At 67.2% G+C, this 56,150-nt stretch carries 54 protein-coding genes and 1 other RNA gene; 28 read left to right on the top strand and 27 right to left on the bottom strand.

Features of this window, described 5'->3' with window-relative positions; translation table 11 throughout:
- Positions 1-281: 281 nt before the first annotated feature.
- Both ACPEES_RS13040 and clpX read right to left on the bottom strand, forming a co-directional pair.
- On the bottom strand, positions 282-1,352 hold the full coding sequence (locus ACPEES_RS13040) for a 3-deoxy-7-phosphoheptulonate synthase (protein WP_435103934.1): 1,071 nt from the start codon (positions 1,350-1,352) through the stop codon (positions 282-284).
- Between the two features lie 260 nt (positions 1,353-1,612).
- A complete protein-coding gene (gene clpX / locus ACPEES_RS13035) occupies positions 1,613-2,848 on the bottom strand; it encodes an ATP-dependent Clp protease ATP-binding subunit ClpX (protein ID WP_435103933.1) in 1,236 nt (411 codons plus the stop codon).
- Positions 2,849-3,055: 207 nt separating this feature from the next.
- Between clpX and ACPEES_RS13030 the strand changes: the two genes are divergently transcribed.
- From ACPEES_RS13030 to ACPEES_RS13020, 3 genes are read left to right on the top strand one after another with little or no spacing between them, the layout of a single operon-like run.
- Positions 3,056-3,322, top strand: a complete 267-nt coding sequence (locus ACPEES_RS13030) for a Trm112 family protein (protein ID WP_435103932.1) — start codon at positions 3,056-3,058, stop codon at positions 3,320-3,322.
- On the top strand, positions 3,319-4,170 hold the full coding sequence (prmC, locus tag ACPEES_RS13025) for a peptide chain release factor N(5)-glutamine methyltransferase (protein ID WP_435103931.1): 852 nt from the start codon (positions 3,319-3,321) through the stop codon (positions 4,168-4,170). Before ACPEES_RS13030 ends, prmC begins: the two co-directional genes overlap by 4 nt.
- Positions 4,167-4,913 (top strand): HesA/MoeB/ThiF family protein, encoded by a 747-nt coding sequence (locus ACPEES_RS13020; RefSeq protein WP_435103954.1) that lies wholly within the window; start codon positions 4,167-4,169, stop codon positions 4,911-4,913. The genes prmC and ACPEES_RS13020 overlap by 4 nt, the downstream gene beginning before the upstream one ends.
- Positions 4,914-4,992: 79 nt before the next feature.
- On the opposite strand, the gene lipB is transcribed toward ACPEES_RS13020, so the two are convergent.
- From lipB to ACPEES_RS12965, 11 genes are all read right to left on the bottom strand, one after another.
- A complete protein-coding gene (gene lipB / locus ACPEES_RS13015; RefSeq protein WP_435103930.1) occupies positions 4,993-5,547 on the bottom strand; it encodes a lipoyl(octanoyl) transferase LipB in 555 nt (184 codons plus the stop codon).
- Positions 5,548-5,627: 80 nt separating this feature from the next.
- Positions 5,628-5,894, bottom strand: a complete 267-nt coding sequence (locus tag ACPEES_RS13010) for a YbeD family protein (protein ID WP_435103929.1) — start codon at positions 5,892-5,894, stop codon at positions 5,628-5,630.
- On the bottom strand, positions 5,891-6,766 hold the full coding sequence (locus ACPEES_RS13005) for an aminotransferase class IV (protein WP_435103928.1): 876 nt from the start codon (positions 6,764-6,766) through the stop codon (positions 5,891-5,893). The genes ACPEES_RS13010 and ACPEES_RS13005 overlap by 4 nt, the downstream gene beginning before the upstream one ends.
- Positions 6,763-7,923, bottom strand: coding sequence for a D-alanyl-D-alanine carboxypeptidase family protein (locus tag ACPEES_RS13000; protein ID WP_435103927.1), 1,161 nt, complete (start codon positions 7,921-7,923; stop codon positions 6,763-6,765). The genes ACPEES_RS13005 and ACPEES_RS13000 overlap by 4 nt, the downstream gene beginning before the upstream one ends.
- A gap of 53 nt (positions 7,924-7,976) precedes the next feature.
- Positions 7,977-8,801 (bottom strand): septal ring lytic transglycosylase RlpA family protein, encoded by an 825-nt coding sequence (locus ACPEES_RS12995; protein ID WP_435103926.1) that lies wholly within the window; start codon positions 8,799-8,801, stop codon positions 7,977-7,979.
- Positions 8,798-9,808 carry a lytic murein transglycosylase B gene (mltB, locus tag ACPEES_RS12990; protein ID WP_435103925.1) on the bottom strand — a complete coding sequence of 337 codons (1,011 nt, stop codon included), beginning with the start codon at positions 9,806-9,808 and terminating at the stop codon, positions 8,798-8,800. The genes ACPEES_RS12995 and mltB overlap by 4 nt, the downstream gene beginning before the upstream one ends.
- A 32-nt stretch (positions 9,809-9,840) precedes the next feature.
- Positions 9,841-10,962, bottom strand: coding sequence for a rod shape-determining protein RodA (gene rodA / locus ACPEES_RS12985; protein ID WP_435103924.1), 1,122 nt, complete (start codon positions 10,960-10,962; stop codon positions 9,841-9,843).
- Positions 10,955-12,829, bottom strand: coding sequence for a penicillin-binding protein 2 (mrdA, locus tag ACPEES_RS12980; protein WP_435103923.1), 1,875 nt, complete (start codon positions 12,827-12,829; stop codon positions 10,955-10,957). The genes rodA and mrdA overlap by 8 nt, the downstream gene beginning before the upstream one ends.
- A gap of 5 nt (positions 12,830-12,834) precedes the next feature.
- The gene (gene mreD, locus ACPEES_RS12975) at positions 12,835-13,323 is read right to left on the bottom strand and encodes a rod shape-determining protein MreD (protein ID WP_435103922.1); all 489 of its coding nucleotides are present in this window, start codon (positions 13,321-13,323) and stop codon (positions 12,835-12,837) included.
- Entirely contained in the window at positions 13,320-14,246 is a 927-nt protein-coding gene (mreC, locus tag ACPEES_RS12970; RefSeq protein ID WP_435103921.1) for a rod shape-determining protein MreC, read from the bottom strand. The genes mreD and mreC overlap by 4 nt, the downstream gene beginning before the upstream one ends.
- A gap of 63 nt (positions 14,247-14,309) precedes the next feature.
- On the bottom strand, positions 14,310-15,353 hold the full coding sequence (locus ACPEES_RS12965) for a rod shape-determining protein (protein ID WP_435103920.1): 1,044 nt from the start codon (positions 15,351-15,353) through the stop codon (positions 14,310-14,312).
- 173 nt (positions 15,354-15,526) lie between these two features.
- Here ACPEES_RS12965 and gatC point away from each other — a divergent pair, with 173 nt between their 5' ends.
- The 4 genes from gatC to hslO all read left to right on the top strand — a co-directional run bounded on the left by gatC (position 15,527) and on the right by hslO (position 19,879).
- Positions 15,527-15,814 (top strand): Asp-tRNA(Asn)/Glu-tRNA(Gln) amidotransferase subunit GatC, encoded by a 288-nt coding sequence (gene gatC / locus ACPEES_RS12960; protein ID WP_435103919.1) that lies wholly within the window; start codon positions 15,527-15,529, stop codon positions 15,812-15,814.
- Positions 15,815-15,897: 83 nt separating this feature from the next.
- Positions 15,898-17,352: an Asp-tRNA(Asn)/Glu-tRNA(Gln) amidotransferase subunit GatA gene (gene gatA / locus ACPEES_RS12955; protein ID WP_435103918.1), complete on the top strand. Its 1,455-nt coding sequence runs from the start codon at positions 15,898-15,900 to the stop codon at positions 17,350-17,352.
- Between the two features lie 128 nt (positions 17,353-17,480).
- Positions 17,481-18,917, top strand: a complete 1,437-nt coding sequence (gatB, locus tag ACPEES_RS12950) for an Asp-tRNA(Asn)/Glu-tRNA(Gln) amidotransferase subunit GatB (protein WP_435103917.1) — start codon at positions 17,481-17,483, stop codon at positions 18,915-18,917.
- A gap of 92 nt (positions 18,918-19,009) precedes the next feature.
- Entirely contained in the window at positions 19,010-19,879 is an 870-nt protein-coding gene (gene hslO / locus ACPEES_RS12945; protein ID WP_435103916.1) for an Hsp33 family molecular chaperone HslO, read from the top strand.
- 193 nt (positions 19,880-20,072) lie between these two features.
- Here the strand turns inward: hslO and ACPEES_RS12940 are convergent, their stop codons facing one another.
- Genes ACPEES_RS12940 through ACPEES_RS12930 form a run of 3 tightly spaced genes read right to left on the bottom strand, consistent with a single transcriptional unit; the run spans position 20,073 to position 22,956 of the window.
- Entirely contained in the window at positions 20,073-21,287 is a 1,215-nt protein-coding gene (locus ACPEES_RS12940; protein WP_435103915.1) for a hypothetical protein, read from the bottom strand.
- Positions 21,284-21,955, bottom strand: coding sequence for an N-acetylmuramate alpha-1-phosphate uridylyltransferase MurU (gene murU / locus ACPEES_RS12935; protein ID WP_435103914.1), 672 nt, complete (start codon positions 21,953-21,955; stop codon positions 21,284-21,286). The genes ACPEES_RS12940 and murU overlap by 4 nt, the downstream gene beginning before the upstream one ends.
- Positions 21,943-22,956 carry an aminoglycoside phosphotransferase family protein gene (locus ACPEES_RS12930; protein ID WP_435103953.1) on the bottom strand — a complete coding sequence of 338 codons (1,014 nt, stop codon included), beginning with the start codon at positions 22,954-22,956 and terminating at the stop codon, positions 21,943-21,945. Before ACPEES_RS12930 ends, murU begins: the two co-directional genes overlap by 13 nt.
- 173 nt (positions 22,957-23,129) lie before the next feature.
- Between ACPEES_RS12930 and ACPEES_RS12925 the strand changes: the two genes are divergently transcribed.
- From ACPEES_RS12925 to ACPEES_RS12880, 10 genes are all read left to right on the top strand, one after another.
- Positions 23,130-25,373: an LPS-assembly protein LptD gene (locus tag ACPEES_RS12925; protein WP_435103913.1), complete on the top strand. Its 2,244-nt coding sequence runs from the start codon at positions 23,130-23,132 to the stop codon at positions 25,371-25,373.
- Positions 25,374-25,410: 37 nt separating this feature from the next.
- Positions 25,411-26,715 (top strand): peptidylprolyl isomerase, encoded by a 1,305-nt coding sequence (locus tag ACPEES_RS12920; protein WP_435103912.1) that lies wholly within the window; start codon positions 25,411-25,413, stop codon positions 26,713-26,715.
- Positions 26,712-27,716: a 4-hydroxythreonine-4-phosphate dehydrogenase PdxA gene (gene pdxA, locus ACPEES_RS12915; RefSeq protein ID WP_435103911.1), complete on the top strand. Its 1,005-nt coding sequence runs from the start codon at positions 26,712-26,714 to the stop codon at positions 27,714-27,716. Before ACPEES_RS12920 ends, pdxA begins: the two co-directional genes overlap by 4 nt.
- Positions 27,713-28,495, top strand: a complete 783-nt coding sequence (gene rsmA / locus ACPEES_RS12910; RefSeq protein WP_435103910.1) for a 16S rRNA (adenine(1518)-N(6)/adenine(1519)-N(6))-dimethyltransferase RsmA — start codon at positions 27,713-27,715, stop codon at positions 28,493-28,495. The genes pdxA and rsmA overlap by 4 nt, the downstream gene beginning before the upstream one ends.
- Before the next feature lie 150 nt (positions 28,496-28,645).
- Positions 28,646-29,077 (top strand): universal stress protein, encoded by a 432-nt coding sequence (locus ACPEES_RS12905; RefSeq protein ID WP_435103909.1) that lies wholly within the window; start codon positions 28,646-28,648, stop codon positions 29,075-29,077.
- A gap of 353 nt (positions 29,078-29,430) precedes the next feature.
- Entirely contained in the window at positions 29,431-30,549 is a 1,119-nt protein-coding gene (tal, locus tag ACPEES_RS12900; protein WP_435103908.1) for a transaldolase, read from the top strand.
- 90 nt (positions 30,550-30,639) lie between these two features.
- The gene (locus ACPEES_RS12895) at positions 30,640-31,485 is read left to right on the top strand and encodes a symmetrical bis(5'-nucleosyl)-tetraphosphatase (RefSeq protein WP_435103907.1); all 846 of its coding nucleotides are present in this window, start codon (positions 30,640-30,642) and stop codon (positions 31,483-31,485) included.
- Between the two features lie 773 nt (positions 31,486-32,258).
- Positions 32,259-33,338, top strand: a complete 1,080-nt coding sequence (locus ACPEES_RS12890; protein ID WP_435103906.1) for a TRAP transporter substrate-binding protein — start codon at positions 32,259-32,261, stop codon at positions 33,336-33,338.
- A gap of 66 nt (positions 33,339-33,404) precedes the next feature.
- A complete protein-coding gene (locus ACPEES_RS12885) occupies positions 33,405-34,019 on the top strand; it encodes a TRAP transporter small permease subunit (RefSeq protein ID WP_435103905.1) in 615 nt (204 codons plus the stop codon).
- A gap of 49 nt (positions 34,020-34,068) precedes the next feature.
- Entirely contained in the window at positions 34,069-35,433 is a 1,365-nt protein-coding gene (locus ACPEES_RS12880) for a TRAP transporter large permease (protein WP_435103904.1), read from the top strand.
- 235 nt (positions 35,434-35,668) lie between these two features.
- On the opposite strand, the gene ampD is transcribed toward ACPEES_RS12880, so the two are convergent.
- The gene (gene ampD, locus ACPEES_RS12875; protein ID WP_435103903.1) at positions 35,669-36,244 is read right to left on the bottom strand and encodes a 1,6-anhydro-N-acetylmuramyl-L-alanine amidase AmpD; all 576 of its coding nucleotides are present in this window, start codon (positions 36,242-36,244) and stop codon (positions 35,669-35,671) included.
- Between the two features lie 84 nt (positions 36,245-36,328).
- Here ampD and ACPEES_RS12870 point away from each other — a divergent pair, with 84 nt between their 5' ends.
- Genes ACPEES_RS12870 through ACPEES_RS12860 form a run of 3 tightly spaced genes read left to right on the top strand, consistent with a single transcriptional unit; the run spans position 36,329 to position 39,817 of the window.
- The gene (locus ACPEES_RS12870; protein WP_435103902.1) at positions 36,329-38,353 is read left to right on the top strand and encodes a thioredoxin domain-containing protein; all 2,025 of its coding nucleotides are present in this window, start codon (positions 36,329-36,331) and stop codon (positions 38,351-38,353) included.
- On the top strand, positions 38,350-38,958 hold the full coding sequence (rrtA, locus tag ACPEES_RS12865) for a rhombosortase (RefSeq protein WP_435103901.1): 609 nt from the start codon (positions 38,350-38,352) through the stop codon (positions 38,956-38,958). The genes ACPEES_RS12870 and rrtA overlap by 4 nt, the downstream gene beginning before the upstream one ends.
- On the top strand, positions 38,951-39,817 hold the full coding sequence (locus tag ACPEES_RS12860) for an HDOD domain-containing protein (RefSeq protein WP_435103900.1): 867 nt from the start codon (positions 38,951-38,953) through the stop codon (positions 39,815-39,817). Before rrtA ends, ACPEES_RS12860 begins: the two co-directional genes overlap by 8 nt.
- A 72-nt stretch (positions 39,818-39,889) precedes the next feature.
- Here ACPEES_RS12860 and ACPEES_RS12855 read toward each other — a convergent pair whose 3' ends face one another.
- The 3 genes from ACPEES_RS12855 to gcvH form a co-directional block, all read right to left on the bottom strand.
- Positions 39,890-40,828 (bottom strand): carbohydrate kinase family protein, encoded by a 939-nt coding sequence (locus tag ACPEES_RS12855; protein WP_435103899.1) that lies wholly within the window; start codon positions 40,826-40,828, stop codon positions 39,890-39,892.
- 102 nt (positions 40,829-40,930) lie between these two features.
- Positions 40,931-41,434 carry a thiol peroxidase gene (tpx, locus tag ACPEES_RS12850; RefSeq protein WP_435103898.1) on the bottom strand — a complete coding sequence of 168 codons (504 nt, stop codon included), beginning with the start codon at positions 41,432-41,434 and terminating at the stop codon, positions 40,931-40,933.
- Positions 41,435-41,648: 214 nt separating this feature from the next.
- Positions 41,649-42,038 (bottom strand): glycine cleavage system protein GcvH, encoded by a 390-nt coding sequence (gcvH, locus tag ACPEES_RS12845; protein ID WP_435103897.1) that lies wholly within the window; start codon positions 42,036-42,038, stop codon positions 41,649-41,651.
- Positions 42,039-42,289: 251 nt separating this feature from the next.
- Here gcvH and ACPEES_RS12840 point away from each other — a divergent pair, with 251 nt between their 5' ends.
- Positions 42,290-43,516 carry an ABC transporter substrate-binding protein gene (locus tag ACPEES_RS12840; protein ID WP_435103896.1) on the top strand — a complete coding sequence of 409 codons (1,227 nt, stop codon included), beginning with the start codon at positions 42,290-42,292 and terminating at the stop codon, positions 43,514-43,516.
- Between the two features lie 13 nt (positions 43,517-43,529).
- Here ACPEES_RS12840 and ACPEES_RS12835 read toward each other — a convergent pair whose 3' ends face one another.
- From ACPEES_RS12835 to ACPEES_RS12820, 4 genes are all read right to left on the bottom strand, one after another.
- Positions 43,530-44,732 carry a UbiH/UbiF/VisC/COQ6 family ubiquinone biosynthesis hydroxylase gene (locus tag ACPEES_RS12835; protein ID WP_435103895.1) on the bottom strand — a complete coding sequence of 401 codons (1,203 nt, stop codon included), beginning with the start codon at positions 44,730-44,732 and terminating at the stop codon, positions 43,530-43,532.
- Positions 44,729-45,961: a 2-octaprenyl-6-methoxyphenyl hydroxylase gene (ubiH, locus tag ACPEES_RS12830; RefSeq protein ID WP_435103894.1), complete on the bottom strand. Its 1,233-nt coding sequence runs from the start codon at positions 45,959-45,961 to the stop codon at positions 44,729-44,731. The genes ACPEES_RS12835 and ubiH overlap by 4 nt, the downstream gene beginning before the upstream one ends.
- On the bottom strand, positions 45,958-47,262 hold the full coding sequence (locus ACPEES_RS12825) for an aminopeptidase P N-terminal domain-containing protein (protein WP_435103893.1): 1,305 nt from the start codon (positions 47,260-47,262) through the stop codon (positions 45,958-45,960). The genes ubiH and ACPEES_RS12825 overlap by 4 nt, the downstream gene beginning before the upstream one ends.
- Positions 47,263-47,358: 96 nt before the next feature.
- Positions 47,359-47,943 carry a UPF0149 family protein gene (locus ACPEES_RS12820; RefSeq protein WP_435103892.1) on the bottom strand — a complete coding sequence of 195 codons (585 nt, stop codon included), beginning with the start codon at positions 47,941-47,943 and terminating at the stop codon, positions 47,359-47,361.
- A 269-nt stretch (positions 47,944-48,212) separates the two neighbouring features.
- On the opposite strand from ACPEES_RS12820, the gene ACPEES_RS12815 reads away from it, so the two are divergent.
- The 5 genes from ACPEES_RS12815 (at position 48,213) to ACPEES_RS12795 (ending at position 50,658) form a co-directional block, all read left to right on the top strand.
- The gene (locus ACPEES_RS12815; protein WP_435103891.1) at positions 48,213-48,428 is read left to right on the top strand and encodes a TIGR02449 family protein; all 216 of its coding nucleotides are present in this window, start codon (positions 48,213-48,215) and stop codon (positions 48,426-48,428) included.
- Between the two features lie 2 nt (positions 48,429-48,430).
- Complete coding sequence (locus tag ACPEES_RS12810) at positions 48,431-48,769, top strand: cell division protein ZapA (protein ID WP_435103890.1); 339 nt, start codon at positions 48,431-48,433, stop codon at positions 48,767-48,769.
- Positions 48,770-49,043: 274 nt separating this feature from the next.
- A non-coding RNA gene (gene ssrS / locus ACPEES_RS12805) (6S RNA) lies at positions 49,044-49,234 on the top strand.
- A 106-nt stretch (positions 49,235-49,340) separates the two neighbouring features.
- On the top strand, positions 49,341-49,967 hold the full coding sequence (locus ACPEES_RS12800; protein WP_435103889.1) for a 5-formyltetrahydrofolate cyclo-ligase: 627 nt from the start codon (positions 49,341-49,343) through the stop codon (positions 49,965-49,967).
- 217 nt (positions 49,968-50,184) lie between these two features.
- Positions 50,185-50,658 carry an EVE domain-containing protein gene (locus ACPEES_RS12795; protein WP_435103888.1) on the top strand — a complete coding sequence of 158 codons (474 nt, stop codon included), beginning with the start codon at positions 50,185-50,187 and terminating at the stop codon, positions 50,656-50,658.
- A 1-nt stretch (position 50,659) separates the two neighbouring features.
- Here ACPEES_RS12795 and argA read toward each other — a convergent pair whose 3' ends face one another.
- The 3 genes from argA to ACPEES_RS12780 all read right to left on the bottom strand — a co-directional run bounded on the left by argA (position 50,660) and on the right by ACPEES_RS12780 (position 53,885).
- Positions 50,660-51,979, bottom strand: coding sequence for an amino-acid N-acetyltransferase (gene argA, locus ACPEES_RS12790; RefSeq protein ID WP_435103887.1), 1,320 nt, complete (start codon positions 51,977-51,979; stop codon positions 50,660-50,662).
- A complete protein-coding gene (argE, locus tag ACPEES_RS12785) occupies positions 51,976-53,136 on the bottom strand; it encodes an acetylornithine deacetylase (RefSeq protein ID WP_435103886.1) in 1,161 nt (386 codons plus the stop codon). Before argE ends, argA begins: the two co-directional genes overlap by 4 nt.
- A 92-nt stretch (positions 53,137-53,228) precedes the next feature.
- The gene (locus ACPEES_RS12780) at positions 53,229-53,885 is read right to left on the bottom strand and encodes a TIGR04211 family SH3 domain-containing protein (RefSeq protein ID WP_435103885.1); all 657 of its coding nucleotides are present in this window, start codon (positions 53,883-53,885) and stop codon (positions 53,229-53,231) included.
- Between the two features lie 174 nt (positions 53,886-54,059).
- Here ACPEES_RS12780 and ACPEES_RS12775 point away from each other — a divergent pair, with 174 nt between their 5' ends.
- Together ACPEES_RS12775 and lgt are read left to right on the top strand one after the other, a co-directional pair.
- Positions 54,060-55,265 (top strand): class I SAM-dependent rRNA methyltransferase, encoded by a 1,206-nt coding sequence (locus tag ACPEES_RS12775; RefSeq protein ID WP_435103884.1) that lies wholly within the window; start codon positions 54,060-54,062, stop codon positions 55,263-55,265.
- Positions 55,266-55,277: 12 nt separating this feature from the next.
- Positions 55,278-56,081, top strand: a complete 804-nt coding sequence (gene lgt / locus ACPEES_RS12770) for a prolipoprotein diacylglyceryl transferase (RefSeq protein ID WP_435103883.1) — start codon at positions 55,278-55,280, stop codon at positions 56,079-56,081.
- The last annotated feature ends 69 nt before the right edge of the window (positions 56,082-56,150 follow it).

Raw genomic sequence — 56,150 nt, 5'->3', positions numbered from 1 at the left:
CGGAACCCGCGGTCTGCCAACGCCCCCGCGCCGCCAGGTCCTGCTTGCGACGGCCTGCGGCCGCCGCTCCCGCACGCTCTGTCGAAAGAAGCATGCAAAGCTCCGGTCATGATTACCCTCGCCGCTTTGTTCGCGTCAACCCCGAGAGACCATCACCGCTCCCGGGAGTTCCGCACCGGGCGAACCACCGTCAAGCGCCGGTGCGGGCACGCCCCTCGCAACACCGTCTGTCGGCTCACGACGACGCGCGGCACCAGGTGTCCCCCGGATGCCCCCAGGGTTCAGGCGATCCGCTTGCGTAGCGCTTCCCCCAGGCGTGCCCCGGCATCGCTAAGCACCGTCTCGGTGGTCGGCCAGTCGATGCACGGATCGGTGATCGAGACACCATACTCGAGCGCTTCGGGATCGCCCTCGAGCTTCTGGTTGCCCCAGCCGATGTTGCTCTCGATCATCGCGCCCATGATCGAGCGGTTGCCTTCCAGGATCTGGTTGACCAGATTCTCGAGCACCAACGGCTGAAGCCCCGGATCCTTGTTGGAGTTCGAGTGACTGCAGTCGACGACGAGCTGTGTGCGCAGACCCGCCTCACGGAGGTCTTTCTCGCACAGCGCGATACTCACCGAGTCATAGTTCGGCTGCTTGCCACCGCGCAACACCACGTGCCCGTAGCGGTTGCCGCGGGTACGGATCACTGCCGAGCGCCCCTGCTGGTCGATGCCGAGAAAACTGTGCGGGCTCGAGGCCGAGCGCAGTGCATTAATGGCGACATCCAGGCTGCCGTCAGTACCGTTCTTGAACCCCACGGCAGTGGACAGCCCGCTCGCCATCTCACGGTGCGTCTGGGACTCGGTGGTGCGTGCGCCGATCGCCGTCCAGGTGATGAGATCGTCGAGATACTGCGGAGTCGTGGGATCCAGCGCCTCGGTGGCCGCCGGGAGCCCGATCTCGGCGAGGTGCAGCAGCAGCTCGCGCGCCCGGAACAACCCCTCCTCGATGTGGAAGGAGTCGTCCATGTAAGGGTCATTGATAAGCCCCTTCCAGCCCACGGTGGTACGCGGCTTCTCGAAGTACACCCGCATGACGATGAACAGGTTCTCCGAGAGCTCGTCGTGCAGGACCTTGAGCCGCGAAGCATAGTCCTTCGCCGCATCCACGTCGTGGATGGAGCACGGCCCCACCACCAGCAGCAGGCGATGGTCGGTCCCGTCCAGGATGTTCTCGACACTCCGGCGGCCTCGAAGCACGGTCTCGCGGGCCGCCTCGGTCAGGGGCAGCCTGGCCTTCACCTCGGCCGGCGTGGGCAGCAGCTCCTGGGCGAGGACATTGATATTGTCGACAGTCGCTTCCGTCATTTGAGGGCAGTCTCTACGGTTCGGTCGGTCGGTAGCCACGGCTTTCGCTCACGGCAGAATCAAGGAACACACCATATTAGGTGCACGTCACGCAACTTTCCATGCGAGCGAAAGCAAGCGACACCCGCTCATCGGGGCACGCCGCTTCGGCGGGGTCCGGGTGAGCGTGTTGCCGGGGCCGGCTCGCCGGCCCCGGCGCCAGAACGATTCGCCGCAACGTACCGGCAGCCGGATGCGCTACGTGTATCGAACGCGCGTAATTATACGACGCGGCGACTGGGCTCGGACTGACAGGCGGCGAGAACGGCCTCCGCGTCGACGTCCAGACGGCCTGCGCTAGCGGCGAACATCGGCTCCAGCAGCACCCGCTCGAGCACCCCGCGTAGCGCCCGGGCGCCGGTGCCGCTGGCAAGCGCCTGGCGGGCGACCACCCGCAACGCCTCCGGCGTGAACTCGAGCCGGCAGCCGTCCATCGCGAATAGCGCCTGATACTGGCGCACCAGAGCATGGCGCGGCTCTGTGAGGATTCGCGTGAGGACCGCCTCGTCCAACGGATCGAGCACGGTGGCGAGGGGCAACCGGCCCACGAGCTCCGGAATCAAGCCGTAGGCCGTCAGATCGATGGGCTGGAGTGCCTCGCCGAGCAACCCCACCGGCACCTCCGGCGAAGCCACTTCGGCGCGGAACCCAATACCGCCGCCGTTCACGCGAACCGCAACGTTCGTCTCCAACCCCTCGAAGGCGCCACCGCAGATGAAAAGCACCTCGCGCGTATCCAGCTCCGGCACCGGCGCACGGGGGCTGCGCCGCGCCTCCGGCACAGGCACACGCGCGCCTTCGAGAAGCCGCAGCAACGCCTGCTGCACACCCTCGCCGGAGATATCACGTCCGTGTACCGGGTTGTCGGCGCGCACGGCAAGCTTGTCGATCTCGTCGATGTAGACGATACCGCGCGCGGCGCGGGCGACATCGCCGCCTGCCGCCTGCACCAGGCGCTCGGCGATCACGTCCACGTCGTCGCCGACATAACCGACCTCGGTCAACGACGTGGCATCCACGCTCGCGAACGGCACCTCGAGAAACCGTGCCAGCGTCTCGGCGAGCAGCGTCTTGCCCGCACCACTGGGGCCGATCAGCAACACGTTGCTCTTGCGGATCTCGGGCTCGCCGGGCGAGGGCCGCAGCGTCAGGCGCTTGTAGTGGTTGTACACGGCCACGGCGAGGCTGCGCTTCGTCTCCGTCTGCCCTATGACGTACTGGTCGAGGAAGTCGTGTATCCCATGCGGTGTTGGCAGCTCCGCGAGCACGGGGCGCTCGGCGTCGTCGGGGCTGCGCTCGAGAATATGGGCGCACTCACTGACGCAACGGGCGCAGATGGAGGCCGAAGGAGCGGCCACCAATGTGGTGGTATCCGTCTCCGGACGGCCACAGAACGAGCAGATGGTGCGCCGCTCACGAACGCCGCCGGTGCGGTTCTCCCGTGCCCTGCGACCCATGGCTAACCCTCCGCGCTGTGCCCTGATTCCGGGGACGGCAGATGCCCGGCCATACACGTGCGTCCCCCTGTCCTCATTTATAGGATTCTTGAGCGCAGACGCCAGTTCCTCGTGTGCTAATTGCGCAATACACCGAATCTGTGATCCTGAACACCCGCCCCTGATATCATCAGGTCGAACGATGCAATGCCTTCCCGGAGGATCCTCATGCCCCTGGACCGCAAACTCCTGGACGTCCTCTGCTGCCCGGTCACGAAGGTACCGGTACGGCCGCTGCGACGCGAAGAGCTCAAGCGCGTCAACGAAGCGATCGACGCCGCCGAGCTTCACCACATGGACGACACGCCCGTGGAAACCGCCCTGGAGGAAGGTCTGGTCACGACCAGCGGCGAACGGGTGTACCGCGTGGACGACGGCATCCCCATCATGCTCGAGGAGCGGGGCATTCTCGTCCGCGAGCTCGGCCTGAAGTGAGCGCACAGCGCATTGATGCCCTGTTGACCTGGGGCAGCCAATGCCTCGCGGGCAGCGAAAGCCCGCGCCTGGACGCCGCTGTGCTGCTCGCCCACGCCGTCGGTGCCTCGCGCACCTGGCTACATACCTGGCCGGAACACACCCCCGGCGAGGCCGCACGCGAGCGCTACAGGACGCTCGTCGAACGCCGCGCCGCGGGCATGCCAATCGCCCACCTGACCGGCGAGCGCGAATTCTGGAGTCTGACGCTGCGCGTCACGCCCGATACCCTGGTGCCACGCCCGGAAACGGAGACGCTGGTCGAAGCAGCGCTCTCGCTACCCCGACTTCCACGGCACGTCCTCGATCTCGGCACCGGCAGCGGCGCCATCGCCGCCGCGCTCGCCCACGAGTGGCCGGCGGCAAAGGTCGACGCGGTCGAGCACGACGAGCGCGCGGCTGCGGTAGCCGGCCTGAATGCCCAACGGCTCGGGCTCGCTGACAGACTCACGGTGTACCGAGGCAACTGGTACGAGCCACTGGGCACGAGACGCTATGAGCTCATCGTAAGCAACCCGCCCTATATTGACGCGGACGAACCGGAGCCGTGGCGTGACGACGCCGCCTGGGAGCCGCGCGGGGCATTGATCGCTGCCGATGCCGGCCTCGCCGACATCCGCGTCATCGCCGCCGACGCCCGCCGCCACCTGGCCACCGGCGGACACCTCATTGTGGAACACGGCTGGCGTCAGGGCGGAGCCGTTCGGCGACTTCTCGCCGACTACGGCTTCGCCGGAATCCAGACCCATCTCGACCTAGCCGGCCGCGAGCGCGCGACCGGTGGGCAATGGTTACAATCGTCGGCATGAACGACGAACAGCTCCTGCGCTACAGCCGCCAGATCATGCTCCAGGGCCTGGACTACGAGGGCCAGCAGCGCCTGCTGGAAAGCAGCGTGCTGATCGTCGGCCTCGGCGGGCTCGGCGCGCCCGCGGCACTCTACCTCGCCGCCGCCGGGGTTGGCCGGCTGGTACTGGCGGACTTCGACCGCGTCGAGCTCACCAACCTTCAACGTCAGGTCATCTACGACACCGACGCGGTCGGTACCGCCAAGACCGACGCCGCTGCAACGCGCCTGCGCGCGCTCAACCCGGATATCGAGATCGAAACGGTCGCCGCACCGCTTGACGACAGCAACCTTCCGGCACTGGTGGCCGGCGTGGATGCCGTCGCCGACGGCTGCGACAACTTCGCGACACGGTTCGCGGTCAACCGGGCCTGTGTCGGCGCGGGTCGACCGCTGATCTCGGCGGCGGTGATCCGGATGGAGGCGCAGCTCGCTGTCTACCGGGCGGATCGTGCGGACGGACCCTGCTACCGCTGCGTCTTCCCGGACGACGGCGACGAGGCCGAGACCTGCAGCGAGACCGGCGTCCTCGGCCCGCTTACGGGGGTCGTCGGCAGCCTTCAGGCCGTGGAGACCGTCAAGGTCCTGGCCGGACTCGGCGAACCGCTCGATGCCCGCCTCATGACCCTGGACGCCCTGACCATGCAATGGCGCACCCTGCGGCTCACGCGCGATCCCGACTGCCCGGTATGCGGCCACCGTTGAGGAAACGACTGACGACCGGGCGACAAAACACGAAGGCCCGGGCCGGCTCTATAGAACCGTCGCGTCCTTTGCCACCCCCTTAGTGGGCGCCGAGTTCAGCACGAAATGCGGATTCCAGCCGGTCCATGGCCGCATCGAGGGGCAGATCGACGCCGAGGCTCGCCAGGTCCGTCACCTGCAGACCCGCGTACCCACAAGGGTTGATGCGGCCGAATGGTTCCAGATCCATGGCCACGTTGAACGACACGCCGTGGTAGCTGCATCCGCGGCGCACGCGCAGGCCAACCTGGGCGATCTTCGCCTCGTCCACGTATACCCCCGGCGCATCAGCTCGCGCATGGGCATCGATACCGAGCTCGGAGAGGAGTGCAATCACGCTTCGCTCGAGCATGGTGACCATGCGCCGCACACCGATACCGCGGCGGCGCAGGTCCACCATCGGATAGGCCACCACCTGCCCCGGACCGTGGTAGGTCACCTGCCCACCCCGATCAACCGGCACAACGGGGATGTACCCCGGCGCAATCACATGTTCGGGTTTTCCATTGAGCCCCTGAGTGAATACCGGCGGATGCTCCACCAGCCACAGCTCATCCTCGGTGGCGGCATCACGCGCTGCGGTGAACGTCTGCATGCGACGCCACACCGGCTCATAGGCCTCGCATCCGAGGCGTCGCGTAACCAACGCCGGACCAGGGATATCGACGGTTGCGCTCACAGCGTCATCAGCACATCGTCGTGCGCGTGGAGGGCACGGTATATGTCGTCGAGCTGCGCGCGGCTGGTGGCGCGCACCGTGACGGTCACGGACACGAACCGCCCATTACGGCTCTCGGCAATCTTGATGCCGGCCCGGGCCTCATCGGCATACTCGCCGATCAACGTCCGCACCGTGGCCTCGAAATCGACCCCCGCACGCCCCATCGCCTTGATGGGAAAATCGCAGGGAAATTCGATGGGGCTGTCGTCGTATTCACTCATGGGACTGTCTCCTCCGCGCGTGCGCCGACGTCGAATGCCCGCTTGCGGCGGTCGAACGCCTCGCGCACGCACTGCCAGACCGGACCGGGGCAGCCATCGCCCACCGCCCGCCCGTCAAGCCGGATCACCGGTAGTATCTCCCGGGTGGCGCTCGTCAACCACAATTCCTGCACGTGAGCGAGCTCTTCCGCTGCGACACGCCGCTCGGCCACCGGCAGCCCCGCCTCCCGGGCAAGCTCGAGCACCAGGCCACGGGTAATCCCGGACAGCAGAGCCGGCCCCGGCGGCGGGGTAACCACGGTGTCGTCGATTACCGCGAAGACGTTGCTGGCCGACGCTTCGGTAACCTCGCCGTCGCGAACGAGCACAGTCTCCTGAGCGCCCGCATCCTCGCCAGCCTGCCTCAACAGCACGTGGCCGAGCAGGGATATCGACTTCACATCGCAACGCGCCCACCGGATATCGTCCCGGGTGACGGCCTCCACACCGCTGTTCGCCTTCGTTGGTGGCCCCGGCAGATCGGTCGCATAGGCGAATACGGTCGGCGCCACCCCATCCGGAAAGCGGTGATCCCGGCGGGCAGCCACGCCACGCGTGACCTGCAGATACACCATGCAGTCATGGTACGCGCCGTGGAGCAGGCCGTGGACGATGCCCCTGAAATCCTCACGCGCCGCTGCCTCCAGACCGATCGCCGCGAGCCCCTTCTCAAGGCGGAGGAGATGGCGCTCCAGCAGAAAGGCCCGACCGCCATACGCGGGGATCACTTCGTAGACACCGTCGCCAAACAGAAAGCCGCGATCGAGCGGGGAGATGCGAGCAGCGTCGAGCGGCAGCCACTCGCCATCGAGGTAGCAAACTGGCTGCGTCACTCGAACCACAGCAGCACTTCGTCGGTCATGCGGCTGATGATTCCGCCCTCGGCGACATCCTTGAGGGCCACCAGCGGCACTTCGGCCACGGTCCGCTCACCGAGAGTCACCAATACACGACCGTACGTCTTGCCTCCGGACACCGGCGCCGTGATCCGGCCATCGACGCTCAGGCTGGCTTCGAGCTTCTCGTACTGTCGCTTGGGAATGGTGACGTAGAGATCATGGCGAATGCCCAACTGCGCCGTGTCAGCCGATCCTTTCCAGACACGGGCATTGGTAAGCCCCTTGCCGCCCTCGTAGAGCCTGTGGGTCTCGTAGAAACGGAAGCCGTAGTTCAGCAATGCCTGGCTCTGGTTGATGCGCGCATTGGGGCTCGACGTGCCCATGACCACCGCGATCAGCCGCATACCGTCGCGCTCGGCCGAGCTCGTGAGGCAGTAGCCGGCGCTCTCCGTGTATCCGGTCTTCAGCCCATCCACGGTTTCGTCGCGCCATAGCAGCTTGTTGCGGTTGCTCTGCTCGATACCGTTCCAGGTGAACGACTTCTGCGAATAGAACTGGTAGTAGTCCGGGAACTCGCTGATCAGCGCCCGCGCAAGGATCGCGGTATCTTCCGCGGTAGTGTAATGGTTCTCGTGGGTCAGGCCCGTAGCGTTGGTGTAGTGCGTGTTGTCCATGCCCAGCGCATCCGCGTACTGGTTCATTACCTGGGCGAAGGTCTCTTCGGTGCCGGCAACGTGCTCGGCGAGTGCGATGCTCGCGTCGTTGCCCGACTGAATGATCATGCCGCGCACCAGGTCACCCACCTTCACGCCGTCACCCACCTCGATGAACATGCGCGACCCGGGGGCACGCCACGCCTTCTCGCTGATACGCACGGTATCGCCCATCGACAGGTTGCCGGCCTGTAGCTCCTTGAACACGACGTAGGCGGTCATCAGTTTGGTCAGGCTGGCAGGGTCCCGCCTGGAATCGGGATTGTCCTGCGCAAGCAGGCGACCACTGTGGTAATCCATGAGCACGTAACTCTCCGCGCCGAGGCTCGGAGGCTGCGGCACCGGAATCGGCTGGGTCTGCGCCTGCGCGAACACGGCGTGGGCGAGCAGCGAGAGGACGGCGACGACGAATAGCGAGTAACGACGGATTCCGTGCATGATGCCTACGTGCGGTTATCGACTGACTTTTGGCGTTGTGCCCGACTCGGCGCTCAATCCTCGGCCATGATGACATGGCCGCCGGTGAGCCCCCGGGCTCTGAGTCGGCTACCCAGACGATCGGCGGCGTCCGCGTCGGTAAGCGGCCCAAGCCGCACCCGGTAGACGCGGCGCTCGCCGCTGGTGCCGGCGTCGATGCGAATCGGCGCCGAAACTGACGCATCGCGCAGGCTCGACGCCATGCGGCGGGCGTTGTCCGGGCTGCTGAACGCACCGACCTGAACGAAGTAATCGACCGTCCCTGGCACCTCGGGTTCCGCCGGTTCGGCATCCGGCTGACGCGACGGCGGCTTGCGCGTCGTGTCATGGCCCTCCGGGTCGACCACTCGAATCGCCACTGGCGCCGTCCCGGCGGACACCACGCCGAGCTTGCTCGCGGCGGCATACGAGAGATCGATGATGCGCCCCTTGGCGAACGGGCCTCGGTCGTTGACCTTGACCACCGCGGTCCGGCCGTTGTCGAGATTTTTCACCTCGACCCAGGAAGGCAACGGCAAACGCTTGTGCGCCGCGGTCATGGCATACATGTCATACGGCTCGCCGCTCGAGGTGCGCTTGCCGTGGAACTTGCGTCCGTACCAGGAGGCGACACCCCGCTGGGAAAAACCCTCGGCGGAATCGAGCACGCGATAGCGTCGACCGAAGACCACATAGCTGGGCGGATTGCCGTAGCGGCTTTGGGGAACCTCCTTCGGCACCGCGTCAGGCAGGCTACCGGGGTCGCCAATGGGGTCACCGGGCCCATCTTGAGGCGAGCTTGCGCAACCGCCGAGCCACAATGAAGCGGCCGCGAGCAACAACCGCCACGGACGCTTCACGCACCGGCCTCCCGGCGCGTGGCAATGGCATCGGCAAGCTGATGCACCGCCATCGCGTACAGTGGGCTGTGATTATAACGGGTGATGACATAGAAGTTATCCAGCGTCACCCAGTACTCGTCGCCGTTCTCGCCCTCCAGTACCGTAAGCCGCGCCGCGGATTCCGACGGCAGGGCACGGACGGGCTGGACACCGGCGGCCGCGAGCTCGCCGACGGTGGTGTCGGGCTTCATGCCGTTGGTCTCGAACCGCTGCCAGTCATCACCGATGACCTCGGCGGCCACTGCCACCTCGCCACCCGAGCGCCAGCCATGCCGGGCGAAGTAATTCGCCACACTGCCGAGCACGTCCGGCAGCTCCTGCCAGAGATCGCGTTGGCCGTTATCGTTGAAATCCACTGCGTACGCACGATAGCTACTCGGGATGAACTGCGGCATCCCCATGGCCCCGGCGTACGACCCCTCCGGCTCACGGGGATCGAACCCCTCCTCACGGGTGAGCAGCAGATACGATTCCAGCTCCCCACGGAAAAAGTCGCTGCGCGGCGGATAATCGAACGCCAGCGTGCGCAGGGCGTCGAGCACCCGGTGACGACCTATATAGCTGCCATAGCGGGTCTCCACGCCGACAATCGCCACGAGAATCTCCGGGGGAACCCCGTACGCGGCACTCGCCTGGTCGAGCAACGCCGCGTTCTCCGCCCAGAATTCCACGCCCGCGGCGATACGGTCCTCTTTGAGGAAGATGTCGCGATAACGATGCCAGGGCAAGGCTTCGGCCGGGCGCTCCATGGCATCGATGATGTCCTGTTGGCGACGACTGTCGGCGAGCACCGACTGGACTTCCTCGACGGTGAACCCGTGCTCGGCGGCCATGCGTTCGGCGAAGCGCTCGAAGGCCACCGACGGCTCATTACCTGCCTGCACGGTGCAGCCGGCGCTGACAACGAGCCCGAGCAACAGCGCCAGTGCGCGGTCGAGGCGAATGCTGCGATAGCGGCGGATCATCGGCCCCCCTGAAGATCCGGTGCCCGTCCCGGTCAAGACGACCACAGACGGCGGTGGGTATGAATGGACATGAGAATACCGAAGGCCGCCATCAGGGTCACCATGGAGGTACCACCGTAACTGATCAGGGGCAGCGGCAACCCCACCACGGGAAGAATACCGGACACCATGCCCATGTTGATGAAAAAGTACACGAAGAACGTGAGCGAAATACTCCCGGCGAGCAGACGGCCATAGTGATCCTGGGCATATGCGGCGATCCACAGCCCGCGCGCGACGACCGCGAGGTACAACGCCAGCAACGCACACACCCCGAAGAAGCCGAATTCTTCGGAAAGCACCGCGAAAACGAAATCCGTATGGCGCTCGGGCAGAAACTCCAGATGGGACTGAGTGCCGGCCAGCCAGCCCTTGCCGTACATGCCCCCGGAGCCGATAGCGATCTTCGACTGGATGATGTGATAGCCAGCGCCCAGGGGATCGCGCTCCGGATTGAGGAAAGTGAGCACGCGCTCGCGCTGATAATCGTGCATGCCGAAATACCACAGCAACGGCATCCCGGCTGCCGCGGCGAGGCCACCGCCGAGCAGGTAACGCCACCCGAGCCCGGCGAGAAAGAGCGCAAACACCCCGGCCGCGATCACCAAGACCGCGGTTCCCAGATCCGGTTGCATGGCGATCAACCCACCCGGCACGGCGATGAGCGCCAGCGTGACGAGCACGGCCGGCAGCCGCGGCGGCATGCCATGCGCGGCGAGGTAGTAGGCCACCATCATCGGCAACGCCAGCTTGAGCAGCTCCGAGGGCTGGACATTGATCACCCATAGATGAAGCCAGCGCTGAGCGCCGCCGGCACTCACCCCCACCAACAGTACGGCGACCAGGCTGACCAACCCGACGCCATAAAGCACCGGCGTCCAGCGGCGCAGCACCGAAGGCGGAATCTGAGCCAGCACCACGAGCACGGCGAAAGCGAGCCCCAGGCGCCAGAGCTGACGCTGCCAGGCGTCGACATCACCACCGAATGCGCTGTATAGCACCACCAGCCCATAGCCGGCGAGCAAGGCGAGCAGTCCCAGCAACGGGCCATCGAGATGCAGATAGCGTTGCAGCGGTGTGAGTTGACGCAGGCTGCCGGGCAGATACTCAGCCATCGCTGCGATACCCCCTGGCACTGTCGCGTAGCCCGAGCAGCCAGGCGTCCATCACCGTCCGCGCAATCGGCCCGGCCGTGGCGCCACCGCTGCCTCCGTTCTCCACCACCACCGCAACCGCTATCTCCGGCTGCTCGGCGGGTGCGAAGGCGATGAAAAGGGCATGGTCGCGCAGACGCTTCTCCAGCTCCTCGGCGTCGTACTCCTCTTCCTGGCCGATCCCGAAGACCTGGGCGGTTCCGGTCTTGCCGGCGAACCGGTACGCGGCATCCTCGCCGAGCGCCCGCGCTGTGCCCCGACGCCCGTGCACCACATCTTCCATGGCGTCGATCACGGTATCCCAGTAAGCCTCGTCGCTCACACCGATCGATGGCTCGCTGTCCGCGGCCGCCGCGCGCACGCCGGTCTTGCCTGGCTCGTGGATTGCTCGCAGGAGGTGGGGCGGCACCGCATCGCCGCGATTGGCGAGAATGGCGGTGGCATAGGCGAGCTGCAGCGGCGTCGACAGCATGTAGCCCTGGCCGATCCCGGCGATGATGGTCTCCCCGTGGTACCAGGGCTCGCCCTTGGTGCGCTTTTTCCATGCCTTCGACGGGACCAGGCCCGGCTCTTCGCCGGGCAGGTCGATTCCGGTCCTGCGACCGAAGCCGAACGGCTGCAGGAAATCGTGCATGGTGTCGATGCCCATATTGAAGGCGAGGTCGTAGAAGTAGGTATCGCACGATTGCGCGATCGCCTGGTGCAGGTCCACCTCGCCGTGCCCCCAGCGCTTCCAGCAACGCCAGCGATGATCGACGCCGGGCAGTGAATAGTAGCCCGGGTCATAGACCGTCTCCTCCGCGTTCTTGGTACCGGTCTCCAGCCCCGCCAACCCCATGAACGGCTTGACCGTCGAGCCCGGCGGATACTGGCCGCGGAGCGCCCGATTGAACAGCGGCTTGTCATGCTCGGTCTGCAACCGCCGATACTCATCCAGTGAAATGCCATTGACAAAGAGGTTGGGATCGAACGTCGGCGTGCTCGCGAAAGCAAGCACCTCGCCACTCCCCGGATCGACCGCCACCACGGCACCGCTTTCGGCACCAAGCGCGGCCTCAGCGACCTTCTGCAGGCGCACGTCGAGGCTCAGGTAGAGATCCTCCCCGGGAGCAGGCGCACTGCGTTCCAGGGTACGCAGGCGCCGCCCCATGGCGTTCGTCTCCACACGCTCGACGCCCACCTCGCCATGCAGGCGGTCCTCGTAGAAACGCTCGACGCCACTCTTGCCGATGTGACTGGTGGCGGAATACTGCGCCGCCGGCAGCTTCTCGAGCTCGCGCTCGTTGATGCGGCCGACATAACCGACCGCATGCACGGCCGTTGCCCCAAGCGGGTAATGCCGGGTGAGCTGCGCCTTCACCTCCACGCCGGGGAACCGGTGCCGGTCGACAGCGAGCTTGGCGACTTCCTCCTCAGTGAGGTCGAACTTCAGCGGAATTTCCTGAAACCCCGGCCGCTGCCGGCGCAGGCGGTGAAACCGCTCCAGATCCACCGGTCGGAGCGTGACGACACGCCCCAGGCGCTTGAGCAGGCGTTCCATGTCAACGACCTGCTCCGGCGTGACGACCAGCCGGTAGGTGGGCACGTTCTCGGCAAGCAGGACACCGTTGCGATCGTAGATGAGGCCCCGGGTGGGCGCGACCGGCACCACCTTGACGCGGTTTTCCTGGGATAGCGTGCTGTAGTGCTGATAGCCGGCGACCTGCAGCCACCACAGCCGCCCCCCGAGAACCGCCATCGCAGCCATCACCAACAGCAGGCTGACTGCCAGACGCGAGCGCACGAGCCGCAACTCCCCGGCCTGGTCCTTTATCTGTTGATCGAGCATTCGTGTCAGCGGACGTTGAAGCGCCGGCGCATTTCCCGGAGGAAAACGAAGACCAGTGGCCAGACAACCGCGGCGGTGGGCGCCGGCAGCCAGTGCTGCCACCCTACCTCGGGCTGCCCGGTGATCCCGTCGAGCCAGAACAGCAGCACGCGCACCAGCAACGTCAATAGCAATACGGTGAACGCCTGCTGCCACAGCGGAAAGACACGCAAGCGCTGATGGAGTTTCATCGTCAGCCAGGCGACCAGCGCGAACGCGAACCCGTGTGCCCCCAGCAACGTGCTTCGCAGCACGTCCACGAGTAACCCGCTACACCACGCCACGCCGACACCCACGCGCTCGGGCAGGGCCAGAACCCAGTAAATGATCACGAGCAACGCCCAGGGCGGACGCAGCAGGTCCACGGATTCGGGCAAAGGCACCACCGCCAGGACCAGCGCCCCCACGAGGCTCACGACGATGACCCAGCCGCCACCGCGCCGCGGCGCGTTCATGAGCCCGGCGCCTCGACCTCGGGCTCGGCGGCATCCCCGCCGGCGAAGCGCTGCACATCACCGTCCCGGCGGACCAGCAAGACTTCCTGGAGCCGATTCAACGCCGCCGCCGGGCGCACATCCACGCGGGCGAAGGCCTCCCCGGGGTCAGTATTCACACGTGCCACGCGCCCGACGGGGTACCCGGGCGGAAACCGCCCGCCGAGTCCGGAGGTGACCAGCAGGTCACCGTGACGTATGTCGGTGTTGTTCGGCAGGTTCTTCAGGGTGAGCGAGGACAGGTCACCGGTGCCCACCGCTACCGCCCGGACGCCGTTGCGGTTGACCTGAACCGGAATAGCGTGACTCGGATCGGAGATCAGACGCACTGTCGCGGTGAATGGCCCGACCTCGTTGACCTGGCCGACTATGCCGCCGGCATCGAGCACCGGCTGCCCGGCGTACAATCCGTCGGTGGCCCCCTTGTCAATGCGCACGAGATGCGTCGTGGGGTCGAGATCGACACGCATGAGCTCCGCGATGAGCACTGCCTCGCCCACCTCGTAGGCCGAATCGAGCAACTCGCGCAGACGGATGTTTTCCTCTTCCAGGGCATCGAGCTTCAGCAATCGCGCCTGGTTGAACATGTTCTGGTCCCGCAATCGCTCGATTTCGGCGAGCAGCTCGCGCCGGCCCCGGAACTCGCGCGAGATGAACTGGCCGAGTTGCGACGGAAGGTCGGCAGCCATCTGGACGGGATAGACCACGGCGGAGAGCGCATAGCGTGCCGGCTGCAGCACATTGTGGCGATGGTCAACCACCATCAGCGCCAGAGAGACCAGCGCCAGAAGCACCAATCGGGCGGTGACCGAAGGACCTCGTGCGAACAGCGGTTTGATGGCTTCCCCCGGGGTCTGACCAATTGCGCCAAAGGATAACGCCAAAACGGTGCCCTTGTGGGCCCGCTCATCATCCCCAACCTGTTCGTCACCGGGCGAACGCCCGTGCTATTCGCTGACGAACAGGTCCGTTCCGCGCTCGTCCATGAGCTCCAGGGCACGCCCGCCCCCGCGGGCGACGCAGGTCAGAGGTTCATCGCCAATAACCACCGGCAGGCCGGTCTCCTCCATGAGCAGACGGTCGATGTTACGTAGCAGCGCACCGCCCCCGGTCAGTACGATTCCGCGCTCGGCGACGTCGGCACCGAGCTCCGGGGGGGTCTGCTCCAGCGCGGTCTTGACCGCGCCGACGATCCCGGACAACGGCTCCTGCAAAGCCTCCAGGATCTCATTGGAATTCAGGGTGAAACTGCGCGGCACTCCCTGAGCGAGATTGCGGCCCTTGACCTCGAGCTCACGGACTTCGGTGCCCGGGAACGCGGTACCGATCTCGTGCTTGATGCGCTCGGCCGTGGCTTCGCCGATGAGGATACCGTAGTTCCGGCGGACGTAGTTGATGACTGACTCATCGAAGCGGTCGCCGCCAATACGCACCGATGCCGCATAGACGATGCCGTTCAACGACAGCACGGCCACCTCGGAGGTACCACCACCGATATCGAGCACCATGGACCCGCGGGCCTCGTCCACCGGCATGTTCGCACCGATGGCCGCCGCCATCGGCTCCTCCACCAGGAACACCTCACGCGCACCGGCACCGGCAGCGGACTCCTTGATCGCCCGCCGCTCCACCTGCGTCGAGCCGCAGGGAACGCACACCAGCACACGCGGGCTCGGCTTGAAAAAGCGTGCCTCATGCACCTTCTTGATGAAGTTCTGCAGCATCTTCTCGGTGACGGTGAAATCGGCGATGACACCGTCCTTCAAGGGCCGCACGGCGCGGATGTTGCCCGGCGTGCGGCCGAGCATCAGCTTCGCCTCCTGACCCACCGCGGCGATGTGTCGCGGCCCGCCGTCACGATCCTGGCGGATCGCTACTACCGATGGCTCGTTGAGAACGATGCCCTGGCCTCGGGAGTAGATTAATGTATTGGCAGTGCCCAGATCGATAGAGAGATCGTTGGAGAAAAGTCCACGAATGCCCTTGAACATCCCGAGAATCCAGCCGGTCGAGGAAAGCGGCTAATCTAACAACGGGTGGGGGTTTGGGCAAGCTGGCTTCTGTGCTAGCTTTTCGGCCTCTGTAACGCGATCACGCGGGGCACCCCCGGATTCCCGCTCGTCGGCCGGCGATGCCACGCGCCTACCTCACACGGAGAGAGCACATGTCCCTGGATGCTTCGGCAGTGAAGCAGATCGCGCATCTCGCGCGCCTCGGCATCGACGAATCCGCGGTGCCCGAGTATGCGCGCAACCTGAGCGACATCCTCGATTTCGTCGAACAGATGAGTACGGTGGAGACCGAGGGTGTGACCCCACTCGCGCACCCGCTGGACATGACCCAGCGCCTGCGCGCCGACGAGGTCACGGAGACCGATCAGCGCGAGCGCTTCCAGTCCATCGCGCCGGCCACCGACGCCGGCTTGTACCTGGTGCCACGGGTCATCGAGTGACCCCGCTACGAGGACCGGCTGGCACTATCCCGGACGCGACGCGCCCGGGACGGGTCAACCGGCCCTGAGGATTCCGAGTCACCATGCACGACAAGACCATCGCCGAGCTCTCCGCCGGGCTCGCCGCCGGCGAGTTCTCCAGCCGTGAGCTCACCGAGCACTTTCTCACACGCATTCGCGAGCTCGACGGCCGTCTCAACAGCTTCATCACCGTGACCGAGTCGCAGGCGCTCGCTCAGGCCGAGGCCGCCGATGCCGCCCGTGCCCGCGGTGAAGCGGGCCCGCTCACCGGCGTGCCGATCGCACACAAGGACATCTTCTGCACCGACGGCGTGCGCACGAGTTGCGGCAGCCGCATGCTCGACAACTTCACCGCGCCGTACGACGCCCACGTCGTCGAGCAACTCGCCGACTCCGGCGCCGTGATGCTCGGCAAGACCAACATGGACGAATTCGCCATGGGCTCGTCCAACGAGACGAGCTATTACGGCCCCGTGCGCAACCCCTGGGATACCGACGCCGTGCCCGGTGGTTCCTCCGGGGGCTCGGCGGCCGCAGTGGCCGGCCGTCTCGCGCCCGCGGCCACCGGCACCGACACCGGCGGCTCCATCCGTCAGCCGGCGGCGATGTGCGGTATCAGCGGCCTCAAGCCCACCTACGGGCGGGTGTCTCGCTACGGCATGATCGCCTTCGCCTCGAGCCTCGATCAGGGCGGCCCCATGGCCCGCACCGCCGAGGACCTCTCGCTGATGCTCGGCGCCATGGCCGGCTTCGACCGCCGCGATTCCACTTGCCTCGAGCGCGAGGTACCCGACTACCATGCGGCGCTGGACACACCGCTGAACGGCGTGCGCATCGGCCTGCCGAAGGAGTACTTCGGCGAGGGTCTGGACGCCGGCGTACGCGCGGCCATCGACGCGGCCGTCGAGGAGCTGCGCGGCCAGGGCGCGGAGATCCGCGAGATCTCGCTGCCGAACACTCACCTCGCCGTGCCGGTGTACTACGTCATCGCGCCGGCGGAGGCGTCCTCCAACCTCTCGCGTTTCGACGGCGTGCGCTTCGGCTACCGTTGCGAGAATCCCGTGGACCTGGAGGACCTCTACACCCGCAGCCGCGGCGAGGGCTTCGGCGACGAGGTCAAACGCCGCATCATGGTGGGCACCTACGCACTGTCCGCCGGCTACTACGATGCCTACTATCTCAAGGCGCAGCAGGTGCGGCGGATGATCCGCGACGACTTCGCCCGCGCCCTCGAAGAGGTGGACGTGATCCTCGGCCCGGTGGCGCCCACGGCAGCGTTCAACATCGGCGAGAAGGCCGACGACCCGGTGCAGATGTACCTCTCCGACATCTACACCCTCGCGGTCAACCTCGCCGGACTGCCCGGCCTGTCAGTGCCTGCCGGCTTCGTTGATGGCCGTCCGGTGGGCATGCAGCTCATCGGCAACTACTTCGACGAGGCGCGGCTGCTCAATGTCGGCCACCGCTACCAGCAGGCCACTGACTGGCACCTGCGTAGCCCCGAGGACTACGCGTAACGGCAGAAAAGGTCGCGGGTTTCGGGCTCCGGGTTTCTGGTTTCGGGCACCACCGCGGCAACGCCCGGGATCCCCGAAACCCGCAACGCGAAACGCGCCACGAGAAACCTCCAATCAGGATACTCGTCATGGAATGGGAAACGGTCATCGGGCTGGAAATTCACGTCCAGCTCGCCACCAGGACCAAGATCTTCTCCGGCGCCTCCACGGCCTATGGCGCCGAGCCCAACAGCCAGGCCTGCGCCGTGGACCTGGGGATGCCGGGCGTGCTGCCGGTGTTGAACGAGCAGGCAGTGCGCTTCGCCGTGCGTCTCGGACTCGCCCTGGAGGCGGACATCGCCGGCCGCTCGGTATTCGCGCGCAAGAACTACTTCTACCCCGACCTGCCCAAGGGCTACCAGATCTCACAGTACGAGCTGCCCGTGGTCGGCCGCGGCCACCTGGACATCGAGCTCGATGACGGTGGCACCAAGCGCATCGGCGTCACCCGGGCCCACCTGGAGGAAGACGCCGGCAAGAGCCTGCACGAGGGCTTCGAAGCGATGTCGGGCATCGACCTCAACCGGGCGGGCACGCCGTTGCTCGAGGTCGTCTCCGAACCCGACCTGCGCTCGGCCAAGGAAGCCGTGGCCTACATGAAGAAGCTCCACTCGCTGGTGCGCTATCTCGGCATTTGCGACGGCAACATGCAGGAGGGCAGCTTCCGCTGCGACGCCAACGTCTCCGTGCGCCCCAAGGGGCAGGAGACCTTCGGCACTCGCGCGGAGCTCAAGAACCTGAATTCCTTCCGCTTCGTCGAGCGGGCGATCAATTACGAAATCGAGCGCCAGATCGAGCTCATCGAGGATGGTGGCGAGGTCGTTCAGGAGACCCGCCTCTACGACGCCGACAAGCACGAAACCCGCTCCATGCGAACCAAGGAGGAAGCGAACGACTATCGTTACTTCCCCGACCCCGACCTGCTGCCCCTGGAGGTCACACCGACGCTGATCGACGACGTTCGCGACGAGCTCCCGGAGCTGCCGGATGCCAAGAAGGCGCGCTTCGTCAGCGACTACGGCCTGCCCGCCTACGATGCCGGTGTGCTCACCGCCAGCCGCGAGCTCGCCGACTACTTCGAAGCCACCGCCAGGGCCTCCGGCGGCGAGGCCAAGCTCGCCGCCAACTGGGTGATGGGCGAGCTCTCGGGCGCCCTCAACAAGGCCGGACTCGACATCACCGAGAGCCCGGTGAGCGCCCAGGCCCTCGCCGGACTGCTCCAGCGCATCGAGGACAACACCATCTCCGGCAAGATCGCCAAGGACGTCTTCGAGGCGATGTGGGCCGGCGAAGGGGATGCGGATGCGGTCATCGAGGCCCGCGGCCTCAAGCAGGTGACCGACAGCAGCGCCATCGAGGCCATGGTGGATGAGGCCATCGCCAACAACCCGACCCAGCTCGAACAGTATCGCGCCGGCAAAACCAAGCTGCTGGGCTTTTTCGTCGGCCAGGTGATGAAGGCCTCCGGCGGCAAGGCGAACCCGCAGCAGGTCAACGAGATCCTCAAGCGCAAGCTCGACGGCTGAACCGACGGTCGCACCCGCCGGAACTGCTATCATCCGATGGCGGGCGCCCGGCGCCCGCCGGGCGCTGATGACAACCACCGTGAGACGGGCCCATGAGTGATCGCCTCTACCGATTCCTCTTCGAGAACGCCGACGTTCGCGGCGAGCTCGTGCAGCTCGACGATGTCTTCCGCGAGGTCATCCGCCGCGCGGACTATCCGCCGGTCGTCTCACGCCTGGTCGGCGAAGCGATGGCTGCCGCCGCATTGCTCACCGCCACGCTGAAGTTCCGGGGGCGGCTCGTGCTCCAGATCCAGGCCAACGGCCCACTGACCATGCTCGTGGTACAAGTCAACAGCGACGGCACACTGCGGGCGCTGGCCCGCTACAACGCCGAGGTCCCGGACGCACCCCTGAACCAGCAGGCAAGTGGTGGCGCACTGGCGATCACCGTCGATCCGGAGGACGGGACCGAGCGCTATCAGGGCATCGTCGATCTCGCGCCGGGCAGCCTCGCGGCCGCGCTGGAGAAGTACTTCCGCGACTCGGAACAGCTCGACACCCGCGTGTGGCTCTCCGCCGTCGAAGGGCGGGCCGGCGGCATGCTGCTCCAGCGGATGCCCGGCGACGCCACAGAAGACGTCGATGCCTGGGAACGTGCGGGCCATCTCGCGGAAACGCTCACCGTGCGCGAGCTGTTGAACCTCGATGTCTCCGAGATCCTGCGCCGGCTCTTCCACGAAGAGGACATCCGGCTGTTCGACCCAATGCCACTGCGTTTTCGCTGTCGTTGCTCCCGCGAAAGCGTGGGCGCGATGGTCGCCTCCCTCGGCGAGGCCGAGGTGCGCGACATCGTGGCCGAGCACGGCCTCGTGGAGGTGCACTGCGACTTCTGCAACGAAGCCTACCGATTCGATCCGGTGGACGTGGAACAGCTGCTTACCGACCCCACCGGCCCCTGCCCGTCCACGACACAGCATTAGTATCCGGAATCGGTTTCAGGCCGGCGTGCCGGAAGCGGACTGATTACGTCGCCGCAAGAGGTTGCGGCACCGAAATGGTCGACCACTGAGCGGCACCACCGCCTTCGTGCGCTTGGTGGCACTGCGCACTCTCAATGATTCGTTGCCGAGGCTTCACTATCGGCTTACGGGCTCCGGTCCGCGCGGCGCCCCCTTACCCCGGCGACCAGGTGTGCACCGGTGCACCGGTGGCGGCGTGCTCTGACAGGGCTTCCACCCGCTCGTCGCTTGGTCTGCCACTGAACCAGGTGCGCAGGTCCCGTCCGGTTCGCGCCCGCTCGGCGACGATGCCCAGCCACTCGCGGCGCTCCGCCGCCACGACCCCGAGCCGTGCTAGCCCCTCGTCCGCGGGCCCCTCGGCCGCCTCGATCACGACGTCGGCCAATTGCCGCTTGCGCCCGAACCACGACACCCACCCGGCCAACCCCCGACGCACGGCCGTGCGCAGGTTGGCCTCGGCATCGTCGAATACCAGCCGTGCGGGAGGGTGCTGGTCCATCAGGCCATGAACGAGCCCCACCCAGAACGCAACAAGCGCGACCGTGTCGGTCACCGTCGGGCCCGGTGCCAGCAGCCGCGTCTCGAGCGCGTAGCGCACGTCCACCCCGCCGTGAATGGTCACCCTTGCTCGTTGCCAGCGCCAGACGGTGGCATCGTGATAGCGCAGCGCAGCGAATGCGTCCTCCGGCGCAGCCGCCACCGTGCCGGCAAGCACCGGATGATGCTGGCGGTTACTCACGAACTGCCAATAGAGGTCGTCACGGCCGTAGCCGGCCCCGATACCCGCGCGCAGCTGCCGGGTCTCGCCGCTGCCGAACCGCAACGCAGCCAGGATCGCCGTGGCGACATCGGCCACCTCGCCACCGCCGACACGCTCGGGAAGCCCGCCACCGGCGGCCACCACCAGGGACGAAGCAGCCACCGCCGCATTGTACGGATCCGCCGCGCGCCCCGGCTCCAGCGACAGACACACGCGCAACGGAAATAGCTGGGAGAACGGTGCCGACGGCCCCCCCGGCGCGGCCGTCATGGCGGTCGCGAGCGTATGTCGCGCGGCCACCTCCTCGGGATCGGGCTCGTCGACATCGACGGCGGCCGGAAGTCCCGGGAGAGTCGTCAGCGCCAGACCGTCACCAACCTCGCCACCGAGGCTCGCGGCGAGGCGCGTGAACGCCTGCGCTCCCCAGTCGCCACAACCCTGCTGCACGTGCGCCACCTGCCAGCCCCGAGAGCCGCGGCACCACACGGGAAGCGTCAGCGACAGCGCTCGCTCGGCCGCACGGGCGCTGCCGTCGGCGAGTGCCTCGCGCAGCGCCAGGGTGTCGTCACGCAGCCGGCGATGAAAACGCGCCCGTGCCTCGTCGGTCACCGCCGTTGCCTCTGTCCGAGCTCGGCGTCCAGGGCGCGCAGGCGCTCGGGCGTACCCACATCACACCAAACGCCGCCGTGATACGTCGCGGTAACGCCACCCCGCACCGCAGCGGCGTGCAGCAGCGGCGCAAGCCGGAATGCCCCGGGCTCGCAGCCGACGAATAACCGGGGTCGATAGACCCCGATCCCCGAAAAGGTCAACCGGGGGCCATCGCCGCCGACTCGCCCATTCCGGAAGGTGAAGTCACCGTCGGGATGATGGGCGGGGTTATCCACGAGCACCAGATGCGCGTCACCGTCAGGCGCCGCTGGCAGCCGACGGAAATCGAAATCCGACCAGACGTCGCCATTGACCACGCAAAAGGGCGCGTCACCGAGCAGCGGCAGAGCGCGGAGAATGCCACCACCTGTCTCCAGCGCCCGGGGGCGCTCATCGGAGATTCGGATGGACAGCCCCCAACGGCGACCGTCCCCCAGATGATCGGTGAGCGCCTCGGCCTGCCAGGCGACGTTCACGATCACCTCGACCACACCCGCCGCCGCCAGAGCCTCCAGGTGCCAGTCGATCAACGCACGTCCGCCGACCGGCAGCAACGGTTTGGGGCGGTCGTCGGTGAGCGGCCGCATGCGCTCGCCACGACCGGCGGCGAGAATCATCGCCCGCATGCGCTCTCCTCGCCCACGCCATGGCGGTCGAACAGGCTCAGCAGTGGCGAAAGCGCCGGCCATGGTGCGGCCTCGCGACGGATAAAACGTGCGAACCGCGGCAGCTCCGGCAGGTAACGGGACTTGCCGTCGCGATAGTAGAGCCGGGCGAAAAGCCCGAGAATCTTGAGGTGGCGCTGCACCGCCATCCAATCGAGATCCTGACGAAAAGCCTCGTCGTGGGGCACAGGTAGGCCCACGGCGCGCGCCTCGGCGAGGTAGAAACCGATCCAGCGATCCTCCGTCGGCGCCGGCCACTCCCAGAATGCATCCCTCAGCAGGGCAGCGAGATCGTAGGCAAGCGGCCCGTAAACCGCGTCCTGGTGGTCGATGACTCCGGGGAGGCCCTCGCAGACCATCAGGTTGCGTGCCATGTAGTCGCGATGGACATATACCTGCGGCTGCGCGAGCGCCCGCGCGACCAACGCGTCACAGACACACTCCCAGGCACCGAGATCGCGCGCGTTCAGACGGATCCCGCGATGCTGTTGGAGGTACCACTCGGGAAACAACCCGAGTTCGCGGCGCAACAGCGCCTCATCGTAAGGTGGCAGAACCCCAGAGCGCGACGCCGCCTGCCAGCGCACCAGCGCTCGAAGCGCCGCAGGCATGAGACGATCGTCCTCCCCGCGTGCGAATCCCGCCAGATAGTCCCGCTCGCCGAGATCCTCCAGCAGCACGAGGCCGCGATCCGGCGCTGCCGCGTACACCTCAGGCGCATGCACGCCGGCGGCACGCAACAGCTCCCCCGTGCGCAGGAACCGATGCACTTCGTCGGCACCGGGCACGGCGTCCATGACCACGCGAGTGCCACCGGCATGGCTGACACGGAAGTAGCGCCGCGGGCCGGCATCGCCGGCGATGGGCACCAACGGTCCGCGCCCCGGCCCGATCTGGCACGTCAGCCAGTCATCGATCTCCTCGATCCGGGACACCGGTGGCCCGGATGTGTCGGCGGTCATCACGCCAGTCGCACTCCTGGTCGGCGGCATTGTGAGCTCGAAGCCCGTGCGTCATCGGGCAGGGACATGATACGCAAACCGCGTACGTTTGCGGCCCCCCGGGAGCTGTGCGAAGGTAGCCCGCGCCCGGCGCGACCTACCCAGGACACGATCAACCAGCAGGAGAGTCAGCGTTGACGCCTCGCAGCCGCCTATCCGCCCTGACCCTCGCCGCCTCGTTCGCAGCCGGCATGCCGACGGCACAGGCGGCAGAGAGCCCCTGGGCGTTGTGCGGCCCCGCGCTGACCCCGCCCCCCGTCGGCGACCCCACAGCGCGTGATGAACCCGATACCCCGACCCAGGTCGAGGCAGGCTCGGCACGCTTCGACGGTGAACGCTACATCCTCACGGAATCGCCGCGCGTGCAACGCGCCGACCGCCGGATCACCGCCGAACGACTGACATTCGCCGACCGCGAACAACGCATAACAGCCGAAGGCAACGTGCGCTATCAGGAAGCGGGGGTCCTGCTGACCGCCGACGATGCCACCGTGGACCTGGACGACGACTCGGGGCACTTCTCAGCGGTGACCTATCGTGTGGACGCGGGCCACCTTCAGGGCCATGCCGGCGAGGCCCGGATGATCGACGAGTCCCGCAGTCGCTACCGCGATGTGCGCCTGTCCACCTGCAACCCGGGCGAAGAGCTCTGGTGGCTCAGCGCCGAGGAGCTCACCATCGACCGAGAGGCACGCCAGGGCATCGCCCGCAACGCGGCAGTATCCGTGGCAAACGTGCCCATTCTGTACACACCGTGGTTGCGATTCCCGGTGGGCAGCGAGCGTCTCACGGGCTTTCTCGCCCCCTCGCTCGGATACGACAGCGAGGGCGGCGCCGCGCTGTCGACGCCGTGGTACTGGAATATCGCCCCCAATCGCGACGCCACCCTGACGCCGACACTGCACACTGACCGCGGGTTCATGCTGGGCGGCGAGGTCCGCTACCTCGAACCCCACGCCGGCGGCGCAATCCGGGCGCAGTACCTCCCGGACGACGACGCCTTCGGAGACGACCGCTGGTCGCTGCACCAGCGCCACCGCTTCGCCGTGAACGATCACTTCAGTGGCGAGCTCGTCCAGCGCCGGGTGAGCGACAGCGACTTTCTGGACGATTTCGATACCTCCTTCGGCGACGACGCGTTCGACAGCGCGGAACGCAACCTGGAGAGCTACGCGCGCATCGGCTGGAGCGAATCGGACTGGACCGTTGCGGCGGACGCGCAGGATTGGCAGACGGTGGACCCGCTGTTGCCGCGCGCCCGGGAACCCTATGCCCGCCAGCCCCGCCTCGGCTTCGATTACCGCCCGCTGGTGACAGGCCTGCCGATTGACTTCAGCCTCACTGCCGAAGCGGTGGACTTCGCCCATCCGCACCCGGATCTGCGCACCACCGGGCAGCGTTATGACCTGCGCCCTCGCCTGTCGCTGCCGATGCGGAGCCTGGCCTACCATGTCGAACCGGCAGTCGCCTACCGCTACACGGGGTATCGGCTGGACCGCCCGGACGCTGGCGACGAGACGCCGCAACGCCGCGTACCCATCTACAGCGTGGACGCCGGCATGAACTTCGTCCGCGAGGCCAGCTTCTTCGGCGACCCGGTCACCCAGACCCTGGAGCCGAGGCTGTTCTACCTGCGCGTGCCCGAGCGCTCGCAATCGTCGCTACCGCTGTTCGACACCGGCGAGGCCGCGCTCACCTACGGCCAGCTCTTCCGCGCCAATCGCTTCACCGGCGCGGACCGGGTCGGCGACGCCAATCAGCTCACCGTCGGCGTCAGCACACGCTTCATCGACCGCGCCACCGGCGCCAGCCGCCTACGATTCTCCGCCGGGCAGATCCTCTATTTCGACGACCGCGAGGTCACCCTCGACGGCGAGCCGGAGACCGACTCCCGCTCTGACTACGTCACCGAGCTCCGCGCCAACTTGCCGGCGGGCCTGTCCACCACGCTCAACTTCAACTGGGATCCCCGCGACGCGGGGAACCGCGACCTCTACGGGCGTGTCCGATGGCGTGGTGGGCCGAGCCGCGTGCTCAACCTCACTTACCGCGACCGCCGCGGGGACGACCGCACCCGGCTGGAACAGGCGGAAACCAGCTTTGCGTGGGCGGCGAGCCCGCGCTGGACGCTGCTTGGCGGCTGGCGCTGGGATCTCGACGACGATCGCACCGCCGAGCGGTTCGTGGGCCTGGAGTACGATAGCTGCTGCTACGCGCTGCGCGCCGTGCACCGTGCCCGCCAGGGCTCGGATCCCGGCGACGACCTCCAGACGCAGGTGATGCTGCAGTTCGTCCTCAAGGGCCTCGGCGGGCTCGGTGATACAATTCCGCAATTCTTCGAGGACAGCGTACCCGGCTACCGCGCTCCGACCTATTAGCCCGGTACGCGCGCACACAGCATCCGAGGTGCATGACGTGTTGTTCAAGACTCTCTCGCGCTGGATCACCGCCACGATGCTCGTGGTCACGCTCGCCGTGCCGGCAACGGCAGCGGCCGAGCTGCTCGACCGCGTGGTCGCCGTGGTCAACGACGACGTGGTCCTGCTCTCGGAATTCCGCGAGGAGCTCACCGCCGCGCGCGCGCAGCTCGCCCAGCGCGACATCCAGGCGCCGCCCGAGGACCAGCTCCGCCGCCAGGTGCTGGACCGCCTGGTCATGCAGCGCCTGCAGCTCGATGCCGCCGAACGTGCCGGCGTCCGCGTGGACGAAGCCACCCTGGACGCCGCGGTGCGCCAGGTGGCACGGCAGAACGATCTGGACCTGCCGGGTTTCCGCGATGCCCTGCAACGCGAAGGCATGACCATGGCGGGCTTTCGCGAGCGGCTGCGGCGCGAGATCACACTGCAGCGCCTGCACCGCAGCGCCATGGACCAGCGTATCAATATCACGCCTCAGGAAATCGACCAGTTCCAGAGCCAGATCGCGGAGCGCGAGGTGGAATATCGCCTCCGTCATCTGCTGGTCGCCCTACCGGAGGCCGCCTCGCCGGAAGCCATCGAGTCAGCACGCGAGAAAGCCGAAGGCCTGCGCCGTGAGCTCACCGGCGGCGACGCCAACTTCGCCACCCTGGCCGCGACTCATTCGGACGGCCGCAACGCCCTCGAAGGCGGCGATCTCGGCTGGCGCCGCGCGGGGGAGCTACCCGCGGTGGTCGCCGGAAAGCTGAGCGACCTCCAGCCCGGTGACGTGAGTGACGTCCTGCGCACCCCTTCCGGCTTTCACCTGTTCAAGGTGGAAGACCGCCGCGACGCCGAGCGCCACGTGGTCACCCAGACCCGTGCCCGCCACATACTGATCCGGACCAACGAAGTCGTCAGTGACCAGGACGCCCGCCGCCGGCTCTCGGCGCTGCGCCAGCGCGTGCTGTCCGGCGAATCCTTCGCCGAGCTCGCCCGCGCCAACTCCGACGACAAGGCTTCGGCCACCGAAGGCGGCAGCCTCGGCTGGGTAACTCCCGGCAGCATGGCGCCGGAATTCGAACGCGTCATGCAACGGCTCGATCCGGGGGCGATCAGCCAGCCTTTCCGTTCCCGATTCGGCTGGCATATCGTTCAGGTGCACGAGCGCCGCGAGCAGGACACTACCGAGACCTATCGCCGCAACCAGGCCGCCCAGCAGCTGCGCCAGCGCAAGGAGGAAGAAGAGCTCGAGCTGTGGCTGCGCCAGCTTCGCGAAGAGGCATACGTGGACTATCGCCTGGAGGCGACCGGTAGCTCATGAGCAACGCTGCCCCCCCGACCCTGGCGCTGACCGTCGGCGAACCCGCGGGCATCGGCCCGGACCTGACCGCCATGCTCGCCGCTGATCCGCCGCCGGATTGCCGGCTCGTGGCGATCGGCGACCCCGCCGTGATCGAGGCACGCGCCGCGGTACTGGGTGTGGACGCACCGCTGACCGATTTCGCGCCGCGACACGCCAAGCCCACGCGGGGGATCGAGATCGTCGCGGTGCCCACGGAGCGAACCGTCAGCACCGGACGTCTCGATCCAGCCAATGCCGCGAGCGTGCTCGCCACCTTGAACGAAGCCGCCGACGGCTGCCTGGCGGGCCGCTACGATGCGGTAGTGACGGCACCGGTACACAAAGGCGTCATCAACGACGCCGGCATCGCATTCAGCGGGCACACCGAATATTTCGCCGAACGCACCGGTGGCGCCATGCCGGTGATGATGCTCGTCGCCGGTGATCTGCGTGTCGCTCTGGCCACGACCCACCTGCCCCTGCGAGCAGTGGCCGACGCCTTGACCAGGGAACGCCTGGAAGCCGTCGCCCGTATCCTGGACGCCGATCTGCGCACCCGTTTCGGCATCGCCCGGCCGCGGGTGCTGGTCGCCGGGCTGAACCCGCACGCCGGTGAAGGCGGCCACCTGGGCCACGAGGAAACGCAGATCATCGAGCCCGTGCTAGATAGCCTTCGCCGCGACGGGCTGGACCTGGTGGGCCCGCTGCCGGCGGATACCCTGTTCACGCCGCAGCACCTTGAAGGGGCCGATGCCGTGCTCGCCATGTACCACGATCAGGGCCTTCCCGTACTCAAGCACGCGGGCTTCGGCGAAGCCGTCAATGTCACGCTGGGATTGCCCATCGTGCGCACGTCGGTGGATCACGGTACCGCGCTCGACCTCGCGGGCAGTGGCCGAGCGCGTGACGGCAGCCTGCGCGCGGCCGTCGGCCAGGCCGCCGCTCTTGCCCGCCGCGCTCGCGCTGCCCGAACGGCATGAACCATCGTCCGCGCAAACGCTTCGGCCAGAACTTCCTCCACGACGGCAACGTGATCGCACGTATGGTCGCGGTCATCGGGCCACGCGAAGAGGATCGCATCGTCGAGATCGGCCCCGGACGGGGCGCCCTCACGGCACCGTTGCTGGAGCGCGTCGCCGCACTTTCGGTGATAGAGCTCGACCGCGACCTGATCGACGGCCTGGAACGGCTCTCTGCAAGACACGAGGGACGGCTACGGATTGTCCAGGGCGACGCCCTGGAGACGGATTTCACCGCCCTCGCCGACGGCGGCGCCCCACTGCGCCTGGTGGGCAACCTGCCTTACAACATCTCCACGCCGCTGCTCTTCCACCTGACCGAGGCCAGTGTGCCGGTGGCGGACCTGCATTTGCTGCTTCAGCGCGAGGTGGTCGAGCGAATGGCCGCACCGCCGGGCGACGGCACCTACGGCCGATTGTCGGTCATGGTCCAGTACCGTTGCCGGGTGGAGCCACAGTTTCATGTTCCCCCGGGCGCCTTCAACCCGCCACCGAAAGTGACGTCCACGTTCGTCCGGCTGGTCCCTCACACCGAGCCGCCCGTGAGTGTTCCCGACGAAGCGACGCTCAACGCCGTCGTCACCCGAGCCTTCGCCCAGCGTCGCAAGACCGTGCGCAACACCCTGAAGGGACTGCTCGCCCCCGCTGCCATCGAGCAGGCGGGCATCGACCCGACGCTCCGACCGGAACAGCTCACGCTCGAGGACTTCGCCGCACTCGCACGCGCACTCGGCCGCTAGCCCCGCCTGCCGGGAAGATGACGTGAAACGGAGGCCATCTTCCGTCGGGCGTTGCCCGTATTGCAGTCAGCGTACGCATGCGCCCCCATTCCCCGATGGGCGGCAGTGGATTACGCTGATGATGTCCAGCCAACGGGGAGGCAAACGGACATGACGGGGTATCAGCACATTCTCCTGGCCGCCGATTTCCAGGACGACAGCGCACGCGTCGCCGAGCGAGCGAAAGAACTCGCCAGCCGCTACGAGGCCCGACTCAGCCTGCTTCACGTCGTGGAGAACATGCCCGTGGAGCCGGGTAACGAGCTGATGATTCCGCCCACTGCCAATGTCGAGCAGGAGCTGCTCAACAACGCCGAGCGACGCCTGCGGGACCTGGCCTCGCGCCTGAGCGTGGCCGACGGGGACCACGAAGTCCGCGTCGGCCAGACCAAACGGGAGATCATCGACCACGCCGAGGAAAACGGCGTGGATCTGATCGTCGTCGGTAGCCATAGCCGCCACGGCCTGGCGCTGCTGCTCGGCTCCACGGCCAACGCGGTGCTCCACGGCGCACCCTGCGATGTACTCGCGGTGCGCCTATAAATAGCGACTGGCAAGCAGCAGGCACGACATTACAACAGAGGCGAGCGGCGACGGGACCGACAGCCCGCCTCTCGCGGCTTTCGACTTGATGCCTGCAACTCTGAACGCGCCTTCGCGCGTTCAGAGATACGGCACGAGTATCGACGCTGCGACGGCGATGACGACGGTGATCGTCAGCGACGCCAGCAGATCGGGCTTGCGCATAGACCGTCTCAAGGTTGCCTTCCCCCCTTGACCCGCGGGATGCTCTGACACTGGCCCCTTTGCGGGCAGCCCGGGTCGGGCTGCGTTGCAGGGTAACACACACGGGCCGCCGGACCACCAGCCGGGCGGCCGCAACCGGAGCAGTTACGGTGCCGAACTCCCTGAACAGACTCAGCCGATTGGGCCAGAGTGTATGGCTCGACTACATCGACCGCGGCCTGATCGACGACGGCGGACTCGCCGCCCACGTCCGTAACGACGCGCTCACCGGCGTCACCTCCAACCCGACGATCTTCGACAAAGCGCTCGCCGACGGCCGCCGCTACGACGCGCGCCTCGCCGCGCTCGTCGAGGCGCAGCCCGACGCCGATACCGAGACGCTGTTCTTTGCGCTCGCGATGGACGACATCCGTGACGCCGCCGACACCCTGCGCCCCGCCTATGAAGCCAGCGAGGGCCGTGACGGTTTCGTGAGCCTGGAAGTCTCCCCCATGCTGGCCCACGATGCCGACGCCACCGTCGCCCAGGCACTGTGGCTCGTCGAGCGCATCGACCGCGACAATCTGATGGTGAAGGTGCCGGCCACCCGCGCCGGGTTGCCCGCCATCGAGGCACTTGTCGCCCGGGGCGTGAACGTCAATGTCACCTTGCTGTTCGCCGTCGAGCGCTATCGCGAGGTCGTCGAACACTGGCTGCGCGGACTGGAATCCCGACTCGAGCGCGGACTCGAGATCGAGGGCATCGCCTCGGTGGCGAGCTTCTTCGTCAGCCGCGTGGACGCCGCGGTCGACCGGGAGCTCGAAGCCACCGACCCGGCCACGTTCGAAGCACTGCGCGGCCGCGCGGCGATCGCGAACGCGGCCACCGCGTACCGTCACTTCCTGGAGACGGTCGCCGACGAGCGCTATGCGCGCCTTGCAGCCGCCGGCGCCCAGCCCCAACGCCTGCTGTGGGCATCCACCGCCACCAAGAATCCCGACTACAACGACGTCCTTTACGTGGAGGGGCTCGCCGGCGCACAGACGGTGACCACCCTGCCGCCGGCCACGCTGGAAGCGTTCCGCGATCACGGCCGTGCCGAAGAAGCACTCACCTCGGCCATGGACGAGGCCGACGGCGTGCTTCGCGGCATCGCCGACGCCGGTATCGTTCTCGACGCCGTCACCGAGCGGCTGGAGCATGAGGGCGTCAGTGCCTTTGAGCAGAGTTACCGGCACCTGCTCGGAACGCTGGAAGAACGCCGCAAGATCCTGAACGCGGGCACCTAGGCGACTATGGGTTCACCTTTCGGTGCTGCTCTGCAACACTGAGATCCGGACCACAACGCCCGACCTTTTGCCGCCCTTCGGGAGGAGAGTGTGGCGACGTACGCGATCGGTGACATTCAGGGGTGCTACGAACCGCTGCAGCAACTGCTCGACCGGATCAACTTCGACCCGGCACGTGACCGGCTATGGTTCACCGGCGATCTGGTGAACCGGGGCCCCCAGTCTCTGGAGGTACTGCGTTTCGTACGCAAGCTAGGGCCCGCGGCGGACACCGTGCTCGGCAATCACGACCTGCACCTGCTCACGGTGGCCGCGGGCCACGTCCGCGCCAAACGCACGGACACGGTGACCGAGATCCTCGCCGCGGACGATGGCGAGGAATTGCTGGACTGGCTTCGTCACCGCCCTCTTCTCCACGAATCCGAGGAGCTGCCCGGGATCGTTCTCGCCCACGCCGGTATCGCGCCGCCATGGGGTCTCGCCACGGCCCGCACGGCAGCACGGGAAGTGGAGGCCCAGTTGCGCGGGCCCGACCACCGGGAGTTCCTTTATCACCTCTACGGCGACCATCCCTCGCGCTGGAGCCCGACGCTGAACGGATGGGATCGCCTGCGCTACATCACCAACGCCTTCACCCGAATGCGCTACTGCGCCCCCGATGGCCGGCTGCTGATGGACTACAAGGGCGACCCGGCGGCAGCCCCTGAAGGCTACTACCCTTGGTTCGAGCTTTCCGACCGGCCCCTGACCCGTGAGGGAGTGCGAGTGATCTTCGGACACTGGTCCACCCTGGGCCTGGTAAACACGCCGGAGATCCTCGCCCTCGACACCGGCTGCCTGTGGGGCGGATCGCTCACTGCGGTTCAGTTGGACGATGGCGGAGAAGTCACCGCCATCGGCTGCGAGACGGTGCTGGAGCCGGCACCCGGGCGCTGACCATATGCCCCCGTGGGGTTCCGGTGCTCAGCACTGTTTCCACCGGGAGCGAATTCGGGGTTGCATCTGACGGGGCGTTCCCGCCTATACTCTGCGCGGTGGTCAGACCAATATCCCGAACGACCACGACAAGCAAACGGGGACAGACAACCCCGTCCCGACAACAGCAGGAGGGGAGGCATACCTGCCATGCACAGCACCGAGCACACCCCGGTGAGAAATGCCGCTCGCGCAGCCATGGGGTTACTAACCTTTGCGACAGTATTGCCAGGTTTCAGTGGCCGTGTGCGCCGCTGTTCGCTTCGACAAGCCGTGGCGGTACGCCGCCACTGTGGGCTTGCGGTATCCCGAGTCACTCGCCTCGACGGTCAGTGGCGCGAGGAGTGTGGTGTAGCAGCTCTACATGAGCGACGAGCAACGCAGTCCACAGCGGCGCACACGGCCACCCGCAGGGCGCCACTGCGCGGCGCCTCGGCGGCGTTGCGCTCGCTTGACGTGAGCCTCGCCACGCCGGCGCTCACGCGCCTTGCCGAAACACCGCGCAGTGGCGCTGAAACCTGGCAATACTGTCGCAAAGGTTAGTAATCCGAAGCGGACGTTGAACGGTCATTCCCACGACTTCGATACAGTCCACAGTGACTCGGTCGCCCGTGTTCTCGTCCCATGTGTGAACTACGTCGACCATACTTGCCGAAGGGCGATCGGTTTCGCCCCGGTAGTTTCCCGGCGCCGGGCGGCGCCAACAAGCAATACGCAGTGACAGGAGGCAGAGTATGAGACTCGCAACCGGTATCGCGCGCTTCGCCGCCGTGGCGGTCGTCGGCGGGGCACTCGCCCTGGGCAGCGCCACGGACACCGCCGAAGCGCAGGAGCGGGTACGCTGGCGCATGCCCATCGCCTTCGCATCCAACCTCCCCGGTCTCGGCAGCCCCGCGCCGTGGGTGGCAGAGCGCCTCGGCGAGATCAGCGGCGGCAATATCGAGATTCGCGTCTCCGAGCCGGGCAAGATCGTGCCGCCGTTCGACATCCTCAGCGCAGTCAGCGACGGCAAGGTCTCGGCCGGCTACACCTGGATCGGCTACGACCAGGGCAAGATCCCGTCCATCCCGCTGTTCGCCGCCGTGCCGTTCGGGATGAAGCCGTGGGCCTACAATGCCTGGTACTACTTCCACGGCGGCCACGAGATGCTTCAGGAGGTCTATGCCAACGCCGGCTTCGACGTGCACGCCGAGCTTTGCGGCATCATCGGACCGGAGACCGCCGGCTGGTATCACGAGCCCATCGAGAGCCTCGACGACTACAAGGGGCTGAAGATCCGCTTTGCCGGCCTCGGCGGGCGGGTGCTCGAGAAACTCGGCGCTTCGGTGACCATGATGCCCGGTGGCGAGCTCTTCCAGGCGCTGGAGACCGGTACGCTGGACGCCACCGAATTCTCGCTGCCGATCATCGACCAGATCCTGGGCTTCGACAAGATCGTCAAATACAACCTCTTCCCGGGCTGGCATCAGCAGTTCACCGCGCAGTACATGCTCATCAACGGCGACGAGTGGTCGGGGCTGTCCGATACTCAGCAGGCCCAGATCAAAGTTGCCTGCCAAGCTGCCACGACCTACGGCCTGGCCGAGTCCGAGGCGAAGAACGGCGCGGTGCTCATGAAGTTCCAGGACCGCGGCGTCACCACCCAGCAAATCCCGCGCCCGGTACTCGAAGAGCTCAAGGAGGTGACCATGGAGGTCCTCGAGGAAGAAGCCTCGAAGGACGAGGACTTCAGGCGCGTGTGGGAATCCCAGAAGCAGTTCATGAAGGAATACGAGGTCTGGGACAAGCGGGCTTACCTCCCCGCGGATCTGTAAGCACGACAGTAACGACAACGTGAATGGCGGTCATCGGGCAGCAAGGCATGGAGTACGGAGTCGAGCATGACAGAGCATGAACGCACTCAACCCGAAGGCGACATCCATGTCCCGAAAGGGGAGCTCGACCTCCACCACCATACCGAGCTGCCCGAGACCGCCCTGTCCCGCACCCTCGATGGTCTGATCGTGGGTGTGGGGCAGGCCGCTTCCTGGCTCTGGCTGCCTGTGGTAGCGGTGATTCTGGTGAGCGTGATCTCGCGCTACGCATTCGGCCAGGGCTCGATCCTGCTCGAGGAGCTCTCCTGGCACATCTACGGCGTCGCCTGGCCCCTGGGACTCGCGTATACCCTCGCCACCGACGATCACGTGCGCGTGGACGTGCTCCACGAGCGCTTCAGCCTGCGTGCCCAGGCCTGGATCGAGCTCCTGGGACTAGTGCTGCTGTTGCTGCCTTTTCTCATTCTGAGCATCTACTACGGCGCACCCTATGCCTACGACGCATTCACCCGCGGCGAGGCGTCTCAGGCGCCTTCGGGCCTGCCCTACCGCTTCTTCCTGAAGTCCTTCATTCCGCTGTCGCTGGCGCTGCTCGCCGTTGCAGCCTTCGCGCGACTGACGCGCTGCACGGCCCTGCTGTTCGGCTTTCCGCGAGCACACCGCCGCGCGCCATCGCAGTGAGCACCAAGCACAACGCGCTACATTCAGACGTCGGGCCGGAGCGACTACAGTGAATCTCGAACAAATCCTCGTCCTTGCAATGTTCGCCACCTTCGCCGCCATCCTGCTGACCGGCTTTCCGGTGGCATGGGCGCTCGCCGGCACCGCGGTTATCTACGCGGTCGTCGGCCATGTGCTGGTCGCGCAGTTCAACGCGGATCTCTGGTTCAACTGGGGCAGCTCCGTGGAGCTGCTGCCCGAGCGCTTCTGGCCGCTGATCTCCAGCGACACACTGGTAGCGCTGCCCATGTTCATCTTTATGGGCATAATGCTCGATCGCTCCGGCGTGGCGGAGCGACTGATGCGCAACATGGTCACGCTCTTCGGCGCAGTTCGCGGGGGCTATTCGGTGACGGTCATCGTCATCGGCATGCTGCTTGCCGCGACCACCGGCATCATCGGCGCCTCGGTAGTGCTGCTCGGCATGCTCTCGCTACCGATCATGCTCAAGACCGGCTACAGCCGCTCGCTGGCGGTGGGCACCGCCTGCGCCACCGGCACCCTCGGCATCCTCATCCCGCCGAGCATCATGCTGGTGATCATGGCCGACCGGCTGGCGCGGCCGGAGACTTCCGTGGGCGACCTCTTCCTCGGGGCATTCTTCCCGGGCCTGCTGCTCGGCGCGCTGTACATCGGCTACGTCCTGATCCTCGCCTGGCTGCGCCCCGACATGGCGCCGCTACCCAAGGACAGGGTGAAGATCACGCCACGGGTCGTATTGAACGCGGTGCTGGCGGCGGCCCCCACTGCCGGGCTGATCCTCGCGGTGCTCGGCTCGATCTTCATGGGCATCGCCACACCCACCGAGGCCTCGGGGGTGGGAGCCACCGGCGCGATGCTGCTCGCGCTCGCCAACCGCCGGCTGAGCTACTCCGTCCTGCGTGACAGCCTCTATCAGACCACGCGCACGTCAGCGTTCATCTTCGCGATTTTCCTCGGAGCCACGGCGTTTTCGGTGGTCCTGCGCAACCTCGGCGGCGATCAGGTCATCGAGAACGCGCTTCTGGGGCTGCCGTTCAACAATTACGGCATCCTCGCGACCATTCTCTTCGTCACGTTTCTCCTCGGTTTTTTCCTGGACTGGGTCGAGATCACGCTGATCATCCTGCCGCTGGTCGCGCCGGTAGTGGAGAGTATGGGCTTCAATCTCGCCTGGTTCACGATCATGTTCGCGGTCTGCCTGCAAACCTCGTTCCTGACCCCGCCGGTGGGCTTCGCGCTGTTCTACATCAAGGGCGTATGTCCGCCGGAGATCAAGACCACGGACATCTACAAGGGCGTCGTACCGTTCATCATCCTCCAGCTTGTGGGGCTCGCGGCGGTGTTCTACTGGGAAGGCCTGGTGACCTGGCTGCCGAGCGTGGCGTTCAACTGATCGACATTTCGAGTTGCGAGCTGCAAGTGGCAAGCGTCGAGTTGCGCGGGGGGCCAGCGGAATGCTTCGCGTGCCCCCCCGCGCAACTCGACGCTTGGACCTTTCTGTAACACCGGTGGGTTACGACCCGGCCCCTGCACCCGTGCCTTTTGGCTTTTAGCTTTTAGCTTTTAGCTTTTAGCTTTTAGCTTTTAGCTTTTAGCCAGCGACTCCCCGACGCAGTCCACCATTCACGTCAACCAGTGGCCTCAGGCTCCGGGATCCCCAGCGAAGCCAGCCGCGACCAGTCGAACGCCTCGCCCGGGTCGCTCTTGCGCCCGGGTGCAACATGACAGTGGCCCACCACGCGCTCGGGGCGAATGGCCGGGTAGCGCCCCATGAGCCCTTCCAGCAGCGGCAACAGCCGCTGATACTGGTGCTCGCTGTAGGGACAGTCATCGGTGCCCTCCAGCTCGATGCCGATGGCGAAATCGTTGCACCTCTGCCTCCCGGCCAGCGACGACACCCCTGCGTGCCAGGCACGATGGTCGAGCCCGACATACTGCACCAGTTCGCCGTCACGGCGAACGAGCAGGTGACTCGAAACCCTCAGCCCCTCGATGGTGGCAAAGAAGGGGTCGGCCGCAGGATCCAGCGCGTTGGTGAACAGGCGATCGATCCACGGTCCGCCAAACTCGCCCGGCGGTAAGCTGATCCCGTGAATAATCACGGCATCCACCATCGTGTCGGCGGGACGCTCGTCCCAGTTGGGCGAAGGGCACCAGCGCGCCTCGGCTATCCAGTCGGTCTCGTGGTCGATGTGCACCGCCATCCCGTGACACTCTCAGTACGGCAATGCGCGAATGCTACCATTGCTTCATCACTACTGACCCGCGGCGACGGAGCAACGGCCGAGATGACCGCACGTCCCAATCGCCTCGCCGGCGAGGCTAGCCTGTACCTGCGCCAACACGCCGATAACCCGGTGGACTGGCACCCCTGGGGCGAAGAGGCGCTGGCTGCCGCGCGCGAGCGCGACTGCCCCATTCTGCTGTCGATCGGCTACTCCTCCTGCCACTGGTGTCACGTCATGGCCCATGAGTGCTTCGAGAACGAGGCGATCGCCACGCAGATGAACGCCGGGTTCGTGTGCGTCAAGGTCGACCGCGAAGAGCGCCCCGACCTGGACCGCATCTACCAGACAGCGCATCAACTGCTAGCCGGACGCGGTGGCGGCTGGCCGTTGACAGTGTTCCTGACCCCTGACCAGGTGCCCTTTTTCGCTGGCACCTATTTCCCCGCGGAGCCACGGCACGGGTTGCCGAGCCTGCCCCACGTGCTGGAGCGGGTCGGCAACGCCTGGCACGAGCAACGCGAGAGCATCGGCGAGCACAACGAACGCATGCGCGCGGCCCTCGACGAGCTACAGCAACCGCCGGCCGACGGCGACGCGACCACCGCCGAGTCGGCGTTCGGCGCGGCACGCGACCGCCTCGGGCAGGCGTTCGACGAGCCTTTCGGCGGCTTCGGCGCTGCCCCGAAGTTCCCCCAACCGGCAGTACTGCAGCGCCTGCTGCGTCATTACGCCGCCAATGATGACCGCCAGGCGCTGCACATGGCCTGTCACACCCTCCAGCGCATGGGCCTGGGCGGCATATTCGACCAGGTGGGCGGCGGCTTCGCCCGCTATTCGGTGGACCGCCACTGGATGATTCCCCACTTCGAGAAGATGCTCTCGGATAATGCTCTGCTCCTCGGCCTCTATGCCGACGCCTGGCAGATCACGGGCGACGAGCTGTTCGCCCGCATCGCCGACGAGACGGTGGAATGGCTGTTCGACGACATGCGCCTGCCCGGCGGCGCTTTCGCCACGGCGCTGGATGCCGATACCCCCGAGGGCGAGGGGGCCTATTACCTGTGGACACCGAAGGCCGTGCGCGAAGCACTGCCTGACGACGCCGCGGAGCTGGTGATACGCCGCTTTGGCCTGGACGAACGTGCCAATTTCCACGGACGCTGGCATCTCCACGTTCACGCCACGTTCTCGGAGCTCGCGGCGGGGTTGCGCCTGCCGCGGGACCAGGTCGTGGCCCTGTGGCAGCGGGCGCGGCGCCAGCTTCAGCACGTACGCGCGCAACGCGTCGCACCCGAGCGGGACGAGAAAGTGCTCACCGCGTGGAACGCGCTCACCGCACGCGGGTTGGCGCACGCGGGTCGGGTACTTGGCCGCGACGACTGGATTGACGCGGCGGCGGACACCCTGACGTTCCTCGACGGGCATCTCTGGCGCGACGGCCGGCTACTCGCCCGATGGGCTGACGGCGAGGCGGCACACCCCGCCTATCTCGACGATCACGCCTTCCTGCTGTGGGCATTGCTCGAACAGCTCGAAGCACGCTGGGAGCAACGCTGGTTCGTGCGCGCGGAGTCGGTGGCCAGCCTGATCTGCGAGCACTTCGAACACCCGAACGCCGGCGGTTTCTACTTCACGGCCGACGACCATGAGCGACTGATTCAGCGCCCCTACGGCTTCGCCGACGACGCCCTGCCCGCAGGGGCAGCCGTGGCGGCGCGCTGCCTGCAACGCGTCAGCGCACTCACCGGCGAGTCCCGTTACCAAGTCAGCGCCGAACGCGCGGCCGACGCCGCAGCAGCGGCAGTGACCGGGTTCCCGGAAGCGCACTGCAGCATGCTCGACGCGATCGACGAGATCACCGACCCCGGCGCCACGGTACTCATCCGCGCCACCGCCGGGGACGACACCGGTCGCTGGCGCCAGGCGGCGAGGGAGCACTTCGCCCCCAAGCGCCAGGTATTCGTCCTGGCGGACGGCGCACCGAGCGCGGTCGGCCCCGAACGCGGCGCACGCGTGTGTATCGGTCACCACTGCCTTCCCGAAGCAGCGACCGCCGAGGAGCTTGCTGACCGGCTGCGCCGATGAGTGCGTTGCGGGCCACCGCCCCCTTGTGGCTACTGGCTGCCGGCGTGGTCGTGGCGGGCTGGAGCGGTCCCGCCGCCGAGGCGCTGCGCTACGAACGCTCGGCGGTAACCCACGGCGAAGTCTGGCGGCTGCTCACTGCGCATCTCGTACACCTCGGTCCGGCCCATGCCGCACTCAACCTGGCGGCTCTGTTCATCATCGCCATGTGGGGAGTGCGGCGGCTGGGCGCCGCGGCCTGGACAGGCGCGGTGATCGCCAGCGCCGCCGCGGTCGGCCTGGGGTTGCTGTATCTGGCGCCACGAGTCGACTGGTACGTGGGCCTCTCGGGGATGCTTCACGGGCTGCTCGCGTACGTGGCGGTGCTCGCCATCGGAACGGACACTCTCGCCCTGCCGGTACTCGCGGCCATCACCGCCAAGGTGGCCTGGGAGCAGACGTTCGGACCATTGCCGGGCAGCGAGACCACGGCGGGGGGCCCCGTCGTGGTCGGCGCCCATTTTTTCGGCACGATTGGCGGCGCTGCGTGGGCGGTTCTGGCATGCTGTGTTCGGCGCGTAACGGCGCGCCTCATCCCGCGACCGCGCAGAGAACGTGACAATGACTGAAGCCGACGACGTCGCCGCACGCACCAGCGAGCTCGTAAGCCTGCCACGCGCCTGGCACCGCATCAGCGAGATGTTGGATGACGATCGCTACGGTGCCGCTGACATGGCCTCGGTGGTGGCCGCCGATCCGGGGCTCACGGCTCGCCTGCTACGGCTGGTGAACAGCCCCTTCTACGGCCTCCCCCGTCGTGTGGATACTGTCAGCCTCGCCGTATCCATACTTGGCGCCCGCGCCCTGCACAACGTGGTGCTGACCACCTCAGTGGCGAGTGCCTTCGATCGGATCGACACCCGCCTGGTGGACGTCGCCGATTTCTGGCACCACAGCGTCTATTGCGGGCTAATGGCCCGGCTGCTATCGCAGCGGCTGCAGCGCGGCGACGCCGAGCAGGCATTCACCGGCGGGCTGCTTCACGACATCGGCAAGCTTGCCATCTATCAGATACGCCCGGAAGCCGCTTCGGAGATCCTGCGGCGCCTCGCCGACAACGAGGCGGAACAGCCGCTGACTTTCCGTGACCTGGAGCTCGAGATCCTGGGCTTCGACCACGCCACCGTCGGCGCGGCGCTGTTACGTCAATGGCACCTGCCCACGGTCTACCGCGACATCGTGGGCTATCACCACACGCCCGGCGAGGCACCGGCCTCCGACGACGAAGTGTGCCTGGTTCACGCAGCCAACGCGTTGAGCAAAAAGGTGGAGCCGGGGCACAAGCTCACGACCGACGAGGCTGACCTGCCCGTGATCGACCCGGCGGCGGCCGAGCGTATTCCGCTGGAACCGGACATGGTCGCCGAACTCCGCATGGAGACGGACGTGCGCTCCATCGAGGTCTACGGCACGCTGTTCGGGAACTGAAGTCGGGACTCGCGCGCGGCGGCCCGGGGGCCGCCGCCGCGGATCAGGGTCGCATGACCCCGGAGGGAGAGCTCAGACCGGCAGATCCTCGCCGAACTCCGCCTCGTAGCGAGCGCGGAAGCCCTCCAGATCGAAATGGTGATTCTGGGTGCCGGAGGCAGCGATCTTGATCGCGCCCATCAGCGAGGCGATACGGCCGATGGTTCGCCAGTCCAGACCACGCCCCAGGCCGAAGAGCAGCCCGGCGCGATAAGCGTCGCCGCAGCCAGTGGGGTCAGCGACCTGCTCGGCCTTCGCCGCCGGGATCTCCAGACGCTCACCGCCGGTATAGATCCACGACCCCTCGCCGCCGCGTGTGACGATCAGCGCATCCACCTTGGCGGCGATGCCTTCCAGATCGAGCCCCGTGCGCTCCTGCATCAGGCGCGACTCGTAGTCATTGACGGCCACGTAGGTCGCCTGGTCGATGAACCGCAGCAGCGCATCGCCGTCGAACATCGGCAGACCCTGCCCCGGATCGAAGATGAACGGGATACCGGCCTCGTGGAACTGCCCGGCGTGCTGAACCATAGCGTCCGGGCCGTTGGGAGCAACGATGCCGATGGGGTCCGGATAGTCCGTGGGCACCTTGACCTGGTGTCCCTCGCCCATGGCACCGGGGTGGAAAGCGGTGATCTGGTTGTCGTCCAGATCGGTGGTGATATAGGCCTGGGCGGTGTAGTGATCCTCGAGGACCTTGACGTAGGTCTGCGGAATCTCCCAGCGCTCGAGCCAGTCGGAGTACGAGCCGAAGTCCGCACCCACGGTGGCGAGCGGCACACCCGTCTCACCGAGCAATCGCAGGTTGTAGACGATGTTGCCGGCGCAACCGCCGTACTCACGCCGCATTTCCGGAACCACGAACGCCACGTTCAGGATGTGCACCTGATCGGGCAGAATGTGATTCGCGAAACGATCCTTGAACACCATGATGGTGTCAAAGGCCACGGATCCGCTGATGATCGCGGTCATGCAGGGCTCCCTCTTTCGCCAAAACGGGCGCCACACGTGACCACAGTTGGACGCGAAGAGCAAGCCGCCGCGGCGAATTCGCACCGCGGCGGCGCCTGCGGATCACCCCCGCAACGCGGCCAGAGCGGCGTCATAGTCAGGCTCGTCGGCGATTTCCGGCACGAGCTGCGAGTGGATCACCCGGTCGTCGGCATCGAGCACAACCACTGCCCGGGCGGCGAGACCGGCGAGGGCGCTGTCCTCGATGAGCACACCGTAATCGCGGGCGAACTGGCGATCGCGCATCATCGACAGCGGCCGCACGTTACTGATGCCCTCGGCTTCACAGAAACGCGCCTGCGCGAACGGAAGATCGGCGGAAACAGTGAGCACGACGGTGTCTCCGAGCTCGGTGGCGCGCTGGTTGAACTGCCGTGCGGACGCCGCGCAGGTGGGGGTGTCCAGGCTCGGCACGATGTTGAGCACCTTCTTCCTGCCAGCGAAGTCGGCCAGCCCCACATCACCGAGCTCGCCGGTCGTCAGACGAAAGTCGGGGGCCTTGGCACCCACCGCCGGCAGCTCGCCGGACAGGCGCACGGGGTTGCCCTGAAACGTCACGGTCGCCATGAGAACCTCCTGGTCGGTTTGGCATGAGCCCGATACGGGCATGTGTCATTCCCTGCAGGCCCGGACCCACCCGGGTCACGGGCCGGGACAGCGGTTGCAGCGATTCACGGGAGACCGCAGCCGCCGCCGTCACGATGAACCCATGACTCGCGATCTGGCGTCGCTTCGGTCACGGATCAACCGGCCGCACCCTGTTACTGTCGCCCCCGGCGTGCTACTCCTCCTCGGCGAGCACCTTCTGGTAGGCGTCCGCGTCCATCAGCTCCTCGACAGCGTCGGGGCTCGCCGGCCGCAGCTTGAACAGCCAACCCTCGCCGTACGGATCCTGATTGATGAGCTCCGGGGTATCCGCGAGCCGCTCGTTGACCTCGAGCACCTCACCGGCCATCGGGGCGTAGATATCGGATGCGGCCTTGACCGACTCAACCACGGCGACAGCGGCACCGGCTTCCACAGCACCGGGCTCGGGCAGCTCCACGAACACCAGGTCGCCGAGCGACTCCTGGGCGTGATCGGAAATGCCGATGGTCACATCACCGTCGCCACCAGGGCGGACCCACTCGTGGCTTCGGGTATATCTCAGATCGTTCGGGACTTCGCTCATGAATCATCCTCCCAACCGAATGCGGAAACCGCCCCGGGTCCCCGCAGCGTCAGCGAAATTTTCGGCTCATCAGCGTACCATTGTTGACCAGGTGACGTTTCATCGCAGCGCCCCCCTCGCACCGTATTGACGCGGTGGGATATCCTTCGGTCCAACGTCGTGGGCAGTCACCGCAGCATGAACGATAATGCGCCGGCGCCACGGCTGGATCGACAGGATGCGATCGCGCAAGCAATGCAGGGGGTAACGCGATGAAGCGGCTGATGCGAATGACCCGGTCGATGGCGCTGCTTGGGCTCCTCGGCCCGCTAGTCACGGCGCAGGCCGCCGGCGCCGACGATGGCACGGTGCGCATCCTGGTGCTCACCGATCTCACCGGCATTTACTCGGACTGGAGCGGCCAGGGATCGGTCGTCGCCGCGGAGATGGCGGCGGCGGAGACGGATGGTGAGGCGGCGGGTACCGACGTCGAGATCGTCGTCCGCGACTCCGGGCTCGACGCCGACACGGCGGTGGCACAACTGCGGGAGGTCAATGCCGACACGCCCGTGGACATGGTGGTCGGGCTGTCATCCTCCAGCGCGGCCATTGCCGTGCAACGCTTTGCCGAGCGGCACGACATCATCACCCTGCACAGCGGCGCGAGCAGCGCGTTCTTCAGCGGCGAGGAGTGCTCGCCGCTGGCGGTGCAGTGGGGGTTCAACACCTACGCGCTCGCCCATTCCATCGCCGCCGGCCTGGTAAACGACGGCGCCAAACGCTGGCATTTCATCACGGCGGACTACAGCTTCGGACACGATGTTCAGCAGCAGGTCGCCGACGTGGTTACCGCCAACGGCGGCGAAGTGGTGGGCGAATCGCTGGTACCGTACCCGGCAAACCGCGACGAAATGACCCAGGCAGTGGCGGAAGCCGGTGATAGCGACGCTTCGGCGATCGGACTCGCCAACGCCGGCGAGGACCTGCAGCTCGCCATTCGCCAGATCTACGAGCAGGGGCTGGGCCGCGACGGTATCGCCCCCGTCGCCATCGAGTTCTACACCACTGACATCCGGCGGCTCGGCATTTACGTCACCGCGGGACTGCGCTTCGCAACGAGCTTCTACTGGAGCCGCAACGCCACCGCGCGCGAGTGGTCCCAGCGCTTCCAGGCCAAGCATGGCGCTCCCCCGACCTCGCCGCAGGCAGGCGTCTACTCGGCGACTCTGCACTATCTGGAAGCCGTGGAGGCAGCCGGGACGGATGCCCCAAAGGCAGTCATGGCCGCCATGCGGGAACGCCCGGTGGACGACGGTGTGTTCACCGATGACGGCGAGGTTCTCATCAACAGCCGCATGCGCCACGACATGCTGCTCGTCCAGGTCAAACAACCCACCAAGATCGAGCGGGCACGGGACTATCTCGAAATCACGGGGACAGTGCCCGGCCAGCAGGCGTTCCGCTCTCCGCAGGAGAGCGGCTGCCCGCTGGTCGACTGATATCCCCGCGGGCTCACCGCATGGCGAGCGGCAACTCGCCGGCAAGCCCCATGGCCTGCCGCATGAATCGGCGGCGCACCGGCGCAAGCCGCTCGGTGAGGCGAAACCCGAAACCCCGGGCGGCCACCAGCGCGGGATCGTGGCGGGTGAACGCTTCGTGAAAGGCATCCATGGCAATCTGCATGAGCAGGTTGTCACCGCGGCGCCTGCGCTCGAAGCGCCGCAGGCGCGCCACCCCGCCCGGGTCACCGCCACGGTCAACGGCGGCGGATACCTCGTCGGCCAGCGTCGCGGCGTCGCGCAACCCCAGATTGGCGCCCTGGCCGGCCAGCGGATGGATGACGTGTGCAGCATCCCCGACCAGCGCCAGCCGCTCGCCGACATAGCGCTCGGCGTGCAACCGCGCAAGGGAGAAACGCGCGCGCGGGCCGCTCGCCTCGATACCGCCCACCAGATCACCAGCGGCCTCCGCAAGCATGGCGATGAACGCCTCATCGCCGAGCGAGGTCACGGTCTCCGCCTCCGACCGCGGCAGCGACCATACGATGGAACACCGTCCGTCGGCGAGCGGCAGGAACGCGACCGGGCCGCCGCGCAGAAAGCGCTGGCGGGCAACACCATCATGCCGGGCGCCGGTGGTCACCGTCGCAACGACCGCCTCCTGGCCGTAATCGGCTCGACGCGCGTGTATACCGGCCTGCTCGCGTATCGCCGACGACGCGCCGTCCGCGCCCACGAGTAACCGGGTAGCGAACCGGCGACCGTCGCTGAGCCCGAGTTCCAGCGCCTGCCCCGCAGGACGCCATTGCTCGACGGCCGCAGGGGCGAACCGATCCACGCCGGCTTGCTCCGCGGCACGGGCGAGCATGGCACACACCAGCTCGTTCTCGACGATGTGGCCCAGGTGCGGCTCGCCCACGTCCGCCGCTTCGAAACGCACGCGGGCCCCGCCCTCGCCGTCTTCCGCGCTGACCGCCTCGAAACGTCCGGCGCGCACGTCGGTAATAGCATCCCACACGCCCAGCCTGCGTAGCCAGCGTTCGCTGGCGACATTGAGCGCGGAGACGCGCTGGCGCACCTCGCCACCGCGCCACTGTTGTGCGGGCACTCTGTCCACGAGCGCGGTGCGAGCGCCGCTGCGAGCCACGGCTACCGCCAGCGCCAGGCCCACCATGCCGGCCCCCTGGACAACGACGTCGTAGCGGGATCCTTTCATGGCGACTCCACGAGAGGCAGCCCACGGGCGAGGCGCGGCTGGCGACCGGCGCGGCCCATGGCCTGATGCATGAGGTAGCGACGGGCCCCGGGAAACAGGTCAAGGCCCAGCAGTGCGGCGTTGCGCCCGAGCGTCAATCCGGGAAGGCGGTTGGAGAACGCATGCACCAGCAGATCCGTGAACGCAAAGGTCCGGCGATAGTCGTTCTGGCGCGCGGCTGCATACCCCGCCAGCAGCCCGGGACCACCGCAATCGCCATCGGCAGTGACCGTGGTGGTCACCCGCTCGGCGAGTTCGGCGACGTCGCGCAGGGCGAGATTGAAACCCTGCCCGGCCACCGGATGCAGCGTATGGGCGGCATTGCCGAGCACCACGGCGCGGCCGGCGGTCATGCGCTCGGCACTGACCGCCCGCAGGGGGTAGACGGATCGCTCGCCGGCGGCCTGCAGTCGTCCGAGACGCCAACCGAAACGCCGCTGAAGAACGGCGAGAAAGGGGGCCTCGTCCAGGGCGGCAATGTCGGTGGCCTCGGCGTGAGGCATCGTCCAGACCAGCGCCATTCGGCCGCTGCCGGCGGGCAGGAGGGCGAGAGGCCCCGAGCGGGTGAAACGCTCGAAAGCGCGACCGGCAGGGCTGCGTTCCGCGCACACATTGGCAACCACCGCACTCTGCCCGTAATCCCGTTTGCGCAGGCCGATACCCAGTGCCTGACGTATCGGTGATTCCGCGCCATCGGCCACGGCGAGTAACCGGCCGGTGAGCGTGCGGTCTTCGCCCTCGGCGGTCACGTGAACGCGAACGGGCCCATCGGCCGGTGCGTTCACGGACTCCACCCGCGCCGGCGCAAGCCAGTCCACGTCGGAGGCCTTCGCCAGTGCCGGCTGCAGCACGGCGCCCAGCACCCGGTTCGGCACGACGTGGCCGAGAGCATCAAGGCCCTCGGCCTCGGCATGCATGCGGGTGAAGCCGAAGCCGCCACGCTCGGAGACGTGGATACTGCGGATTACGCTCGCCTCGGCAGCGATCGCCTGCCACAGCCCCAGCGCCTCGAACAGACGCCGGCTCGACGGCGCCAGCGCGGTCTGGCGTTCATCGAAGCTCGGCTGCCCGGGCGCCCCGGGCGGCACCGCCTCGACCACGGCAACGTGCGCCCCGGTACCTCGCAGTGCGGCGGCGAGGCTCGCCCCCACCAGGCCGCCGCCGGCAATGATGAGATCGTAATCGCTCATCCGGCCATCAGCGCCTCGATCTCGTCGATGCGCTTGGGCACATCGGCGGTCATCACCTCGCAACCGTCGCCAGTGACGACGACATCGTCCTCGATGCGCACACCAATGCCGTGGAAACGCTCGTCCACCCCCTCGCTTCCCGGGGGAATGTAGAGGCCGGGCTCGACAGTGAGCGTCATCCCGGGCTCGAGCTGACGCCACTGGCCATCCACGCGGTAATCGCCGACGTCGTGCACATCCAGCCCAAGCCAGTGGCCGGTGCGGTGCATGAAAAACCGCCGGTAGTCGCCGGACTCCATAATCGCCCCACGCTCGCCACTGACCAGCCCGAGCTCGAGCATGCCGTCCACCAGGACTTCGGTGGCCACCTCGTGGGGGCGATTCCAGTGATTGTCCGGGTGGACGGCCTCTATCGCCGCATGCTGGGCGGCGAGCACGACTTCGTAGACCGCTCGCTGCTCCGCGTTGAAGCGCCCGTTGATCGGGAAGGTTCGGGTGATGTCGGACGCGTAATTCTCCAGCTCCACGCCGGCATCGATGAGCAGCAGGTCGCCATCGCGCAGTTGGCCGTCATTCCGGATGTAGTGGAGCACGCACGCATTGGCGCCCGCGCCGACGATGGACGGATAGGCCGGCTCGCCGTTGTGGCGCCTGAATTCGGCCAGGTATTCCGCCTCGATCTCGTACTCCCGCATCCCGGGGCGACATACCTGCATGGCAAGGCAATGCGCCTGCGCCGCGACACGGGCGGCGCGGCGCATGACCTTGAGCTCGGCGGCGCTCTTCACGAGGCGCTGCTCATGGAGGAGGTGTTCGAGGGCGACGTACTCGCCGGGGCTGCGAACGCCGGCCCGCACACGGGCACGCACCTGGTTGATCCAGCCCATGAACTGCGCGTCGAACTCCGCGTTCGCCCCGAGCGTGCAGTAAACCCGCTCCCGCCCTTCGATGAGGCCGGGCAGAATCTCGTCGATATCATCGATGGGAAAGGCGTCATCGGCACCGTAGTCGCTCACCGCGCGTTGCTGGCCGACGATCTCGCCGTCCCAGATCTCCCGCTCGGGCTCACGTTCGCGGCAGAAAAGGATGTATTCCCCCTGCTCGCGTCCGGGCGCCAGCACCGCCACCGCGTCCGGTTCGCCGAAGCCGGTGAGATACCAGAAGTCGCTGTCCTGGCGATACGGGTAGAAAACGTCGCGATTGCGTCGCTGCTCCGGCGCCGCGGGCAGGATGGCGATACCGTTGTCGCCCATGCTCTGCATCAGGTCGCGGCGACGCCGCGCGAACTCGCTCGATTCCATGTCACCTCCCGGTTGGACCCCGCCAGCGGGGCCCGTGGTCTGGGGCTGTCGGCTATCCCCGGCACGGCGCGCCCGGGGCGCCGCGACGGGCCCTGGTCAATGCAGGCGCTTGTCCGTGCCGTTGCGGTCTGTGCTCTGCGGCGCACGGCGCGGCGCGTTGGCGTGTTCCTGGACAAGCAGCGCACCCATACGCACGTACTCCACGAGCTCGGCGTAGGCCGTCTCGGTTTCTTCATCCGCCTCGGGATCGTCTTCCACCCGGGCGATTTCGGCGAAGTCGGAGAGCACCTCGTCCATTTCCCTGGGCCGGTCGCCCGACTCGGAAATGCCGCCGAGGGCGATGCCGAGGAGAAACCCCTCACACCAGCGTCCGAGTGCCGCCGCGCGCTCACCGATTGGCGCATCCTCGGCCGGCAGCAGCGGCTCGAAACGCAGATCCTCGTCGTCCATGGCCTCGGTGGTATCGGTGAACAGCTGCGTGAGCAGTGTGAGGCACGCCTTGGCGGCATCGCCGCGGGCATGCGCGTCCTCGAGTACCTGGGCGATCCAGCGCGCCTGCTGTGCCTCCCCGGGACCGCTCAACATGCCGCAGAGAATCCCGTGGGCCTCGGCAGCGGTGGTCTCCGCTTCGACGGCGGCGAGTGCGTCGTCGAGCTCGTGGTAGAGTTCTATATCGGGCATCGGTCTGACTCCGCCAGGGTCGGCCGGTTCCCGGCGAGACATCCGGGACCACGTGATCGTCACTGAGCTTCTCGGAGGCAACGGCATGGACACGGCCGTCCGCTCAACCGCCGCGCACGACCTCCGAGCCGGCCGCTGCGCCACAATCCGGCGACGCGGGCCGGGGCCCATTGCCTTCGAGGCAATCGGCACGCCCATATCCTATCATCGCGTTGACCCTCCCTGCGCCCGCTTCTATAGTCGCAGCGAGTCATCCGGGAGCCTGCCAGGTGTCTGATTCCCTTACCGAACACATCGACCGGCTGGAGCGGCGCGTCGACGAGCTGCTCGCGTTGTGCGAACGCCTCCATGAGGAGAATCGCATGCTGCGCGATTCGCAGGAGGCGCTCAACGCCGAACGCGCTCATCTGCTGGAGAAAAACGAGCACGCTCGCTCGCGTATCGAGGCGATGATCAGCCGCCTCAAGGCCATGGAGAGCCACTGACCATGAGCGAGGAACCGGTCAAGGTGCGCATTCTCGACCGCGAGTACCTGGTCGCCTGCGCGCCGGAGGAACGTGACAGCCTGCTGGAGGCCGCCGCCTATCTCGACCGCCACATGCGCGAGATCCGTGACTCGGGCAAGATCGTCGGCAGCGAGCGGATCGCGGTCATGGCGGCACTCAACATTGCCAGCGATCTGCTCGTCGAACGCCGCCGGGTGAGCGACGACGACCAGGCCCTGCGCCGCGTGGCAAGCCTGGAGCGCCGCATCGCACGGGTACTCGACCGTGAGAGCGATTCCGCCCTCGGCTACGGACGCCAGGCCCCCGATAACGAGAGCTGACGCAACCCACTTCGCGGGCGCGTGATGTCGTGATGTAACGGGACGGGACGCAGCCCCGGCTGGCCGCGAATCCCCGCCCCCTTGACGATCGGTCATCGCTGCCGGAGTCCTATTCGAACCGGCGCCAACTCCGGGCGGATGCCTCGTGGGGCACGGATGTACCGCATCCTGACCCGGCGTTGACCCGGCGTTGCGCGTCCTGTCGCAACTCGTGAGCTCGCCCGCTCCCCGTACTGGACGTCAGCCCCCGGCCTCCGGCAAGATAATGTCGTGACATCCCCTGCGGTGTTCGAGAGCGAGCCATACGTTTTCTTGAGCCGACACTTAGTCGCCTAGGGGACATACGCGTAGCGGCACTGGTGTGCACGTCCGCCATGTTGCGGAAAGCCTAAAGGGTCGCTCGCCGTCCCCACCTGAACCGAAGGGTTCAAGGGCGATGCTCGCACGGCACCAGGCGGGGGGTGTCCTTATGAATTCCGCCGATCACCCGCCCGGGCGGTCGGAACGCAGGCGCTGCGGCGGCCGCGAGCTGCGCGCGCAGGCGAGCGCGACACCGGATTCCATGAGCCGCATGAGCGACGTTGACATCACCGCCGCCGCGGGCGGCTCCCGCCAGGAGCTTCGCCGCGAAATGCGGCGGGCGCGGCGCCGACTGCCCCAGCGCATGCAAAGGCGCGCGGCACAGTGTTTGCTTCGGGCGCTGACCCGCGCACCACTATGGCGGAACGTCCGTCACCTCGCCGCGTTTGCCAGCGCCGATGGCGAACCCGACCTCTGGCCCTTGATGCATGCCGCCCATCGTGCCGGTCGCCAGATCTATCTCCCCGTCGTCACGGCGGCCGGAGCGCCCCTGTCGTTTCGCCAGTGGTGGCCCGGCCAGCGCCTGACCGACAATCGGTTCGGCATCCCCGAACCGCCCGCAGACGCGCCGCGACGTCCCGCACGGCACCTGGACGTCGTGCTCACGCCGCTGGTGGCTTTCGACGCCACGGGCAACCGTCTCGGCATGGGCGGGGGGTTCTACGACCGCACTTTCGCGTTCCTCCACCGTCGTCGACGCTGGCATCATCCCCGGCTCATCGGCATCGCACATGCGTTTCAGCAGGTGCCCTCGCTCTCCACCGAGCCCTGGGACGTGCCGTTGTGGGGTGTGCTCACGCCCGAGGCCCTCCGACGCTTTCCCCTGCGCGGCCACTAGCGCGCTCCGCATCAACCCGGCGACGACCCGGAAGGCCGGTCAGGGCCGTCCGCCCCACCGGCGAATGCATCCCGCGGTGGCCAGCCCTATCCCGGGGCAGCCGCGTCGATGGTCTGCAGCGCACAGGACGTGCCGTACCCACGCCCGCCAGCATCGCTTAGCGACAGTGCCGGCGACGTGCGAGAATCGCCGTCCATCCGCCGCAGGAGGAAACGCCGTGAGCTACTGGCTGATGAAGTCCGAACCCGACGTGTACGGCATCGACGACCTGGCCGCGGAGCCTGGCCAGACCGATCACTGGGACGGCGTGCGCAACTACCAGGTCCGCAACATGATGCGCGACCAGATGCGCGAAGGCGACCTGGCCTTCTTCTACCACTCCAACACCAAGGTGCCGGGCATCGCCGGCATCATGGAGATCGTCCGCGAAGGCTACCCGGACCACACCGCCTTCGACCCGGACTCCAAGTACTACGACCCGAAGAGCGACCCCGACAACCCGCGCTGGTACATGGTGGACGTACGCTTCAAGCGCAAGCTCGACCGGGTCATACCGCTGACCGAGCTCAAAGCGAATCCGGCGCTGGCCGACATGCCCCTGGTCAAGCGTGGCAACCGCCTGTCCATCATGCCGGTGAGCGAGGCGCAGTGGCAGGCGATCCTCGACATGGAGCGCGCGACAGTGGAGTGAGTCAGGCCAGGCGCTTCAGATACACACGGGAGTTGCGCTGGTAGTTGTACATCGCCCGGCGACTGCCGGGCAGCGCATCAGCAGGCACGCGCTCGAAACCACGCTCCTGGAACCAGTGGGCGGTGCGCGTGGTGAGCACGAACAGCGCCTCGAACCCGCGTGACCGGGCCTCCGCCTCCAGGCGTGCGAGCAGGCGGTCGCCCCGGGCACCGCAGCGATACTCCGGGTGCACCACGAAGCAGGCAAGCTCGGCCATCGCCGCATCCGGCATGGGATGCAGGGCACCGCAAGCCACGATGGTGCCTTCCCGTTCCATGACCGTGAAATCGGCGATTTCGCTCTCCAGACGCTCCCGGGAGCGGCGCACCAGTGTGCCGTCACGCTCCAGTGGCTCGATCAACGCCAGAATGCCGCCCACGTCCTCGATGCTCGCCCGGCGCGTACGTTCGAACGATTGTGCCGTAATGAGCGTGCCCACGCCGTCACGGGTGAACAGCTCCATGAGCAGCGCACCGTCCCGGGCGCGGTCGAGCAGGTGCACGCGACGCACGCCACCGTGGCATGCTTCCACGGCACCCCGGAGCAGCCGGGTGAGCTCCTCGGACAGCCCCTCACGATCGCGCAGGTAACCGCGGGTTTCGTCCGTGGTCATCTGCCGCACCAGCTTGCCGCTGTCGTCGACCACCCGCTGGCCGTCGAGCAGATAGAGCAGCTTCTCGGCACGCAACGCGCGCGCGGTGGCGAAGGCCACATCCTCACTGTAGAGATTGAAGACCTCGCCGGTGGGGGAGTAACCCAGTGGCGAGACCAGCACGACGGCACCGTCCTCGAGGCGCTGGTGAATGGCGTCGGCGTCCACCCGGCGGACCTCGCCGGTGTGCAGATAATCCACGCCTCCGTGCACGCCGTAGGGCTTCGCCATGACGAAGTTGCCCGACGCGGCGCGAACCCGCAGCCCGGCCATGGGCGAGTTGGCGAGCCCCATGGACAGCCGTGCCTCCAGCTCCAGACGCACCTCCCCCACGGCCTCGCGCACGCACTCCAGGGCGGTATCGTCGGTGACGCGCCGGCCGGCGACATAATGCATCTCCGCCCCGCGGCTCGCCAGGCGCCGCTCCACCTGGGGACGGGCACCGGGCACCAGAACGATGCGAACGCCAAGGCTGTTAAGCAGGGCCACGTCATGCACGAGCGAGGCGAGCGTGCCATCGGCGACGGCCTCGCCCCCGAAGGCGATCACGAAGGTGGCGCCACGGTGGGCATTGATGTACGGCGCCCCCTGACGAAAGACCTTGACCAGTTCCGTCAGCGCCTCGCTCATGCACGGGGCTCCAGACAGAAGCGCTGGATGAAGCGCCGCAACAGCGCCACCGTAGGGTCGAGCCGGTCCATGGCGAGATACTCGTCGGGTTGGTGCGCCTGGGCGATATCACCCGGCCCGAGCACCACGACGTCCATGCCCAGATCACGCAGCCAGGGCCCTTCCGTGCCGAAAGCCACCGCCCCGGCCTCATGACCGGTGAGCTCGGCGGCTGCCCCGACCAGCTCGGCGGTTTCCGGCGTCTCCAGTGGTGGCTGCCCCGGGAAGAGCGAACGCACCGCGATCTCGCCGGGGTAATCGTCGAGAACGTCACGAAGTCGCCGCTCCACCTCGGCGCGGAGCACGGCGAGCTCCATGCCCGGCAACGGCCGGACATCGAAGTGCAGCTCCGCCGACCCGCAGATCCGGTTGGGATTGTCCCCGCCGTGGATATGCCCGAGATTGAGCGTCGGCTGTGGTACTTCGAAACGCACGTCGCGATAACGTGTGGCGAGCTCGTCCCTCCATGCCAGGAGCTCATTGAGCACCCGGGTCATCCCCTCCAGGGCGTTGATGCCCAGACTCGGGTCACTGGAGTGCCCGGAGCGTCCGGTTATGCGCACCGCCTCCATCATCACGCCCTTGTGCAGACGGATGGGGCGCAAGCCCGTGGGCTCGCCGATCAACGCGTGGCGCCCGGGTGCACGCCCGTCCGCGGCAAGCGCCTTGGCCCCCGCCATGCCCGACTCTTCGTCGGCGGTGGCCAGCAATACAAGGGGCTCGGCGAGCTTCGCCGGATCCACCGTGCGGGCCGCCTCCAGCGCCAGGGCGAGGAACGCCTTCATGTCACTGGTACCGAGCCCGTAGAGGCGGCCGTCCCGCTCGGTCAGCGTAAACGGATCGCTGGCCCACAGATCACCGTCGTACGGCACGGTATCGGTGTGACCGGCGAGCACCAGCCCGCCCTCGCCGCGCCCGAGGGTCGCGACCAGGTTGGCCTTGTGCGGCTCCCCCGGCAGGGGACAGATGTCCACGGCGAACCCGAGCGCCTCGCACCACTCGGCGAGCCGGTCGATGACGGCACGGTTTCCCTGATCGAGCTGCGGGCTGACGCTGCTCACCGATGGCAGTGCCACGAGCTCGGCGATCATTTGCCTGAGGCTGGGCAGAGCGGCCATGAGCCCTCCTCGCAATGGATGATGGTGAACTCAGACTGCGACGAGTCGTGCTCCGCCGCAAGGATGGGCCGGACCGCGACGCGGCCCGGCGATCAGAGATCGCCCCAGCTCGATCGCCGTCGCCAGCGGATACGGGTAATGATGATGCCCACGATCATACCGGCGAACAGTACCCCGGCGCCCACCAGGAACCAGTCCTGGCGGCTGCGGTCGGAGAGACGCTCGGTTTCGTTGACGAGGTCCTGGATCCGCCGTTCCAGATCGATGACCTGTTTCTTCAGGCGCTTGTTCTCCTCGGAGAGCTCGAGGCCCTGGCGGGCGGCATCGAGCTTCTGCGAAAGCGCCTCACGCGAGCCGGACAGCGAATCGATGCGCCCTTCGGCCTGCTGCAACGCCTGCTCGGTCTGGGTGAGCTTCTGGCTGAGCGCCTGGTTGCGCTCGCGCACGGTCTCGAGCTCGGCGGCCACCTCGTCGAGCCGCTCGGCGGCAGGGCGCTCGCTGCTCAGATACTGCGACGGCACCCAGCCCGTCTGGCCGCCCGGCGCACGCACCTGGGTCCAGCCATCACGGCTATCGAGCAGCTCCAGCGGCGTGCCCGTGGTCAACAGCTCCGTGATCCGGAAACCGTTGCCCGGGCCGCTACGCAGATTGATACGGAACTCATCGGTTACGTAACGCGTCGCAGCAAAGGAGGCCGAGGCCACGGTAAGCAGCAAGACGATGACAATCGCGCGGAACGCCTGTCGCACGGATGCACTCCATAACGGTCAATGGGCCCCCTCGAGACCGCGGATTGTAGCCGATGGCCGGCTTCGGATAACAGCCAGGCAGGGCGCCGGCCCGGCCCCGGTGACCATCGTGGGCTGTTGCTCATACCACCGGGACAGGCACAATAGCCCCCCCGCCGACAACCGCGCGACGCCATGACCGATAGCGATCTGTTCCTGAAAAAGGGCGAAGACCGCCGCCTGCGTGCCGGACACCTGTGGGTGTTCAGCAACGAGGTGGACACGGCACGATCGCCGCTCACCGCCCTCACGCCCGGGCAACCGGTAATCGTTCGCGCCCACAATGGCCGCGCGATCGGCTGCGGCTACGCCAACCCGCATTCGCTGATCTGTGCTCGCCTGGTCGGCCGCGGCACCGAGCACGCCCTCGGCGAGTCGCTGCTGGTACATCGCCTCAAAGTGGCACTGTCCCTGCGCGAGCGCCTGTACGCGACCCCCTACTACCGCCTCGTCCACGGCGAGGGCGACGGTCTCCCCGGGCTCGTGGTGGACCGCTTCGGCGACACGGCGGTGGTACAGATCAACACCGCCGGCATGGAGCAGGTGCGCGAGGCCATCGTCACCGCGCTGGAACGCGTCATCGCCCCGGCACACATCCTGCTGCGGTGTGACAGCCCGATGCGCGAGCTCGAGGGCCTGGAACGCTATGTGGCCTGGGCGGACGAGGAAGGCCCGGAGACGCTCGCGGTCATGGAGCACGGCGCCCACTTCACCGTGCCAGCCGTGACCGGGCAGAAAACCGGGTGGTACTACGACCATGGCGCCAACCGCGCCGCGGTGCTGCCCTGGGTGGGCGGCCGGCGCGTGCTCGACCTGTTCAGCTACGCCGGCGCCTGGGGCATCGAGGCCGCCTGCGCCGGTGCCGACGCGGTGCTCACCGTGGACGCTTCCCGGGAAGCCTGTGACGCCGCGGCGGACAACGCGGAAGCCAATAACGTCAGCGACCGGGTGGATGTCGCCTGCGGCGACGTTTTCGACGTACTCACCGCATTGCGCGAGGACCGGGAACGCTTCGACGTGGTGATCGCCGATCCACCCGCGTTCATCAAGCGGCGCAAGGACCGGCGTAACGGCCTCGCGGCCTATCGCCGCCTCAACCAGGCAGCCATGCAGGTACTCGCCCGCGACGGTCTGCTCGTCTCCGCTTCGTGCTCGGCGCATCTCGACGAGCAGGACTTCCTGCGCACTCTGCTCGGCGCCGCCCGCCACCTGGACCGTAGCCTCCAGGTCACGGCATTCGGTCAGCAGGGACCGGACCACCCCGTGCACCCGGCGATTCCCGAGACGCGTTACATCAAAGCGATCTTCGCCCGGGTACTCCACGCCGACTCCAGCCCTTGAAGGAACACCACGATGCTGACGTACCCGGACATCGACCCCATCGCGCTGCAAATCGGCCCGGTCGCCATTCACTGGTACGGCCTCATGTACGCGGTGGGCTTCCTCGGAGGGTGGTGGCTGGGGCGCATGCGCGCCCGGGCGTCGTGGCGGCCGATTCGTCCCGAGCAGATGGATGACCTGGTGCTGTTCGTCGCCATCGGCGTGATCGTCGGCGGACGGCTCGGCTACATGCTCTTCTACGGCAGCGCCCAGCTCGCCGATGACCCCCTATCCCTGTTCCGCGTCTGGGAAGGCGGCATGTCGTTCCACGGCGGGCTCATTGGCGTGTTGATCACCGTATGGCTGTTCGCCCGGCGCATCGGCCGGACGTTCATGGAGATCAGCGACTTCGTCGCACCCTTGGTGCCCATCGGCCTCGCCGCCGGACGCATCGGCAACTTCATCAATGGCGAGCTGTGGGGCGCGCCCACGAACCTGCCCTGGGGCATGGTCTACCCGCCCATGGGCCCGACACCGCGCCACCCGTCCCAGCTCTACGAGTTCGCCCTCGAGGGCGTGGCGCTGTTCGCGATCCTGTGGTGGTTCAGCCGCCGTCCGCGGCCCACCGGCGCCGTCGCCGGCATGTTCCTGCTCGGCTACGGCGTCTTCCGCTTCCTGGTGGAACTCGTACGCCTGCCCGACGCCCACATCGGCTATCTTGCCTGGGGCTGGGTGACGATGGGGCAGGTCTTGACGCTGCCGATGATCGTGGCAGGAGTGGCCTTTCTGGCGTGGACCTACCGCGGTGGCGCCGCGCGGAGAGTTTCAAGTTACTAATCTTCTCAGAAGTATTGTCATACGTCAGAGCACCACAGCGGCCCGGGGGCAAGACGCGTTCGCGCCGGC

This window comes from Arhodomonas sp. AD133 (assembly GCF_051195215.1).
Taxonomy (GTDB): Bacteria; Pseudomonadota; Gammaproteobacteria; order Nitrococcales; family Nitrococcaceae; genus Arhodomonas.
This window is presented reverse-complemented; position numbering and strand designations above follow the sequence as displayed.

Excerpts from the sequence above, each read along its gene's own strand:
- rrtA (WP_435103901.1), top strand. The coding sequence starts at position 38,350 with ATGAGTGCGTTGCGGGCCACCGCCCCCTTGTGGCTACTGGCTGCCGGC.
- lipB (WP_435103930.1), bottom strand. The coding sequence starts at position 5,547 with ATGCAGACGTTCACCGCAGCGCGTGATGCCGCCACCGAGGATGAGCTG.
- ACPEES_RS12835 (WP_435103895.1), bottom strand. The coding sequence starts at position 44,732 with ATGAAAGGATCCCGCTACGACGTCGTTGTCCAGGGGGCCGGCATGGTG.
- argA (WP_435103887.1), bottom strand. The coding sequence starts at position 51,979 with ATGAGCGAGGCGCTGACGGAACTGGTCAAGGTCTTTCGTCAGGGGGCG.
- mreD (WP_435103922.1), bottom strand. The coding sequence starts at position 13,323 with ATGAACGCGCCGCGGCGCGGTGGCGGCTGGGTCATCGTCGTGAGCCTC.
- ubiH (WP_435103894.1), bottom strand. The coding sequence starts at position 45,961 with ATGAGCGATTACGATCTCATCATTGCCGGCGGCGGCCTGGTGGGGGCG.
- ACPEES_RS12860 (WP_435103900.1), top strand. The coding sequence starts at position 38,951 with ATGACTGAAGCCGACGACGTCGCCGCACGCACCAGCGAGCTCGTAAGC.
- ACPEES_RS13000 (WP_435103927.1), bottom strand. The coding sequence starts at position 7,923 with ATGCACGGAATCCGTCGTTACTCGCTATTCGTCGTCGCCGTCCTCTCG.
- rsmA (WP_435103910.1), top strand. The coding sequence starts at position 27,713 with ATGAACCATCGTCCGCGCAAACGCTTCGGCCAGAACTTCCTCCACGAC.
- ACPEES_RS12855 (WP_435103899.1), bottom strand. The coding sequence starts at position 40,828 with ATGACCGCGATCATCAGCGGATCCGTGGCCTTTGACACCATCATGGTG.
- ampD (WP_435103903.1), bottom strand. The coding sequence starts at position 36,244 with ATGGCGGTGCACATCGACCACGAGACCGACTGGATAGCCGAGGCGCGC.
- argE (WP_435103886.1), bottom strand. The coding sequence starts at position 53,136 with ATGGCCGCTCTGCCCAGCCTCAGGCAAATGATCGCCGAGCTCGTGGCA.
- gatC (WP_435103919.1), top strand. The coding sequence starts at position 15,527 with ATGTCCCTGGATGCTTCGGCAGTGAAGCAGATCGCGCATCTCGCGCGC.
- gcvH (WP_435103897.1), bottom strand. The coding sequence starts at position 42,038 with ATGAGCGAAGTCCCGAACGATCTGAGATATACCCGAAGCCACGAGTGG.
- ACPEES_RS12905 (WP_435103909.1), top strand. The coding sequence starts at position 28,646 with ATGACGGGGTATCAGCACATTCTCCTGGCCGCCGATTTCCAGGACGAC.
- gatA (WP_435103918.1), top strand. The coding sequence starts at position 15,898 with ATGCACGACAAGACCATCGCCGAGCTCTCCGCCGGGCTCGCCGCCGGC.
- ACPEES_RS13040 (WP_435103934.1), bottom strand. The coding sequence starts at position 1,352 with ATGACGGAAGCGACTGTCGACAATATCAATGTCCTCGCCCAGGAGCTG.
- ACPEES_RS12800 (WP_435103889.1), top strand. The coding sequence starts at position 49,341 with ATGAGCGACGTTGACATCACCGCCGCCGCGGGCGGCTCCCGCCAGGAG.
- ACPEES_RS13020 (WP_435103954.1), top strand. The coding sequence starts at position 4,167 with ATGAACGACGAACAGCTCCTGCGCTACAGCCGCCAGATCATGCTCCAG.
- clpX (WP_435103933.1), bottom strand. The coding sequence starts at position 2,848 with ATGGGTCGCAGGGCACGGGAGAACCGCACCGGCGGCGTTCGTGAGCGG.
- ACPEES_RS12820 (WP_435103892.1), bottom strand. The coding sequence starts at position 47,943 with ATGCCCGATATAGAACTCTACCACGAGCTCGACGACGCACTCGCCGCC.
- ACPEES_RS12840 (WP_435103896.1), top strand. The coding sequence starts at position 42,290 with ATGAAGCGGCTGATGCGAATGACCCGGTCGATGGCGCTGCTTGGGCTC.
- murU (WP_435103914.1), bottom strand. The coding sequence starts at position 21,955 with ATGCGGGCGATGATTCTCGCCGCCGGTCGTGGCGAGCGCATGCGGCCG.
- ACPEES_RS12930 (WP_435103953.1), bottom strand. The coding sequence starts at position 22,956 with ATGACCGCCGACACATCCGGGCCACCGGTGTCCCGGATCGAGGAGATC.
- tpx (WP_435103898.1), bottom strand. The coding sequence starts at position 41,434 with ATGGCGACCGTGACGTTTCAGGGCAACCCCGTGCGCCTGTCCGGCGAG.
- ACPEES_RS12870 (WP_435103902.1), top strand. The coding sequence starts at position 36,329 with ATGACCGCACGTCCCAATCGCCTCGCCGGCGAGGCTAGCCTGTACCTG.
- ACPEES_RS12825 (WP_435103893.1), bottom strand. The coding sequence starts at position 47,262 with ATGGAATCGAGCGAGTTCGCGCGGCGTCGCCGCGACCTGATGCAGAGC.
- ACPEES_RS12885 (WP_435103905.1), top strand. The coding sequence starts at position 33,405 with ATGACAGAGCATGAACGCACTCAACCCGAAGGCGACATCCATGTCCCG.
- rodA (WP_435103924.1), bottom strand. The coding sequence starts at position 10,962 with ATGGCTGAGTATCTGCCCGGCAGCCTGCGTCAACTCACACCGCTGCAA.
- pdxA (WP_435103911.1), top strand. The coding sequence starts at position 26,712 with ATGAGCAACGCTGCCCCCCCGACCCTGGCGCTGACCGTCGGCGAACCC.
- ACPEES_RS13030 (WP_435103932.1), top strand. The coding sequence starts at position 3,056 with ATGCCCCTGGACCGCAAACTCCTGGACGTCCTCTGCTGCCCGGTCACG.
- ACPEES_RS12775 (WP_435103884.1), top strand. The coding sequence starts at position 54,060 with ATGACCGATAGCGATCTGTTCCTGAAAAAGGGCGAAGACCGCCGCCTG.
- ACPEES_RS12890 (WP_435103906.1), top strand. The coding sequence starts at position 32,259 with ATGAGACTCGCAACCGGTATCGCGCGCTTCGCCGCCGTGGCGGTCGTC.
- ACPEES_RS12965 (WP_435103920.1), bottom strand. The coding sequence starts at position 15,353 with ATGTTCAAGGGCATTCGTGGACTTTTCTCCAACGATCTCTCTATCGAT.
- mrdA (WP_435103923.1), bottom strand. The coding sequence starts at position 12,829 with ATGCTCGATCAACAGATAAAGGACCAGGCCGGGGAGTTGCGGCTCGTG.
- mltB (WP_435103925.1), bottom strand. The coding sequence starts at position 9,808 with ATGATCCGCCGCTATCGCAGCATTCGCCTCGACCGCGCACTGGCGCTG.
- ACPEES_RS12810 (WP_435103890.1), top strand. The coding sequence starts at position 48,431 with ATGAGCGAGGAACCGGTCAAGGTGCGCATTCTCGACCGCGAGTACCTG.
- hslO (WP_435103916.1), top strand. The coding sequence starts at position 19,010 with ATGAGTGATCGCCTCTACCGATTCCTCTTCGAGAACGCCGACGTTCGC.
- lgt (WP_435103883.1), top strand. The coding sequence starts at position 55,278 with ATGCTGACGTACCCGGACATCGACCCCATCGCGCTGCAAATCGGCCCG.
- ACPEES_RS13010 (WP_435103929.1), bottom strand. The coding sequence starts at position 5,894 with ATGAGTGAATACGACGACAGCCCCATCGAATTTCCCTGCGATTTTCCC.
- gatB (WP_435103917.1), top strand. The coding sequence starts at position 17,481 with ATGGAATGGGAAACGGTCATCGGGCTGGAAATTCACGTCCAGCTCGCC.